The organism is Calothrix sp. FACHB-168, assembly GCF_963889195.1.
Taxonomy (GTDB): Bacteria; Cyanobacteriota; Cyanobacteriia; order Cyanobacteriales; family Nostocaceae; genus Aulosira; species Aulosira anomala_A.
The window spans coordinates 115,343-173,013 of sequence record NZ_CAWPNJ010000002.1; the positions used below are offsets into that span (position 1 = coordinate 115,343).

Genomic DNA, 57,671 nt, shown 5'->3' on the forward strand with positions numbered 1-57,671 from the left:
TGCCCTTACAAATGTAGAACCCACATTATCCCTGCTGCAACAAATCGCCAAACAACAAAAGGCGACACTTGTTGAATATTCAATTATTACTGATGATGTCAAAGTTCAGGGTAAACAAGAAACAAAAGAATCAGAACTCTACATTTGGGTAATCAAACCTACAGGTGAAGTTACTTTCCGCAAAGCTGACCTTAAACCTTTATGGCAAAAAGATAATACAACTTTAGATGAATTAGTCACCAACAGCCGCGAGTCAATCGGTGTCAGAGGTCGTGGCGGTATTGGCGTAAGTTACAACCCCAATCCAACTAAAGTTAAACAGCGCTTTCAAAAGCTGCACGAATTACTCATTAATCCCATTGCTGACTTACTACCAAAAAATCCTAATGAGCGAGTTACATTTATACCCCAATCATCTTTATTCCTTGTTCCCTTCGCCGCTTTACAAGATGAGCAAGGTAAATATTTAATTGAAAAACACACTATCCTCACTGCCCCAGCAATTCAAGTTTTAGATTTAACTCACAAACAACGGCAGAAAGTTTCCGGTAATCAAGCCCTAGTTATGGGTAATCCTATCATGCCCAGCGTTCCCCCCAACGTTGGCGCAGCACCGCAACAATTACCAGACTTACCAGGTGCAGAAACGGAAGCTAAAGAAATAGCGCAAATTTTCAACACCAAAGCTATTACAGGTAAAGACGCAACCAAAGCCGCTTTTGTGCAAAGATTACCCCAAGCGAGATTTATTCATCTAGCTACCCACGGCTTACTCGATGATTTTAAAGGTTTGGGTGTCCCTGGTGCTGTGGCTCTTGCCCCTGATGGTAAAGATAATGGCTTGCTCACTGCAAATGAAATTTTAGATTTAAAAATTAACGCCGAATTAGTTGTATTAAGTGCTTGCGATACAGGACAAGGTAAACTCACAGGCGATGGTGTCATTGGCTTATCTCGCGCGTTAATTTCTGCCGGTGCGCCCAGTGTAATTGTTACATTATGGTCAATTCCCGATAGCCCTTCGGCATTATTAATGGGGGAATTTTACCGCCAGTTACAGAAGAATCCAGATAAAGCTTGGGCTTTGCGTCAAGCGATGTTGACAACGATGAAACAGCATCCAAATCCTAGCGCTTGGGCAGCGTTTACTTTAATTGGCGAGGCGAAATAAACCACATCTATTTTGAGAACCATAGTTTTCCAAAGTAGTGGGAGCATCTTGCTCCCTTCCTGGTAGTAGCGGGCAAGACTTCGGCGTGAGCGCTCAGTCGAACGCTGCCCGCACTACTCCAGGTTTCAAAATGGACAAGGTTTAATACCAATTTAAATAATGTTGGCGGCGCGTTGATGTATTCTAGAGGGCATGGCAGTGCCAATGCCCCTACCGTATTCATATCATGAGGCAATTCCTTCACCCTGGATAAACGCGCCCTTTCCACGCACCACCGCGCCCTTGCCAATGGCGAATAGCAGAATCTACAGTCATGAGGGTATAAAGAAAAGCGATCGCAGGTAAACAAAAGGTGAGCCAAGACGGACATTTATAAAAGCGGATAGTTGGATAATAAGCTACAGACATTAATAACCAAGCTGATAAACCTAAAAGAGCGATCGCCCAATTTAAGGTTAATAAACCGAAAATAGTTGTCAATGGTGGGATTAAATAAATCAAAGTCATCGCCAAGACTGTACCAACTAACAGCACAGGCGAATAATTCAGTTGAGTGTAAGCAGTACGCGCTACCATCTGCCAAATCGTCTCTAAATTGGGATAAGGACGCAAACTTCGAGTTAAAGCACTCAACCCTAACCAAATTCTCCCTTCCCTTTGTCCTCCATATCCCTTCACCGCTTTCGCCAAAGCACAATCATCAATTAAAGCTTGCTTAATCGCCCCAATTCCACCAATTTTTTCTAAAGCTGCTGTACGAATTAAAATAGAACCCCCAGCCGCCGCAGCTGTGGGATTTTTCGGGTTATTCACCCAGCGAAAAGGATAAAGTTTTTGAAAGAAAAATACAAAAGCTGGTATTAAAAGTTGTTCCCAAAAGCTTTGACATCTGAGGCGCACCATCACCGAAACCATGTCTAAATCTTCCTGTTCGGCTTTAGCAACTAATCGGCGGAGACTGCTGACATCATGCTCAATATCTGCATCTGTGAGTAAAAAATAGTCTGGTGCAAAATCAGTCGCTAATTGAATACCTTGTTCTACCGCCCAAAGTTTACCACTCCAGCCAGGAGGCAAGGATTTACCAGAGATAATATGTAATTGATTGGGTTTATTTAAAGCATAGGCTACACCTTGGGCAAAGTCTGCTGTACCGTCATTACTGCGATCGTCCACCAAAAACACGTTCAAATCCCCAGGGTAGTCTTGCAAAAGCAGCGATCGCAAACTAATAGGTAGTAAATCAGCTTCATTACGCGCCGGAATGACTGCACAAATCCTGGGTAAAGATGACAAAGGAATTTCTGCAACTTCTAATTGGCGATCGCACCGCCAAAACTGTCCGCGTAAAGTCAGTAATCCTATCCAAATCACCAAAGAAAACACTGTTAACACTAATACAACTGCTGCCATGAGCTGTCGCCTATTCTCAATATCTCAGTGAGAATACTACAGCATATTTCAGGGGCATGGGGCATGGGGCATCCCTTCGACTTCGCTCAGGGCGAGTGGGCATTGGGCATTGGGCATTGGGCATTGGGCATTGGGCATTTGTCTTCCTTATCCTCCTTGTCCCCCTTGTCCCCCTTGTCTCCCTTGTCCTTCTTCCCCGCCCCCTGCCTACACAGTGATAGTATATCTTTTTAGTTAGAAGTCCTTGTGGTGTAGAGGTTCAAGGGTATTTGATGCAAACTCAAGATAGAGTCACGCTTAATCAAGTCGCAGAAGCGATCGCGGCTAGTCAAAAATATCTGCTATCAATTCAAAAGCCAGCAGGTTACTGGTGGGCTGAGTTAGAATCTAATGTCACGATTACGGCTGAAGCTGTGCTGCTGCATAAAATTTGGGGCACAGATAGCACTCGTCCTTTGCACAAAGTCGAAACTTACCTGCGTTCTCAACAACGGGAACATGGGGGTTGGGAATTGTATTTTGACGATGGCGGCGAACTGAGTACTACAGTAGAAGCTTACATGGCTTTGAGACTCTTGGGCGTACCTGCCGATGACCCAGCAATGCTCAAGGCTAAAGCTTTTATTCTCCAACGGGGCGGCATCAGTAAAACGCGCATCTTTACTAAACTACACCTCGCCCTGATTGGCTGTTACGACTGGCGCGGTATTCCTTCCCTTCCGCCTTGGATCATGCTTTTGCCCGATAATTTCTTCATCAACATTTATGAAATGTCGAGTTGGGCAAGATCCAGTACTGTACCGTTGTTGATTGTCTGCGATCGCAAACCTGTTTTTCAAATTGAGCCAGCAATTACTGTTGATGAACTCTACGCCGAAGGACGCGATCGCGTCCAGTGGGAATTACCTAAAAGTGGTGATTGGACTGATTTATTTCTTACCTTGGATCGAGGCTTCAAATTAGCCGAAAGCTTGAATTTAGTACCCTTCCGCGACGAAAGCATCAAAGTTGCCGAAAAATGGATTCTCGACCGCCAAGAAGCCACCGGTGATTGGGGTGGGATTATTCCCGCCATGCTCAATTCATTATTAGCATTGCGCTGTCTCAATTATGACGCTGCTGACCCCATTGTAGAACGGGGATTGAAAGCTGTTGATAACTTTGCCATTGAAACAGAAACTACATATTGCGTACAGCCTTGTGTATCACCAGTTTGGGATACAGCCTGGGCGATTCGCGCCTTAATAGATTCTGGTTTTGCCCCGGATCATCCGGCTGTAGTACAAGCAGCAGAATGGTTAATTGACAAGCAAATTCTCGACTACGGAGATTGGTATGTCAAAAATCGCCAAGGCAAACCCGGTGCTTGGGCATTTGAATTTGATAACCGCTTTTACCCCGATGTTGATGATTCTGCAGTTGTCGTCATGGCGCTACATCAAACCAAACTTCCCAACGAAAAATTAAAACAAGCTGCGATCGCTCGTGCTTTAAACTGGATTGCTACCATGCAATGTAAACCAGGCGGTTGGGCAGCTTTTGACATCGACAACGATCAAGAATGGCTGAATGCGATACCCTATGGCGACTTAAAAGCCATGATTGACCCCAACACCGCCGATGTTACCGCCAGAGTATTAGAAATGCTCGGTGCTTGTAACCTTGCTATAGATAATCGTAACTTTGAAAAAGCGATCGCCTATTTACTGAACGAACAAGAATCAGAAGGTTGTTGGTTTGGGCGTTGGGGCGTAAATTACATCTATGGTACTAGCGGCGCACTTTCCGCCCTAGCCTTAGTTGCACCCAAAACCCAGCAGCAAAGCATCGAACGCGGCGCAGCTTGGTTAGTCCAAAGTCAAAATTCTGACGGTGGTTGGGGCGAAACCTGCCGCACCTATAATGATCCTAGTCTCAAAGGACAAGGAACCAGCACAGCATCCCAAACAGCCTGGGCATTAATTGGACTGATAGCGGCTGGCGAAGCCACTGGTAAATTTGCCCATCAAGCCATAGAAAAAGGAATTAACTACCTTTTGACTACCCAAAAGCCTGATGGTACATGGTACGAAGCATATTTCACAGGCACAGGCTTCCCCTGCCATTTTTACCTCAAATATCACCTATATCAGCAGTACTTCCCCCTAATCGCCCTCGGTCGCTATCGTTCCGTTTTAGGGGCTAGAGAATTTTAGATTTTAGATTTTGGATTTTAGATTCAAATACAATCCAAAATTGTTTTCAATGCCCAATGCCCAATGCCCAATGCCCAATAATATATGACCAATCTAATCGAATACGAACAAGCAACTGATGAAGTGCGGGCGGTATATGACGACATCCGCGCTACCCGCAAGACTGAATATATCAACAATTTTTGGAAAGCGATCGCCAATCATCCGCCGACGCTGCAACGCACTTGGCAAGCTGTCAAGGAAGTGATGACAAGTCCGGGAGAAATCGATCCGTTGATGCGCGAATTAATTTACATCGCCGTGAGTGTAACAAATGGCTGTGATTATTGTATATCCTCACACTCAGCCTCCGCCCGTGCCAAGGGAATGACTGATACAATGTTTGGCGAACTTTTGGCGATCGTTGCTACAGCAAACTCTACCAATCGCCTAGCTGATGGTTACAAAATCCCTGTGGATGAGCAATTTAAAACCTAAGCATTATCTGATGGTCTAACTGACCGCATCTAGTCTTAGATGCGGCTCAAACATAGGGTACAGGCAACATTTTGATGATTTGTTGCCTGTCTCTTGTGAAAATTGCTGAGTTAAAAGAGCGATCGCTTCTAAGTAATCTATCCTATTTGAACTCTTACATTTTTCTTTGCCCTGGAATTCAAATGAGATTGAAAACTACTTTCAATCAGGTTTTTGAGTTTAAATATGAAATCAGCTTCCGCAAAAATCACGATAAATAAATGACTTATTTATTACTTTAAACAATCTTTATTTAACTGATATTAAGTATGAAACTCTACAAAGATAAAATTTAAACCTGTGCTAAATGTTTCTTGATAAATTAGAGATTATTACTCAGTTTTAATAATTACAAAAAGAAGAAGATAATTAAACAAAGAGAGATATTTTGAAACCTATCGTAAGACAGATGAGAAGATTACTAAATAAATTTAAACTATTAGATAGAAAGCAAAAGGCATCACAAATATTGAGGGTGCAGATACATAGGTAAAAACAGAGTAAAAAGCAGATTTTTTACTCTGTATTTATTTTTGCCAATTGTTAGAGACGCAATTAATTGTAGAGACGCGATTAATCGCGTCTAAAAATGTCAGTTCTTATGCAAATAGTCAATCCCATTGACCATTGACCATTGACCATTGACTATTTACTAAGGTGTTGATTCCGGTGCAACACTAGGACTAGCAATCGGTGTAGGTTTGAGATTCTGGGCTTTGTAGAAAGTTTCCAAACTATCGCGATCGCCTACAAAACGCCAGTGCCAAGGTTCATAACTCACACCTTGGGGGTTATCCTTAGGAAAGGACATCTCAAAACCAAAACGAGCAGCATTTTCTTCTAACCACTTATAAGCTCTGGTATTTTCAAAATTAGTTTGTAGATTAGTCGCCGGAACAGCACCATCCCCAACATCTACAGCATAGCCAGTGTGGTGTTCGCTATGACCAGGAGGCGCACTTAAAGCTGCTCTTTCGGCGGGTGTTTGATTGCGCTGCGCACCCACACCAAAAAATAACTGTTCCTGCTCCTTCACAGAGCGAAAGCCAGAAATTGGGACTAAATTGACATTAGCTTGGCGTGCTGCTCTTACCATCTCGCGAAACCTTTCCGCAGCTGCTGTGCGCATTCTAATGCCTCCACCCACGAATGCTAAATCAGATTCTGGCGCTTCTGTATAAGCTAAATGCCCTAATATAGTATCGCTATTATTAGTTTGCGCTTCTCCAGAACTATCAGATATTGGTGTTTCTGTCGGGGAAATAGTCGGAGAAGGTTGAGAATTAGTGATTCTTTTAGGTGAAAGGATAAAAAAGACAAAGCCACTACTGACAGCAAGCAGGACAAAAGCCAATGCTCCACCAATCAGTAAAACTAGAGGTTGGACGCGCATTTTCGGTTTTGGATCGGGAGTATCGCGTAAAGCTGCTGGAATATCATCCCCAGAAGCAGCCGAAGAGTGTTGAGGTTCTCCAGAAAACCCAGCTTTATTCAAGAATTCTCTCCTAGCTTGAAAATAGCGTTGACGGTTGACGGTTGACTGTTGACGGTTGACGGTTGACGGTTGACTGTTGACTCTTAAGAAAAATTTTCATATTTGGTGCTGAGATTTTCTCGTGATTAGCTGCCTTGTTTCAATAGCCATAACAGATTTTAGACTGGAAAAAAATAAATGCAAGCGCTAGCATTTTACATCTATATTTTTAGATGATTTTTAGGTGATATCTTGACAAATCTTTTCGAGCTATATGTCAAGCTAGTGGGACTAGTCCTGTTAGGATTCATTTTGGGACGTAAGCTACCAAGCACGGTTCCCTCAGTTGTAGGTCATTTCCTCTTTTATCTGGGAGTACCGATAAGCATAGTATCTTTTTTATATCAAGCTGACCTTTCGGGACAGATTTGGATTGCACCTGCGATCGCATACCTCGCCATTTTACTAGGAGCATTATTAGCTTGGTTAGCTATTAAAGGGCAAACCTATGTGACAAATACCATGCCCCAACAACCAACGCAAGGGAGTTTGTTGTTAGCTGCGATGGTAGGTAACACAGGTTACCTCGGCTTTCCCATTACCTTAGCAATGGTAGGACAACAATATTTTGCTTGGGCTTTATTTTACGATCTCTTGGGCACAGTATTTGGTGCTTACGGCTTAGGCGTTGTCCTAGCAGCAAGATTTGGCAATAATATCAACAATTCTGGGCAGATAACTAAAGCAATCTTAATTAATCCTGCGCTGTGGAGTTTCGCGTTTGGCTTACTCTTGCGCCAAATCAAAATTCCCCACTTAGTCGCCTTCTACATGGATAAATTAGCTTGGATTGCCCTGACTTTATCCCTCGTCTTAATTGGAATGCGACTGTCACAGCTAAAATCTTGGAGAAGCTTGCCACAAGTAGGCATTAGCTTGGCAATTAAAATGATTTTAGTCCCCCTAATTCTCGGCAGTACCTTAGGATGGTTTGGCGTCACAGGTTCAGCTGCCAAAGTAATTGTTTTGCAAATGGCTATGCCACCTGCATTTGCTACCCTGGTACTAGCGGAAACCTTCAATCTCGACCGCGATTTAGCCGTCACTGCCCTAGCCGCCGGAGCTTTTATACTACTGATTACATTACCTTTTTGGTTGTGGCTGTTTTAAAGGGGACAAGGAGGACAAAGAATTTTAGATTTTAGATTTTGGATTTTAGATTCAAATACAATCCAAAAGACGCTCGCGGACTCGCTCTAAGCGTTCGCCGTTGGGCGAAGCCCTTCCCGCAGGGTAGGCGTTCTCGTTCGACGAAGTCGTTCCCGAAGGGTAGAGTAGCTATGCCGTTCGCGTAGCGTCTCCGATAGGAGAAGGCTTTACGCTGCGCTATCGCAAATCCAAAATCCCAAATTGTTTCAATGCCCCATGCCCAATGCCCAATGCCCAATGCCCAACGCCTATAGACGATATGATACCTCGGTGCATGGACTAAATTTTGCAGCTAAATCCGCCGGGTTAGTATATTCATAGGGTTCAAAAGGCTGATGAATCCAGGGGTTATCTGTGAGATAGTCCACATAGTAATCCGGCTCAAAAACCGAACAGGCTTTATACCAAATTACAGCAGAGCGAATTTCCGAAATCTCAAATTCAGGATGCTGCTGTAGCCAAGGAATAGTCTCTTGAATTGTGATACCAGAGTCTACCAAGTCATCAACTAACAGAATCCGCGAACCTAAAGTTTCGCTAGTCATTGTTAAATGACGTGACAAGATTAACGATCCCCTTTCTTGCTTGCCGGGGCCACTGTAAGATGATGTTGCTAAAATTGCCAGAGGTTGCTTATATATACGGGAAAGAATATCTCCCACCCGTAGTCCACCTCTGGCTAGACAGACAATCTGGTTGAATTCCCAACCGGATTGATAAATCTGAGCAGCCAGTTGTTCGATTTTCTGGTGATAATCTGACCAAGAAACGTAAAGGTCTGGCATAAAGCAAGGGGTTTTGGTGAATACTGAAGGAATTGCAAATTCTTTATTTTAATATGAGCGCTAAATATTATGAATGATTCTGTTGCTGATGACTCTCACAAAAGTGAAAAGCTGTCATTTAAAACTAAACTAGCTTACGGTGCAGGTGACTTAGGCCCCGCGATTAATGCCAATATTTCGGTGTTTTTTTTATTGGTGTTCTTTACTAATGTTGCGGGAATTCCGGCGGGTTTAGCCGGCAGCATTTTGATGATTGGGAAAATTTGGGATGCAGTCAACGATCCATTTGTTGGGTTTCTCACAGATAAAACTCAATCTCGGCGTTGGGGTCGTCGTTTACCTTGGCTATTATACGGGGCTATTCCCTTTGGAGTTTTCTTTTTCTTACAGTGGATTGTACCACCGTTTAGTGTCTGGGGTTTATTTTGGTATTACGTAGTCATTGGGTTGATATCGCAGGTGTTTTACACTGTTGTCAATTTGCCTTATACGGCAATGACTCCAGAACTGACGCAAGATTATGATGAACGTACTAGCCTCAATAGTTTTCGCTTTACCTTTTCGATTGGTGGCAGTATTTTATCGTTGATTTTGTCGAAGATTGTCTTTTCTCAAATTAGCGATCGCACTCAACAATATGTAGTCTTAGCCGCCATCTGTACTATAATTTCTGTTTTCAGCTTGTATTGGTGCGTTTACGGTACGCGCGATCGCGTTTTAGAATTTGAAGCTAAACGTATCCAATTAGAAGAAGCGCCATCTATTCCTTTCTTCGACCAATTAAAAATTGTCTTTAGCAATCGACCTTTTTTATTTGTTATTGGTATATATCTTTGTTCTTGGTTAGGCGTACAAATTACAGCCAGCATCATTCCTTATTTTGTAGTTTACTGTATGCGTCTCCCAGAAGCAGACGTACCTACAACTATGATAGCCGTCCAAGGAACAGCTTTAATCATGCTATTTTTTTGGAGTAATTTAAGTAAAAAAGTTGGCAAAAAAGTTGTTTATTTTCTGGGAATGATTATATGGATTATCGCCGCCGCAGGACTATATTTTTTACAACCCGGTCAAATAATTATCATGTATATCATGGCGGTAATGGCAGGTTTTGGTGTCTCTACAGCTTATCTTGTTCCTTGGTCAATGATTCCCGATGTGATTGAATTAGATGAACTACAAACCGGACAACGCCGCGAAGGTGTGTTTTATGGTTTCATGGTGTTGTTGCAAAAGTTTGGTTTAGCTTTTGGGTTATTTTTAGTAGGAAATGCCTTGCAATCTTACGGTTTTAAAGAAGCTGTCGCTGGACAAACTGTACTACCTACACAACCGGAATCAGCATTATTAGCAATACGTCTTGCGGTTGGGCCTTTACCAACAATTTGTTTAATTGCTGGTTTATTTTTAACCTACTTTTACCCCATTACCAGGGAAATGCACGCCGAAATTATGTTGAAATTGCAACAGCGAAAAGAAAAAATCGAGTAATGAATTAAATAAAAATGGTGGGAATTATCCACCCTGCAAATGACTGTTGTACAGACGCGATTAATCGCGTCTCTCATGACAAATGAATTATAATTGCCCTTGAATAATATCAGCCAATTCACTACGAGTTTTCTTAACTTCTGACCAGAAAAAAGACCAGACTATAAATAGTAATCCTAAAGGTGTAGATAAAAAGATAAACTTAAAATAAATTGGCAAAGCATCTTGCAGCATAATTGGCATAAAACCACCATACCAAAACCAAAATAAGAATATTAAAAAACCAATAGCAGCAGGATGTAAATTCATTTGAATATGTACTGCTGTTTGCTGAGATTGTGTTTCTAAGCTACCTTTAATTACGGGGATAAATAGTTTGCGATAGACATTGCGAGTAATATTAAAACTTTCTGCTGAGATGGTTCCATAATAAGGTAATTTTGCATCTGGAAATTGCAACATTTTTGCTGTTTCAATTTTGCTACTCAAGCGTTGTGAAACTACAGGTACTATCTCAGGCGTGAAAATTGTAAATCTATCGTAAGGTAGTAAGTTCATAATATTTTGAGCTACTGTCAGAAAAACCTCGATTAAATAGTTAAATACAGCAATACAGTTCAGTTAAGGAGAATTGTAGGTTGGGTTTCGCTATCGCTCTACCCAACCTACGTTAAATCATGGCTTTAATGCTAACTGAACCGTATTGTTAAATACAGGGTCTTTCTTGCATTATTCCCGTAACAGTAACTTTTATAACAACTGCTGTAACAGTTGAAGAGGAAAAATACTACTTTTTGGGTTGAAAAGGTGTATATTTACCTCCCAGTGCTTCTACTATAGTGCGGGTATTAGCTTGCATCATTTTTATATAAGTATCGCCTGCACTTCCCTTAGCACCAATAGAGTCAGAATAGAGTTGATTCGGGGCTAGTTTTACACCTGCTTCTTGGGCGACAGTTTTAATTAATGCTGGATTAATGGTAGTTTCAGCAAAAATGGCATCAACACCAATTTTTTTAATTGACTCTACCAATCGCTGTACTGTTTGGGCGCTGGGTTGTTCTTCGGTACTAATGCCAATTAATGTACCCGCGATCGCAATTTGATAAGCTTGTCCATAATATTGAAAGGCATCATGGGTAGTCACAAGTTTGCGTTTATTGACGGGAATCGTTTGAATTTGCTGATTAATCCACTTATCCAACTGTTTTAACTCATTGGTAAGTTCTGTTGCATTCTGAGTAAATTTTTCTTTATCTTCCGGCGATAATTGAATTAACGCATCGCGAATCGCATTTACCATTGCGATCGCATTTTCTGCACTCCCCCAAACATGAGGATCGGGTACTATTTCACCTTTACCCTTATCTAACTGCAAAGGTTTGACAACTTCTCCCACCGCTACCCGCTTTACCTTTCCACCCGCAGCATTCATTAATTTAATCAGCCCTGGTTCTAAATTGTAACCGTTATATAAAATCAATTTTGCTGTTTCCATCACCCGACTATCTGCTGGTACCGGTTCGTAAACATGGGGATCTGTACCCGGTTTAAGAATTCCCGTTACCTTAACCTCATCACCAGCAACCTCTTGAGTTAAATCGGCAATAATTGTGCTAGTGGCGACAACTTGCGGTTTACCATCACCTTGAGAATTATTACCACCATTCGGCTGACTGCAACCAAATAAAGCCAAAGGCAGAAGCATTCCCAAGCATATCTGCGAAACAATATTCTTCAATTGGCGATTGTTGACGGTTGACGGTTGCCCCATGCCCAATGCCCCATGCCCCATGCCCAATGCCCCATGCCCAATGCCCAATGCCCAATGCCCCATACCCTTATCTATCTTCAGCATTAGTTTCACTTATTTACAACATTATTCCTCTCTATAGATTTTTTCATAATTTTCTCATTTTTATAGTAAGCTCAAGTTAATGAAATATAAAACACTATTATGATAAACGTCTCTTTTTACACCAATTTTAATAAATCACAGAGAAATACCAGGGAACAATCGGCACAAGTTATACATACTCATGATATGAAATCCACAGCAGGAATTAACATTGCTCATTTAGGGGTACATTACCGCAGCCAAGAAGCTTTAAGAGACGTTAATTGTTATATTGAACCAGGTAAACTTACAGGTATTTTTGGCCCCAACGGTGCAGGTAAAAGTACCTTAATGAAAGCGATGTTGGGCTTAGTTCCCAAAAGTAGCGGTAACGCCTTATACCAAGGCAAGCCATTAATGCAGCAACTAGAAAAAGTTGCCTATGTTCCCCAGCGTAGCCAAATTGACTGGACTTATCCAGCGACAGTGTGGGATGTGGTAATGATGGGGCGAGTAAAAAAGACTGGATGGTTGCGTAGCTTTTCCGCAGTTAGCCGACAGGTAGCAAATAATGCATTAGAAAGAGTGGGGATGAAAGCTTATTGCGATCGCCCCATTGGCGAACTCTCCGGGGGACAACAGCAGCGAGTATTTTTAGCCCGTGCTTTAACGCAGCAAGCCGAGATATTTTGTTTTGACGAACCTTTAGTAGGTATCGATCAAAAGACTCAAACGGTAATATTTGAAGTCTTTGAGGAACTTGCAACCGCAGGTAAAATTGTCTTAGTTGTCAACCACGACTTAGGCGAATCTATAACGCACTTTGATGATTTAATATTATTAAACCGAGAATTAATCGCCACAGGTTCACGGCAAGAAGTACTCACCGAAGCAAACTTAAACCGTGCTTATGGTGGTAAGGTTATGTACTTTTCTGATGCGGCTTAATAGTTAATAGTCATTAGTCATTAGTCATTAGTCATTGGCGATAGAAGAAAGACAGATGGCAGATGGCAGAAGGGATTTATTAGACAAATGACAAAGAACAAATGACAAATGACAAAGGACAAATGACAAATGACAATTCAATCATTAATTGAGCCATTACAATATGGCTTTATGCAGCGATCGCTAGCCATCGCGATATTAGTCGGCTTATTGTGTGCAGTTGTGGGCAGTTACTTGATGGTACAACGATTGGCGTTACTGGGTGATGCCATTAGTCACTCAGTTTTGCCAGGATTAGCGATCGCCTTTATGGTGGGGGCTAATATATTTGTTGGTGCGTTTATTGCTGGCGTTGTCAGTACAATGGCGATCGCACTCATTAGAACGCGATCGCCAATTAAAGAAGATGCAGCAATGGGGATAGTTTTCTCTGCATTCTTCGCCTTGGGAATTACCTTAATTACAGTTATTCAAAAAGATAATAAAATCGACCTGAATCACTTTCTTTTTGGTAATATTCTTGGCGTTACCATTGATGAAGTACGCGATACTGCTATCATTGCCGCAGTTGTGTTGATAGTAGTAGTTTTACTCTACAAAGAACTCTTATTTTACACCTTTGACCCCCTAGGCGCACAAGCCGCAGGTTTACCAGTTAATCGCCTCAATTTTGGTTTAATGCTGCTAATAGCCTTAACAATTGTCGCCAGCATGAAAGCTGTAGGTGTAATTCTTGTACTTTCCCTATTAATTACCCCTGGTGCTACCGCCTATTTATTAGTAAAACGGCTCAATCAAGTAATGATTTTGGGTGCAGTCATCGGCGTAACTTCTAGTATTAGCGGTATGTACCTGAGTTACTTTTATAATTTACCCTCCGGCCCAGCGATTGTGTTAGTAGTATCGGGGTTATTTGTCTTAGCATTATTATTTAGTCCTAGACATGGGATATTTGCACCGCAGAAAAAAGAACTAGTGGTTCACCATAATAATTCTGAGGGTTAACAGATACCAGACTTCTCAAAGGATACATCTGGCGAATGATGGGTTTGACCCCTCAGCATTTTATATAAACTGTTCTCTCGCTTATCCGACACACCGCCCGCAGGCTAGAAGCCACTGGCTCACGCTACGAAGCCCACCTTTGTGGGCTTTGTACGATTAGCCGCACCCTTGAGGGTGACGGCGGGATTTCTGGATAAGCGATTGGTCTGACCCCTAATTCGCCAGCTGTATCCTCAAAGAAGTCGGGGATCTAAACACCTGCAATAACTCGCGATCGCTAATCAACTTTTATCCTTAAAGTTTGGATAATCAGGCTTAGGGAAACAACAATAAGACTGAGTGTAACAACAATAAGGGACTTACAAAAAATAAATTACCCATATTCCGTAGTGCGAGCAGCGCTCAGTCGAACGCTGCTCGCACTACAAATTTATTGGGTATTTAAAAAATTGGATGTCCCTAAGGCTTAGTAAAACAACAATCAGGCTTTGCGATCGCCTACAAAAACAGTGCCAAGGCCACTAATATAATGTATAATCCCGGACATTAGAACTACTCTCACGGGATTGAGTATGGATAGAGCGCTCATAGATCAGCTAGTACAGACTGTTCGCCAAGAGTTAATTCCGCAACTCAAGATAGAGAGTATAGATCCTCACGATCCAGTAGTATTTACCTATCTTCCCCAACCTTGGCAAAAATTAGGCGCAGGAAATTACGCCGCAGTGGTTTACCATCCAGATTATCCTCACTGGGTAGTAAAAATTTACGCGCCGGGACGGCCTGGTTTTGAGGAAGAAGTAGAAGTATACCGTCTTTTAGGTTCTCACCCGGCTTTTTCGGAATGTTTTTATGCTCAAAATGGCGTGTTAATTCTTAAGCGTTTATACGGAGTTACTTTGTATGATGCAATTCAACGCGGTCTGCGTATACCCAAGCAAGTAATTGAAGATATCGACCAAGCTTTAGATTATGCACGTAAACGGGGACTATATCCCCATGATGTGCATGGGCGAAATGTGATGATGTATGAAGGTAAGGGATTAGTCGTTGATATTTCTGACTTTCTCCATGAAGACAAATGTGCCAAATGGGATAACCTCAAACGAGGATACTATTTGTTATATCGCCCAATCCTTGCACCATTGCGGATCAAGATTCCCTACTTTTTGCTAAATGTTGTCCGCAAAACTTATCGTTTCTTCTCTAAATTAAAGCAAGCAGGCGATCGCACTTTGGCGAAAATTTCTCAAAGACATCACAAAAAGAAACATTCTTGAGTTAGTCATTGGTCATTTGTCATTTATTATTGGTAAGGGTTTCAAGCTAGCCCCTCATGGGAAAAGCCTACAACCAAAGATGAAAATTTCTCTTCACTGTCAACCGTCAACCGTCAACCGTCAACTATGTTAACAGTTGTTGAATTTTGGCTATAAGGTGTTGCAGTCTAACTGGCTTAGTTAAATATTCATTAGCGCCAGCTGCTAGACAAGTTTCGCGATCGCTTGGCATGGCTAGCGCCGTTAAAGCAATTATGGGAATATGATTAAATTGTTCATCCTCCCGAATGCGCTTGATGGCTTCTATTCCGTCCATTTCTGGCATTTGAATATCCATTAAAATTATGTCGGGACGTTGACTATAAATCTGCTCAATGGCTTGTTTTCCATCGTTGGCGATCGCTAAACGATATCCGCGATGTTGCAAATAGTTAGCCATTGTAGTGATATTGGCTTGATTGTCTTCTACCAATAAAATCAAAGCCGAGGTGTTTGGCATAACAGCGATCGCTGAGGATATCCCAGAGTTAGAAGATTGTACTTCCGGCACAGTTGGAGAATTGCGATCGCTGCTAATGTAGGGAATGCGCACAGTAAAACAACTCCCTTCTCCTACCTGACTGGTAACTGAGACTGTACCACCATGTAAAGCAATAATTCGCTGTACTAATGCCAAACCTAAGCCAGTACCATCATATTGACGGTTGAGGCTGCTATCCAACTGGATGAAAGGCTGAAATAATTTGTGAATATCTTCCGAGGCGATACCAATACCAGTGTCACTTACACTGAAATTAATGTGCGGAACAGAAGATGGTGAATTTTCTCCCTCTGCTACTTCTAGCCATACCTTGAGCGTCACTACACCCCCGGCAGGGGTAAACTTAATCGCGTTGCTGAGTAGGTTAATCAATACCTGACGCAAACGGCGCTCATCCGCTTGCATACTACCTAAAGACTCAGCAATATCAGTCATCAGGCGAAGATTTTTATTGAACGCCAGCTGTTGAACAAATAACAAACTGCTATGACACAGACTTTTAACTGGGCTGTCACTCAGTTGCAGTTCCAGTTTACCCGATTCAATTTTAGCTAAATCAAGGATCTCATTGATCAGTTCTAGTAAATGTCTACCACTCCGTTCGATAGTCGCGATCGCTTTTGCTTGCTGGTAATTAATTTCACCCAATACACCTTCTTGAAATGCTTCCGACATCCCCAAAATCGCATTCAGTGGTGTACGCAATTCATGGCTCATATTCGCCAAAAATTCATCTTTGAGGCGAGTCGCACGGGCTAGTTGAATATTAGCTTGGGTAAGTTCCTGATTTATTTGGTAAAGTTGTGCTTCCGCGCGTTTGCGTTCGGTAATATCATAGTTAATCCCTACCATCCGTTGGGGTTCGCCCTGCTCATTGGGTTGAACTAAAGCAGCAGCTCGAATAAAGTGAATGCTACCGTCTGGATGCACAATGCGAAATTCTGTATTAAATTCTTTTTCTCCCCTAACAGCAGCCTGAAGAGCAGCTTCAACATCAGCAAGGTCATCTGGATAAACTGCATTTTGCCAATCCTGGTATGTAGCGGGAATTTCTGAGCGTTGCATCCCATATAGTTCATACATCCGGTCATCCCATTCTGCTTCGTGAACCAAATCCCAATCCCAAGTGCCAATTGCTCCGGCTGCGAGTGCCAAGTTCAAGCGATCGGAAAGATTGTGTAATTTTTCTTGGGTTTGTTTGCGTTCGGTAATATCGGTTTCTGAACCACTCATGCGGATGACATTACCTGTTTCATCCCACAAGGCCTGACCCCGGTCTAAAATCCAGATATATGAGCCATCTTTTTGCTTGACTCGGTATTCTTCTTGAAAAAACGGTGTTTTTTGGGCAAAATGGTCATGTAGGGACTGCATAACTACATCGTAATCTTCCGGATGAATGCCACTTGACCATTCTTCTAACTGGTTGCTAATTTCATCATCGCTATAGCCCCGCATTTGTTTCCAGCGAGTTGAGAAAAACACCTGATTATTTTTGATATCCCAATCCCAGATACCATCATTAGTTCCTTGCAACACTAAATGCCAACGTTCTTCGCTAGCTTGCAACGCTGCGGTGCGGTGTTTTACTCTCTCTTCTAGTTCCTGATTTAGTTTTTGCAACGCCTGTTCTGCCAGAATTCGTTCTGTAATATCAACAGCCACACCACCAATTAGGTATTGTCCTGATGTTTGCGGCAAAGGGAATTTGTAAACTAAAAAATCCCCTAATGTGCCATCTGTTCTCGGAGCTTTTTCTTCAGTTTCCAGAACTTCTTGGGTTTGCGCCACCAAACGAATATTATCTAAAAACTGTTGAGCAATTTCTACCGGATAAATATCAAACACTGTTCTCCCAATCAAGTCTTCTACAGTTTCAGCAGCAACTTGAAAGGTGCGGAGATAAGTTCGGCTCAGGTAAACAATCCTACCGTCTGCATCAGTAATCCAAGAGGCTGAGGGACTATTATTCATGAATGCCTGAAACCTGGCTTCACTTTCTTGAAGCGCAATTTCTGCTTGTTTTCGCTCAGTAATATCCTGTGCGGAAGCAATAGTGCGATAAAGCTTTCCATCATCATCAAAAACTGGAAATGCCTGGACTAAAATCCAGCGTAATTCACCATTGGGTCGAAAAATACGATACTCGGTTTGACATTTATCCCCAGACATCACTCGTTGCATTTCTTTTTGTAAACCATTTCGGTCTTCTGGATAAACCGATTCCAGCCAAACCATTGGATTTTTGTACACATCTTCACAAGGACGTTGCCAAATGCTTTCATATCCAGGACTCAAATAAATCGTTTTGCTAAAGTCAGCATTTTGAATCAGAAAAACTTCTTCCACTGATGCTGCTAGTTGGCGAAAATTTTCTTCACTCTCCTCTAGAGCAGCTTCTGCCTGTTTCTGCTGGCTAATGTCTTGAATCACACTGATAAAATATTGCGGATGATGTTTTGCATCATGGACTAACGAAACTGTCAGTTTAATCCAGATAACCGTCCTATCCTTGCGGATATAGCGTTTTTCCATTGAATAGGTATCAATTGCACCTAATAGCAGCTTTTGTAATTGCTTTAAATCTGCGGGTAAATCATCTGGATAGGTAATTTCCTGAAAAGTCAAGTTCATCAGTTCCGACTGATGGTAGCCGGTAATCTCACAAAATCTTCGGTTAACGCGCAAAAACTGCCCATTTAAGAACACATGAGCAATACCTACTGCTGCTTGCTCAAAGGTGCTGCGAAAGCGCTCTACACTTTCCTGAAGAGTTTTCTGGGCGCGTTTGCGTTCTTTGAGTTGTGTTCGCGTTATTTGGTAAGCAGTGGATTGTTGAATCGCGATCGCTATTTGTACCGCCAGCTGATCCAACAATTCCAATTCCAATGCATCCCATTGTCTAGGTGCGGTACATTGATGGGCAATTAATAATCCCCATAAACGCTTTCTCACCAAAATTGGCACTACCAAGTTGGCTTTAACTTCAAATTGTTCGAGTAACTGTATATGACAGTCTGTTAAACCAGCTTCATAAATATTATTGATTGCCCTAGTTTTACCTTGACGATATTCTACTCCCGCCCCCCGTTGAAAGCAGGTATCTTGAATTTGTTGTGCTAAACTTACCGTCCAGCCTGGTAAAACTGACTCCGATACCACAGTCCCACTCATATCGGAGTTAAATTGATAGACTACTACCCTGTCTGCCTGTAAAAATTGCCGTACTTGTTGAGATGTAACCGCTAAAATATCCTTAAGCTGGAGTGACTGCCGAATCCGTAAAGCGATCGCCGCAATTAATTGTTTTTGTTCGCGACTTTGTTCTAACTGCCAAATTCGATGTCTCTGTTTGACAGCATCATGAATCGCTGCATGTAAAGTTGCTGGTGTCAACTGATTTTGGATTAAGCAATCTTGCGCCCCGTTTTTCATCGCCCGAACAGCAATCTCTATATCTTCATGTTCTGTTAACAAGATGATTGCTGTTTGTGTATTGCTGCAACTCTCCCTTAATTTCCCCAACAACTCCAGCCCATTACCATCAGGTAATAAAAAATTCAGTAAAATTACATCTGCTTTCCCCTGCTGACACCATGCAATTGCTTGTGTCGCCGTCTCAAGCTGCAAAATTTGATATGTATAAAGACTGTCCTGTTGCAAATATTGACGAAAATTCATCCACTCTGCAGTGCGATCGTCAATGAGCAAAATAGTTAGACAGGAAGATTGTGTCATAAAATAACTTAACAAGAGCGGCTGGAAACAAGGGCTTAAAGAACAATATTTTTCCTCCCCTTGTGGATGTTTCCATAAGAGGCTATCTGAATAATATTTTTCCCAAATACTATCCTTGATAGGAAAGTTTGCCGGAAATTTTCAGCCTTCTACTTGTGTAAAAAATCACGACTCAATTAGAGCCTGTAGTGATAAATAATTGACTAATTTATAGCATTGAAAATCTGCAAAAGCCAATTGTATTTATTTTAAGCGCCACCAACGACACAGTTGTGTATTTTACTTTGCAAATACATAAATTTACGGTGAAAATCTGCGTATCCCACAGAGACGTACCAAAACAAGAGAGTCTCAGGAGAAATTCTGATACAAGTGGAAGTCAAAAGTCAATGTCAAAGGTCAAAAGTCAAAAGTATTTAACTCCTCTGGTAATGAATGAAACAAACACATTTTCCTTGTTTGGCTAAAAGCCTTGCTATATCAGGGTTATAAAATGTGTGAGTTAGGAGCAGCGCTATTACTCGATCGCCTAGATACTCACAACTATAGCACTCCAATATTGTCTCAATCCATCAGCATTAACCGCAAAGGATCTAAATGCACATACCAAGGAAATGGCTGATCTTTCATCGTTAGCCATTTTTCCTTAAAAACCTCTGCTTGGAGATGATAGTCATGGGGACTAGTAGCTGGAGAATGCAACTTTAAAAACAAACTCATGCGATGGGGTGTTTCACTAGTTCTTACCAACCAGCAGGGAAATGTATTTTCTTGTTGGGGATTGTTGGTAAAGGCTATCTGATGGGCACGAATCCCAATATAAGCTAAATCTCTGGAATTTGCTGGTAAAACTTGCAAATTACAACCCCAATCACTCGCTTCTACTTGTGAAGGTTGTAAAAGTCGCCCCCGCGAAATATTTTTACAGCCAGTAATTTGCGCCACAGTTGCAGAGACAGGATGCTCAAAAATCTCATGTTTGGAATCATGTTGTATTGCATTACCATGTTCCAAAACTAGCAAATTCGGACAAATGCGGTAAGCTTCTTCCATATTATGAGTCACAAACAAAGTTACACCTTGGTAATCTGCAAGGGTTTCCATCATTTGCTGTTCTAATTGACTGCGCAAATATGTATCCAGAGCCGAAAAAGGCTCATCTAACAGTAAAGCTTCTGGTTTACTCGCCAAAGCCCTAGCTAAAGCTACCCGTTGTTGCTGTCCCCCAGACAGTTGGTGCGGATAGCGATCGCCTAATCCTTGTAACTGCATGGCGATTAATTGCTGTTCTAATTGTACCCGAATACTGCTGTGAGATAGTCCTTGGGGTAAGCCAAAAGCGATATTTTCCGCCACAGTCAAGTGGGGAAACAGGGCATAATTCTGTACTAAAAAACCAATCCGGCGATCGCGACTAGGTAAATTAATTCCTTGTTCCGAATCATACAATACTCTCCCATTTAAAACTATCCGCCCCCTAGTCGGCGTGTCTATCCCCGCAATACAGCGCAGAATCATACTTTTACCCGCCCCAGATCCCCCCAATAATCCCAAGGGTAGATTATCGGTATTAAAGGTAACTTTCAGATGAAAACTCGATAATTGTTTTTCAATATCTACAAATAACCCCACAGGCGAAGATAAAGCAGACATCAAAGAAGCTTCATTTCCTTGTTTCCCTTCCCTTCGTCCCCTTCGTCCCCCAATCCGCTTACCTTCCTGCCATACATTAGCAATAATAATAGCCGATAGAGAAATTACCATAATTGCGATCGCCCAAAACCAGGCTTCATTCATTGCGCCGGCTTCCACAGCAAAATAAATCGCCATTGGTATCGTCTGGGTTTGTCCGGGAATATTCCCAGCTAACATTAAAGTTGCGCCAAATTCCCCCAAAGCGCGCGCAAAAGCCAGAGTTGTCGCCGCGATAATTCCCGGTAAAGCTAAAGGTAAACTAATTCGCCAAAATATTTTACTTTCCCCAGCACCAAGAGTTTTCGCCACCCGCAGCAGATTTTTATCAATCTGTTCAAAAGCTCCCAGTGCAGTTTTATACATTAACGGAAAAGAAACCACAGTAGCCGCGATCGCAGCCCCATACCAAGTAAAGACAATAGTAAAATCAAATTTATTCATCAACTGCCCAACAGGGCCATTTTTCCCAAAAAACAGCAGTAATAAAAAGCCCACCACTGTAGGCGGTAAAATCAACGGTGCAATCAACACACCCTCAATTAATGATTTCGCCTTACCGCGATATTCCAACATCCAATAGGCAGTAGCAATCCCAATAAAAAAAGTAATAAACGTTGCTAATAACGATGTTTTCAATGATATCCAAAGCGGCGATAAATCTTGAGGCATAATAACAATTCAAAATTCAAAATTCAAAATTCAAAATTACAAAAAATCAATCAACTTCAAACCATAAAAAATCACAATTGTACAGACGCGATTCATCGCGTCTCTGACTAATGACAATTGTACAGACGCGATTCATCGCGTCTCTGACTAATTACCAATTACCTTAAATCCCTGTTTCTCAAATACATCTTTAACTGCATTACCCGATAAAAATTGCACAAAATTCTCAGCAGCATCAACATATTTACTGCTTTTTAGCACAGCTATCGGATAAACAATTGGAGAATGACTAGTTTCCGGTGCAGTAACCACAACTTTCACTTTTTGAGAAGTTTTAGCATCCGAAAGATATACTATCCCCGCATCAGTATTACCCGACTCTACATAATTGAGAGCTTGACGCACATCCTTAGCGTAAACAACCTTGGGTTTAATTTGATCAGCAATTTTTAAAGCAGTCAGAACTTGTAAAGCATATTGTCCTGCTGGTACACTTTTAGGTTCACCTAAAGCAATTTTTTTGACACTGGGATTAGCTAAATCTAAAAAATCTTTGATATTCTGAGCCTGTTGGGGCACAATTAACACTAATTCATTTTTCAACAAATCTTTGCGGGTACTATCAACTAACAAACCTTTTTGCATTAACGCATCCATCTGCTTATTTGCTGCTGAAATGAAAACATCCACAGCCGCGCCTTGTTCGATTTGTTGTTGTAAAGCACCCGAAGAACCAAAATTATAGGTGAGTTTCACCTGTGGCTGCTGTTTAGCATATAGCGGCTTGATTTCTTGAAGCGCATCTTTTAAGCTAGCTGCTGCTGATATTGTTAAACTCGCGGCTGAGGCTGTTGGGTTAGGGGTACTTGTTTGATTACAGGCAATCAAAAGTACCAACGCAGCCAGCATCCAACCCACAAAAGCCAAGATACGTTTAGTATGCATGTACAGAAGTATCTCAAGATTTTTTGATTAACTAATTCATACTTTACCAACTTAGAAGTTATAAAAGTTGGTAAAAATCCCGAAATACTGAATAATCAAGAAATCCTGACTTGGAAAATAGCTTTGACTGTTGACTGTTGACTCTTAGGAAACTCCAAAAAATACATTATCCCCAATTGTAGGGGCGAGGTGACCCATACGTGTCAACTTAACGTGAAACCCGCTTTGTGCAAAGGTTTTGCCCTCACCCCCAGCCCCTCTCCCTCTCTGAGAGGGGAGCAAGAGATTCAATTCCCCTTCTCCCTCAGGGAGAAGGGGTTAGGGGATGAGGGCGAGGGTTTTTGTACAACACGCGCTGTATATAGCTTTTAGCTTAAGTTGACACCAATGGGCAATGCCGTGCCCCTACGAGTTGCAGGCTTGGTAAGTTAACAATCGCGGTGTTTTTTGATTTGGAAGTTCCTAATTATGATGATATAGAGAATTTATGAAGATATACTGTGGAAAATACTGAAATCAAAATTGTCTTTATGTAAGCATAAATTTCCCTGACTCTGGTAAATTACAGATATAAAATAGAGACATCAAGAAAACCGCTATTTGACGATTAGACTGGGTGAAATCAAGATTTTTAGATAATTATTGCTATTCTCATATTTTGCTCAGTTTTTAGAGATATACTAGTATATGCTTTTATTTTAACCAAAAATATCCAAAAATATTCCGATTCTAAATAGTCTTTGCTTTGACATCAATACCTTCATGAAATTTTGCAAAAAAACCATATTTTTTTTAAATATAAATTTCATAAAGTAGATTGAATTTTCAATGAATAATTTATTGACAATATTTGGTATATTCATTGTAATGAATGCTTTGTATAGTATTGACAAAGCAGATTGATTTAATAATATAAATAGGAAATAATATTAAAATTTAAAAATAAATAATTTCGGTTTTTTTATCAAAAAATATTTCCGTAATTGCACTGTTGGCTATTAAAAAATAAAAACCATAGAGTATTAATATTTCGTAGATAGTTCTGTTGACAAGCTTGACAATTAGTTACCTTGTCAAAAACGCTAAAACAGATAAATTAGTTTATGCAGAAAAACAACAAATCACTGTTTCGATACCCATTATTAGGAATAGCACTTTTAATTTCCAGTTCTTTTCTATCTCTCTCAGTAGCGCCAACTATAGCAGGTGTAACTTTTAAACCACCAGGAGCGCAAGCGCCTAAAAGATCATCTGGAGGAGCCTCTAGAGACGGTAATTTGTGTGGCTTTGCAACACAAGCAACTACTAGTACATCGGTCACGCCATTGATACCAACAACTAATATTGGTTATACAGTGGCAGAACGTCCGACTATATTTGTCTATATTCCAACTACTACTGCCAAAACAGCATTATTTACTTTACAAACAGAAGATAGTAAATATAGTTACCGGACAAATTTATCGTTACCTAATAAACCAGGGGTAATGCAAGTTAAAATTCCGGCTTCAGTTCCCGCACTCAAGACAGGTAAAAATTATAAATGGTCTTTAGTGATAATTTGCACCGAAGAGTTAGAACCGGATAGTCCTTGGGTAAGTGGCTGGATTCGTCGCGTGGAAGCTAACAGTAATTTGACAACTCAGCTAAATAAACCTGTTTCCTTAGATTTAATTTCTCGATTAGCCGAGACTGGGATTTGGTACGATTCACTCTCTAACCTGGCGCAATTAAGACGATCGCAACCGAATAATCCAGTGCTCAATGAGGCTTGGCAAGGACTTTTGAAGTCAGTCAACCTGAGTGCGATCGCTAATGCACCTCTGATTAATTAATCGAGGGATCTAATTTAACAGCTATGTATTGGGGTGCATTTATCCAGAAAAAACTTAAGTCTCGAATTATACAGCTACTGCTGTCAGCCCAATGGCGTTGCATAGCGATCGCTTCTCCCATCGTTACTATGTGTATTATTGCTGCGGAGATGGCTGGATTCTTTCAATTATTAGAATGGGCTACTCTAGAGCAATTTTTTGCCATACGTCCCTTAGAACCACCAGAAAAGCGGGTTCTAGTGGTGACAATTGAGGAACAAGACATTAGGGACGTGGGTCAATGGCCAATTCCTGATGAGATATTAGCAAAAGCGATCGCCAAACTCAAAGCACAGCAACCGGCGGCTATTGGTATGGATATTTACCGAGATTTAGCCGTAGAACCCGGACATCAAGAACTAGTTAAACTGATGCAGTCTACACCCAATTTAATTGGGGTAAAAAAGTTAGTCGGGGATAGAGTCGCCCCACCCCTCACCTTAGCTAAACTAAATCAAGTTGCTCTCGCCGATTTAGTTTTAGATACTGATGGAAAAGTGCGGCGCGGTTTGTTGTCTGCTGGTGATGAAAATGGCGAACTTTATTTGGGTTTAGCAACGCACTTAAGCTTGTTGTATTTGAAACCTAAAGGAATCTCCTTAAAAGCATTGGATAAAGAAGGGAATAATTTGCAGTTAGGTAAGGCTGTATTTACACCCCTTAAGGGTAACGAATTTAGTTATCGCGGTGCAGATTTTGGCGGCTATCAAATTATTTTGAATTATCGAGGTTTTCCAGAACAATTTGATACAGTTACAATGCGAGATTTACTTAACGGTAAGGTCGCGCCAGAACTGATCCGCGATCGCATCGTCTTAATTGGCACGACAGCCAAAAGCATCAATGACTTTTTTAACGTTGGTTATATTAGTAATTTTCAAGCAGATGGTGAACGAATGGCAGGGGTAATAATTCATGCCAATTTAATTAGTCAGATTTTAAGTGCTGCACTAGATGGGCGCACTTTAATCCGAGTCTGGTCTTCTTCAACAGAATGGCTATGGGTTTTTTGCTGGTCTTTTGTGAGTACTGGTGCGACTTGGCAATTGCTACAATTTAAATCGATTGGTCAGCAAAGGCTAGGGGGATTACCCATCTTAGGAATTACATTTGCAACTTGTGTTATTCTCAGTACTAGCTATCTGGCTTTTTTAGTAGGTTGGTGGATACCTTCAGTTACACCTGTACTAGCATTGATTATCTCTGCAATTGTCACGACTAATGTTTATAAACAAGTGCAACTGAAACAAGCAAATGAGCAACTCCAAGAATATTCTCAGACATTAGAACAAAAAGTGAGCGATCGCACCAAAGAATTAGAAGTTGCTAAAGTTGCTGCTGATGTCGCTAATCAAGCCAAAAGTGAATTTTTGGCAAATATGAGTCATGAATTACGCACGCCTTTAAATGGTATTTTAGGATATGCGCAAATCTTGGAGCGTTCTCAAAGTTTAGCGCCAACCGAGCTAGATGGGATCAAAATTATCCATCAATGCGGTTCTCATCTATTGACGCTGATCAACGATATTTTAGATTTATCAAAAATTGAAGCGCGGAAATTAGAATTACATCATACAGATTTTGATTTTAAGTTTTTTTTAACGGGAGTTGTGGAAATCTGTCGGATTCGCGCCGTGCAAAAAGGTATTGCTTTTATTTACGAACCACATCCGCAGCTTCCGCGAGTAATTCGCAGTGATGAAAAACGGTTAAGACAAATATTAATTAACTTGCTGGGAAATGCCATTAAATTTACCGATAATGGCGCAGTTACTTTCAAAGTCGATATTTTAGCAACTGAGAAAATTGACGACAAGCAATTTACCAAAATCAGATTCCAAATTGAAGATACTGGTATAGGAATGACGCCAGAAGAATTAGACAAGATTTTTTTACCATTTGAACAAGTAGGTGAAAAAAATAAACAAACAGAAGGTACAGGCTTAGGTTTAGCGATTAGTTGCAAAATTGCCAACTTAATGGATAGTGCCATTCAAGTAGACAGTAATATTGGAATTGGCAGTAAATTTTGGCTGGATTTAGATTTAGAGAATATCAGTAAAATTATTGAGACAAAATCTGTTTTATCTGAACCCAAAATTATTGCTGTCAAAAACCAAAATCCGAAAATCTTAATTGTTGACGATCATCTCGAAAATCGTTCATTTGTCATTAATTTGCTGACATCCCTTGGCTTTCAATGTTTTGAGGCGACTAACGGACAAGAAGGTTTAACTCAAACTCAGGCAATTCAGCCAAATTTAATTATAACAGACTTAAAAATGCCTATTTTAGATGGCGTGGAAATGATTAAAGCCTTGAGAGGTATAGAACAATTTAAAGATTTACCAATTATTGTTTCATCTGCCAGTGTATTTGAAAACTACCAGACTCAAAGTTTAGAGGCTGGAGGAAACGAATTTTTACCAAAACCACTACAAATTGATAATTTACTGCAAAGTTTACAAAAATACTTACAGCTAGAATGGATTTACCAAGAATCTAGCGCCCTAGCACAAAATAATATTCATGCACAATTACCAACACAAAATTCTCAACCGATAATTTATCCAGAAAAACCAGAGTTAGACAAGTTATGGGATATGGCTATGAGAGGCAATATAGCAGGTATGCAGATATTACTCGATGAAATTGCTAAATTAGATAATAAATACTTACCCTTTGTCGGCGAAATTCGGCAGATGGCTGAGAACTTTCAAGTGAAAAAGATTCGGGAATTACTTAAATCTATCAAGTAGGATAATATGAGCAACCCCCAAAATAGTATTTATGATTCAACTATTTTAATTGTCGATGATAATCAAACAAATTTAAAAATGCTATCGAATGCGATTGCTGAGTCGGGTTGGGAAATATTAGTTGCTACTGACGGAGAAAGTGCGATTGAGCAAGCTGAATATGCTAAACCCGATTTAATTTTATTAGATGTGATGATGCCAGGGATAGATGGCTTTAAAACTTGTCAGCTTCTCAAAAAAAATCAGTTAACTCAAGATATACCAGTCATTTTCTTAACTGCCCTTTCTGATAAATTTGATAAAGTGCAAGGGCTGTTAATTGGTGGTGTAGATTATATTACTAAGCCTTTTCAAATAGAAGAAGTTCTCGCGAGAATTCAAGTTCATTTAAAAATCAGATTTTTAACCAAAAAACTGGCAGAACAAAATCAGCAATTAGAACAGCGTGTAGGGGAACGAACGCAAGAATTATCGCAAGCACTAGAAGATTTAAAACAATCTCAAGTACAATTAGTGCAACAAGAAAAGTTATCAACTTTAGGTCAATTAGTGGCTGGTGTGGCTCACGAAATTAATAATCCTCTAGGTTTTATTACGGGAAACGTAGATTTTATTAATCATTATACCCAGAGCTTGATTACACATTTACGGCTGTATCAGGAAATCTATCCTCAAGCTGATGAGAAAATTATCAAAAATGCCAAACTTATCGAATTAGAACAAATCCTGCAAGATATCCCCAAAGCGATCGCATCGGTAAATTTAGGGCTAGAACGGATTACAGAAATTAGCGAGAGTCTGCGAATTTTTGCCCGTACAGATACAACTCATAAAATGAGTTTTGATATTCATGATGGTATCGATAGTACTTTGCTAATTTTGAAGCATCGGTTAAAATCTAATAAGCAAAGACCAGAAATTGTGATTATCAAAAACTATGGAGAATTACCATTCATAGACTGTTATCCCGGACAAATTAATCAAGTATTGATGAATCTGATCGCTAATGCTATTGAAGCTTTTGAAGAGGAGCCAAAAACCCCATTAAATCTCAAAGATATGATTCCTGAAATCAGGATTTCTACTATTTTTCTGCCAGAAAGTAACCTGATAAAAATTACGGTGAAAGATAATGGTAATGGAATTTCACCAGAGCATAGCAAGCAAATATTTCAACAATACTTTACTACTAAACCAGTAGGTAAAGGAACTGGTTTAGGCTTATCTATTAGTAAGCAGATTATCGAAGATAAACATCAAGGAAAAATTTACTTCAATTCTGCATTAGGACAAGGTACAGAATTTATCATTGAACTGCCTGTGGCATAATTGAGGACAGATGATTGCGGGAATAATTCTCCAGTATAATTGCCAAGAAAAAAATCAGAGCAAAATTTTTCCCCTCTACTGAGAGATAGGGGGAGATTTTGGGCAAATTAATAACATCGCCCTGCTGACAATGTTCATCGTTCGTTGTCAGATTTAGTGGTGTTAAGAGGCACTTGGCAATATGAAAATTACTGTAGAAAGGAATAAAATAATGCCCAAATTCAAAAAAAAAATTCAATTTCCTCAAGATAAACTTTACTTCAGTTCATTAACATTATTGATATTAACTATTGGGGTTCCTGCTACTGCGGCTACTCGTTTTACAATCGCTCAAAATGTGGCTTGTTCTTTTCCTGATTGTAGACAAGGTGCAAAACTAGCTGAAAGTTCCGCCTCAGCACCGCAATCTTTACTGCATCAAGGTAGAAGTCTATTTGCAGGGGGAAAGTTTGCCGAAGCTGTCAAGGTTTGGGAAGTAGCGGCTGCGGGTTTTGAACGGCAAGGTGATACAATTAATCAAGCTTGGACGCTGAGTTATCTGTCATTAGCAGCACAAAATTTGGGAGATTGGCCTAAGGCAGAACAAGCAATTAATCAAAGTTTAAATTTGCTGAAGTCGCAGAAAAAAACAAAAGAAAATACGGCGATTTTAGCAGTGGCGCAGAACACTTTGGGGAATTTGCAATTGTTGCGGGGAAAAGCGGAAGATGCTTTACAGGCTTGGCAAGATGCAGAACGAAATTATGGGCTAATTGGTGATGAAGCGGGAAAAATTGGGAGCCAAATTAATCAAGCCCAAGCACTGCAAGTTTTAGGATTATACCGCCGGGGACAGCAACTTTTATTGAATGTACATCAAAAATTGCAAAATCAGTCAGATTCGGCGATGAAAGCGAAAGGGTTGCAAAGTTTAGGTATTGGGTTGCAACTGTTAGGAAATGTAGAAAAGTCCCAAGAGATTTTACAGCAAAGTTTGCTGATTAGCGATCGCCTGCAGTCCACAGAAAATATCGGTGAGATTTTCTTGAGTTTGGGAAATGGGGCGCGGGAATTACAGCAACCACAAGCGGCGATAGATTATTATCAACAGGCGATAGTTAAAGCTAATCATCCCCAAGTACGCATCGAAGCCCAGTTAAATCAACTTAGCTTGTATTTAGAGCGATCGCAAATCGAACCAGCTAATACATTAGTACCGCAGATTCACAGCCAATTAGCAACCCTCCCTGCAAGTCGGATGTCGATTTATGCAGCAGTTAACTTTGCTAGTAGTTTGTCTAAGTTGGCGAAACTAGAAGATAAAGCATCTGGTTTATACCAACAAGCAGCAGTTACCTTAGCCCAGGCTATACAACAAGCCACAATGTTGAGCGATTCACGGGCTAAAGCTTATGCTTTAAACGAGTTAGGTAAATTATATTATGACAAGCAACAATGGGCTGATGCCTTAAAACTGACTCAACAAGCATTACAAATCGCTCAAGAAATTAATGGTGCAGATATAGCTTATCAAGCTTCCTGGCAAGCTGGGAGAATTCTCAAACAACAGGGTAATACTCAAGGGGCGATTGCAGCTTATAATTTTTCTGTGAAAACCCTCAAGTCTTTACGTAATGACTTGGTAGCCATTAATCGCGATATCCAATTCTCTTTTCAAGAAAGTGTGGAACCAGTGTATCGGGAGTTTGTTGATTTATTACTGGAATCTAACCCCAGCCAGAAGAACTTAAAGCAAGCTAGAGATACAATTGAAGCGCTACAACTAGCAGAATTAGATAATTTCTTTCAAGAAGCTTGTTTAAATGCTAAACCAGAACAAATTGACAAAATTGATAAACAAGCGGCTGTCATCTACCCAATTATTTTACGCGATCGCATCGAAGTTATTCTCTCAATTCCCGGTAAACCGCTTTCTAGCTACAGAACTACTTTGTCATCAGGGGAAATTGAAGCAACGATTAAGCAAATGAGACAATCTCTCAATCCGGCTTTTGGCGATGAGGATCGGTTAAATGTGTCGCAACAAATATATGATTGGTTAATCCGTCCTGCAGAATCCCAATTAGCTAATAGTGGAGTGAAGACTTTAGCTTTTGTCTTAGATGGATCGTTGCGCAATCTGCCAATGGCGACTTTATATGATGGCAAACAATATTTACTAGAAAAGTATAGTTTAGCATTGTCGCCAGGAATGCAGTTATTACCAACGCGATCGCTAAAACCGCAAAATCTCAAAGTGATTACAGCCGCCTTAAGTGAAGCCCGTCAAGGTTTTAAAGCTTTACCAGCAGTGAAAGCCGAAGTCAGAGAAATTTCTGCGGCATTACCTGTACAATTACTGTTGAATCAAGAATTTACTGATATTAATCTGCAAACAGCAATTAAATCAAATCCTTTTTCAGTATTGCATTTAGCGACCCACGGTCAATTTAGTAGTAAATCAGATGATACTTTTATCCTCGCCTGGGATAGCAAGATTAACGTTAAAGAACTGAGTGAATTTCTCAAAACTAGAAACGAATCTGATTCTACACCCATAGAATTAATGGTATTAAGTGCTTGCCAAACCGCTAAAGGAGATAATCGGGCGGTATTAGGTTTAGCTGGTGTTGCAGTTCGTTCTGGCGCACGTAGTACCCTAGCTACTTTATGGGCTGTCAAAGATGAATCTACTGCTAAATTTATGGTTGAGTTTTATAAAAACTTGAAGAAACCAGGAATTACAAAAGCAGAAGCATTGCGACAAACTCAACTCAGTTTTTTACAAGATCCCGATTTTCAACATCCCTTTTATTGGTCAGCGTTTGTGTTAATTGGTAATTGGTTGTAAAAATTACCTGATAACTGACAACTAACAGGCCAAGCCTAATAAATAAGGGTGCAAATTATTGCACCCTCTGAAGGAGCTAGTATTAAGTGTAAGTGAGTATTCCCACTAAAGCATTTGTTTATGATGCTAAAAGAATTCTAGTATAAATAAAATTAATAAACTTCTGGCTAAAGATAGATTAATAGATAATCAAATCCAATTAAATTTGTAATATTTATAACAAAATGTTGTTATATACAAAAATATCAACCCTGAGAGATGATTAGCGATTAATTCCATGAAAATATATTCATATATAGGAATCCGGTATTAGGAGCAAGAATTTATGGGACTTTTCGATCAAATTCTTGGTGCTGTAACAAATCCCAATCAGCAAGGGAGTTTGGGGCAATTGGGTAGTATTATTAGCACGGTGGATCGGCTGAGTAATAGCACTGGTGCAGATCCGGCGACAATGCAAACGGTGTTATCAGTAGTGGGTAGTCAAGTGCGATCGGCTTTGCAAGAAAAGCAAGCTACACAAGGTAATGAAGCAGTACAATCTCTAGTGAATGAATTTGCGGGAACTTCTCCTAATCCTCAAGCTGTTGACTCGGTATTTGCTCCTGGTATGCAACAACAAATAGCTGAGATTGTCGCCCAACGCACTGGTTTAGATGCGGGGATGATTCAACAAATATTACCGCAAGTAGTGCCTGTGGTGCTGAATTTTTTACAATCTGGTGCAAATGCACAAAGTCCTCAATCTGGAGGAAATTCGGTGTTGAATTCGTTCTTGGATGCAGATAATGATGGTGATGTTGATATTGCTGATGTGATGCAATTAGCTAGTCGTCATTTTGGGAGATAATTACTCTCATAGAGGTTGACTGTTGACGGTTCACAGTTAACAGTTAACAGTCAACGGTCAACAGTCAACAGTCAACAGTCAACAGTCAACAGTCAATAGTCAACAAATTTTACCATCTCACAAGTTCCTCAAATTTTTTTGCTAATTTGCCACTAGGGACTTACAAAAAATAAATTACCCATATTCCCTAGTAGTGCGAGCAGCGTTCGACTGAGCGCTCAGTCGAACGCTGCTCGCACTACAAATTTATTGGGTATTTAAAAAATTGGATGTCCCCTATAGCCGGATCGAAACCGCTATCAATTTGATGCTGAATCAGTAAGTCAGTAATTGCATAAATTTATATTAAGAAATGTAAATAAAATTGCTGCTCTGAGAATGCCCAATGACAGCCCTTACCAGCTACTTTAAATTGCACATATCTACTGATTACATTAACGTGACGCGATCGCTGATATTTTGCAGGCATAAAAATAAATAATGAACGAACAACGCCTCTGTGCATATCTTAATTTAATTCAAGCAATTTTAAACTGTGCTAACGGTCAAGAAGGTCAAGTTTTAGCTGCCAATCAAGATTTGATCGATTCTCGTTTTATCAATATATTAAAGCAAGTCGCCCGTCAAATGGCAATAAAAGGTGCAAAGAATACTGCTGTTTACTTAAGTGATTTAGCTACACAAATAAGTCGGAATTTAGCTCAAGAAGCAGATGTTATCAAACCAGATTTTGAGCAAGAATTACAAATTAAATATCCTGGAGATGGCGAACAGTTTCAGGAGGTTAAACATTGTGAAGAATTGTTATATGCATTAAATAATCACCAAAATAGCTGCCAAACTCTCGCCACAGCTACTTTAAACGAAACGCCAGAAAATCATCAATTAACTAATGAACCTGTTGAAACAGCAATCAATACAATAACTGATACTTTAATAACATTACCGCCATTATCAACCAATGATTTAAACCTGCAACAAGTAGCAGAAATTCCCGCACCATCACCAGATGTTATTCCGAGTATTCATCATTTGACTGAAGTATTGCAAGAAATATCGCAATCTTTAAATAACTTAGAAAAAATCTGGAATGCTAGCTGGCAATCATCTAATCCATTATGGTACATGGATGTATTAGAACGTGCCCAATCTGCTAATTGGTTACTGACAAGTGAAGAAATAGAAAAGTTAATTGGAGTTAAACCTAAGTGCGCAGTCGGTAAAGATTCATTCCAACGTGGTTGTTGGATTTTTACCAAATCTGGCAAGATGGGTTTACAAACTGCATGGCGAATTTCTAAGTATACAAATCCAACTAATAGCGTTAGACATAATTCGTAATTAGATTGTTGCAACGATTTAATATATTTCTCAGATTGGTTGATTTATGCTGTGGTGTAGAGTCTATTTTAAAAAAGCGTAAATCCTCAAGTATAAAGTCCACTTCCGGCAATAGGACTTTTCATCATATAATTAAATTTAATTGCCGATAGACTTACTAGCAAGTCAGCAACAATTAATGCAGTAGACTAATGTGTTACAAATAGTAATTTTGGGGTGATTTTTATGAAAACTGCTGTTAAATACGACCTCGATGTTCTGAGGGAAGAAGCTCGTTATCTGGTAAAGAAAGGATCTGTTAAACGAAATGAACCAATCTATGCCTTATGTAAGTTTATTCCTGGTCGTGATTGGGTTTGTGTAGAGTTAGAATTGGAAAAAAATGAATTTTTGTTAAGAGATCCGATTATTGATTTGTTAGCAAATGAAACATGGAGCGAAGATAGATAAAGGCAGAGGGCATATGGCAGAGGGGCAGGGAGCAGGGAGCAGGGGACTTCCAACTAAAAAAATATTCCATCGCTGTGTATGCAGAGGAAGCAGAGGAAGCAGAGGAAGCAGAGGAGAAAGAATCTGCCGCTATGAAAATGGGATAATTTATTTTCTGGAAGTCCCCAAGGGGACAAGGAAAACAATTGTACAGACAAGGGTTCATCGCGTCTCTAACCAATGCCCAATGCCCAATGCCCAATGCCCAATGCCCAATGCCCCATGCCCATATTTAACCAAGACAAGCTGCTAAATCTTGCTCTGCTGAAGTGATGAGTTTGAGTTGGAATTGTTCTGAGAGGATCTTGACTACATTAGGTGTTAAGAAAGCTGGCAGTGTGGGGCCGATGCGAATATTTTGGATACCTAAATAAAGTAGACTGAGGAGAACTGCGATCGCTTTTTGTTCGTACCAAGATAATACTAGTGAAAGTGGCAGTTGATTGACGGTAACACCAAAGGTTTGAGCTAAGGCGACAGCAATTTGAATTGCTGAGTAAGCATCGTTACATTGTCCCACATCAAGGAGGCGAGGAATACCGCCTATATTGCCTAAATCTTTGTCAAAGAAGCGGAATTTACCACAGCCTAACGTTAAAACGACACAATCATCAGGAAGCTTTTCGACTAATTCACTATAGTAATTACGTCCGGGTTTAGCGCCATCGCAACCACCAACTAAAAAGAAGTGACGAATACTACCATCTTTGACAGCGTTAACTACAGTATCAGCAACACTTAACACAGCATTGCGAGCAAAGCCTGTAGTTACTGTACCGCGATCGCACTCTGACTCAAATCCTGGCATCGACTCAGCCTTGGCGATAATGCTGGAAATATCGCGAATACTGGTATGTTGCAATCCAGGATAACCCACAGGCCCCAAGGTAAATACTTTATCTTGATAAGATTGATGGGGAGGCATGAGGCAGTTAGTTGTCATGACAATTGCGCCAGGGAAATGATCAAACTCATGGGTTTGATTTTGCCATGCTGTACCGTAATGTCCGTATAAATGCGGATAAGTTTGTTTGAGTTTAGGATAGCCATGTGCGGGTAGCAGTTCGCCGTGGGTATAAACCTTGATACCAGTACCGACAGTTTGCTCAAGGACAGCCTTTAAAGCCAGTAAATCATGTCCAGAAACCAGAATTGCCTTACCAACGGTAGAGCCAAGGGGGACAACGGTGGGTGTAGGATGACCAAAGGTGGTTGTATTACCAGCATCCAAGAGTTCCATTGCTTTCAGGTTGATTTCTCCAACTTTCAGCGCCAAAGCCAGCCACTCTTCTAGAGTCTTGTCTTGGGCATCTAAATTAGCGAGAACTTCATGGCAGAAGGTATACAAACCTTCATCATGTTGATCGAGTTCACAAGCATGGAAAGCATAGGCAGCCACACCTTTAAGTCCATATAATACGGTGAGTTTAAGGGAGAAAATATCTATATTTTTAGCAGATTGACTGATAAATGCAAATTCTAAGTCTTTTCCTTGCTGAATTTGTTGTTTAGTATCGCTATCAGGTTGAAAATTAGCAATTGCAGACTCAACCACAGCATTACCTGTAGCTTTAATTTGTAACTTGAGACTTTCACGTAAAGCGATCGCTCGATTTACAAAATTGATAAAATCATCTACAGAAAAGTTAACGTTTGTCAGGGTAGAAAATAGCATCTCGCAGGTAAACTCATCAGTTTCGCGAGTTGCGATTCCTAGAGACTTTGCTTGTAACGCCACTTGCGATAGTCCCCGCAAACAATGGACTAATAAATCTTGTAAAGCGTCAACTTCTGGACTTTTACCACAAGCTCCCCACTGATGACAGACATCGCCACGAGTTGTTTGTTCACATTGGTTGCAGAACATAGTCTTCTCTCTCAAATCTTCATGCTTCTAGGTTATGAAGAAGCCAAAACTAAATCCTTGATCTAAGTCAAAAGGAGATATAAAGTTTGGTAACAATAGTCAATAGTCCAGAGTCAATAGTCAATAGTCCAATGACAACTGACCATTGACCATTGACTATTGACAAATGACTAATGACAAACCATGACTTTAACCGAACGTGTTTTAGAAATTAAACAGTTTTTGCAAAGTACGCCGATTTTTCAGGGTGTATTAGATGAGCAATTACAAGCATTAGCTAATATTTCGATTCTCCAGACTTATAAAAAAGGAGCGACGATATTTTTAGAGGGAGATCCGGGTAGCGGGTTTTTTATTGTCAAATCTGGGAGAATTAAGGTTTTTAAGCTGGCTAATGCAGGTAAAGAACAAATTCTGCATATATTTGCAGCCGGAGATCATTTTGCAGAGGTACCGGCTTTTGATGGGGGACAATTTCCGGCTTCAGCTGGGGCGATTGAAAATTCTGAGGTGGTATTTATTCCCCGTGCGGCATTTTTGATGGTTTTACAACAACACCCAACTTTAGCGATCGCTATTTTAGGAACTTTTGCCCGCCATTTGCGCAAATTAACTTTTTTGGTTGATACCCTGTCTTTTAAGGAAGTACCGGAACGTTTGGCGAATTACTTGTTAAATTTAAGCAGTCGCCGGGGTAATGCTGATGTGTTCGAGCTAGATTTAGCTAAAGGACAACTAGCGGCGCTTTTAGGCACAATTCCCGAAACCCTCTCCCGTGCCTTTTATAAACTCAGTCAAGATGGCATGATTGAAATCAATGGTACAAGTATTAAATTGTGCGATCGCGATCGCTTGATGAACGTAGGACAACATAAATAAACGGGGAAGTATCAATTTTCTACTACAACAGGAGTACCCATTTTGACAAGCTCATACAGTTCGCGGACATGCTCGTTATACATGCGAACGCAACCATGAGAAACTGCTTTACCAACAGATGCTCTATCGGGCGTTCCGTGAAATCCGATGTATTCTCTACCACTATTCCAAAAAGCAATCCAGCGTTCTCCCAAGGGATTATTTGGGCCTGGAAGAACTAATTTCCCAGTTTGAGGATGTGTCCAATCTGGGTTTTTTAGCATTTCAATTACTTTGAATTTTCCTACTGGTGTTTCTAACCCTGGTTTCCCAATTGCAACAGGATAACTAGCTTGTAAATTGTCTCCTGAATATACATATAGCTGCCGCATTCTCAGTTTTAGGACTAAATGAATATTTTTTGGCGCGGTTGCGGGAATAGTTGACTTAATAATCGGAATTGCTGGTTTCTCTGTTGTTTTTTGGGAAATTACACCTTGCTTCAATTCCACTTTAGCAGTAGGCTCGGATTGCAGCCAGAAAAACATTGTAATTGCACTGACAGCAATACCTAAACTAATACTAATATTGAGGTTTTTTTCAATTATCTTGTTTTCCATAAATTACTCAGCTTCTAGCAAAGCTATTTGAGTTTAAATTATTCATTTATGAATATAGTAAATAAATCAACTAATTCAAAAAAGATCCTCAAGATAGACTCTTCTCAACTGTGCTATATCTGGATTTAGTAATTCAGATAATTTAGGCGATCGCCAAGTGTAAATTATAATATTTTAAAATATCCTTAACAAGTATTAATAGTGCTTAACCTATTAATTTTTTCATAAAAAAATGCAATCAGATAATATATATTGAATTTGCAAATTAAATTTTATCAGTCTCTTGTGGGGCAGGCATCTTGCCTGCCTCAATGATGCCAGTAGCCTGATAAGATTGAAGAATTCAGAAAATTTGAATTTCTAAATTCTTCAATCTTAACTTTCCCTGGTTTTACCATCTTCTGATGGGAAAATTACCAGGAATTGCCTGTATTTTAGGCGTTGGTGCAGTAGTTTTTCTAATCCTCCTTCTTGTAGGAGTTTGTCCTTGGGTTGTGTAATTTACAGTTCTTACTCTTGGTTTAGATTCTGTCCGATTAACCGCCGTTGAACGCCTTGATATTCTTCTGGGTGCTTCTGTATTATCTGCTATTGAACGTCTTGATACCCTTCTAGGTGCTTCTGTACGAATTACCGTTGAACGTCTTGAAGCGCGTGATGATGATTGTCTCTCTCCTGATGCTCTTGCAACTATTGCTGGCCCAGCAGAGGGTAATTGATCATCATTATTATTGTTAGATGCTATTGCTGGGCCTGCTACAGGAGGTACTTCTTGAGCTAATAATCGTTGGGATGGAATTAAACTCAAACTTGCGAACACAAATAGAGCTGTAGCAGAAAGTAGAATTTTCATTTTTTCCAAAAACCTTTGCCTTGTTAAATTATATGTAGACTAACGGTAATCGCGGTTGAATGATTTACATGAAAAATTATCAATTCCTTCTAATTTATCCGCATTCCAGCGTCCATCTTGCTCAGTCTTATCGGCAAATATATAGACTCCTTCTCCTTGACATTTACTGTTAGCGAAGTTTCCTCTATATTCATTTCCGTTTCTTAATTTTAAAGCCCCCAATCCTTGCAATTGATCGTTCTTAAATTCTCCTACATAATAGTTAATATTACTTTCGACTGGATAAGATAATCTTCCACAACCATGACGTTTATTATTTTTAAAGTCTCCATAATACCGAAACCCATTTTCTTTAAATACCATCAACCCTCTACCATTAGCTTGTTTTGTTTTTGCATCTATCTGTCCGTAATATTTATAGACTTTAGTTTCCCAGGTTGGTTTACCTGTAGCTGAAGGTGGTGAGGATAACTCTGACTCGCTATCACAAGGAAGTTGGGAGAATTTGGTAGAATTTGGTACATTATTTGGTGTGGTTTCCGGAACTGGTGTAGTAGTTGGTGTAGATGATGGTGATGATGGGGTTGTTGGGGAATCTGGTAAAGTGCTTGGTTTTGATGAGTCAGGCGATACTTGTTGACCTAATATTTTCTGTACTGGAAAAATACCTAAAGTTGTCAACACAAGGAAACAAGTAGCAGAAATTATCAATTTTTTATTCATAAAACCCTATTTTTTTAAACTAAACTACCCGAAGATTTGAGCAAATTTTGGAGAAAAATTGATTTGTATGTTGAGCGAGTTAATTTTGTTAAACTACAGCAATTGAGCGACAAATTTTCCATTCCAGCTAAGAGTATTACTGGGGATTTGGTCACACAAAGTCAGACAAAACAGCCTAAGGGCATTTTGCCTATATAGATTAATTATTAGAGGTAGCATGATTTTACCGAGTGCATCGTCGTGATTTTTAAGAAACAAAATTTATTCATCTAGCCAAAAATTATGTAAGTATTTTATGTTACATAATTTTTTCTTTGGCTTTGATAATAAAAATTACACAAACAGCTAATTAGTGTTTCAATGCTGATTTAAACACAGCCAATACTAGTTCCTATTGTTACTAGATTTGCTAGAATTTAATTACGCAAAATAACACACATAGCCCATCTGAACAGCACTTAAGTATATATTAGCAGGAGATATTAATTTCTGGTAGTACTTAAGTCTAAGAAAAGATAAACTCACTGTCCTAATAATGGCTGTGTTTGGCACAAACTTGCCCTCAAAGATTTAAATATTTATGGGAAAAATCATCATAATCTATATTGACAAGATAATTTTTACAAAAATTTACTATCTTTCCAGAAAAATAATAAATTAGCAGTAACAATGAATACCAAACACTACTTTATGCCAGGAAGACAATTCTACAACCAGTTAATTTTCGATAAATTGCCCAAAATAATTAAATATTTTAATTTTTGAGATGGTTTTTTTAAAAAAATATAATAGCATAAAATATAAAATATATAAAATTACTAGTTCCTTGTTTATGGCTGAAGATCGCTTTTGCTGCTACAACATTTGGTTCTAGCATGTAAAGATTTTGGATGCAAAGAAATAAATTTACTGTTGTATTTAGTAGAGTTTCAACGGCTATAAATTACATCTTATATTCCTGATTTGAAGGTTAAGTAAATCCGATGGACTATCGTAGCATCATACTCCGCAGTCGTTACAAAGTTATTCAACCCTTGGATAGTGGTGGATTTGGTGAAACATATTTAGCAGAGGATTTGGATATACCGACAGATCCGAAGCCGAAATGTGTGGTTAAGCATCTAAAACCACAAAACCAAAATGAAGAACTTTTAAAAATTGCTAAAAATTTATTCGATCGGGAAGCTGGAGCTTTATATCGTTTAGGTCAGATGAGCGATCGCATTCCCAGGCTATTTGCCCATTTTGAAGAGAACGGCGAATTTTATTTAGTACAAGAATTTATTGATGGGCATGACTTAAGCAAAGAAATAATATTAGGTCAGCCTTGGAAAGAAGCACAAGTCAAAAAACTACTCACAGATGTTTTAGAAATTTTAATAGTTGTTCATCAACAAAATATTATTCATCGGGATATTAAACCCAAAAATATCATGCGTCGTCAAGATGGAACGATTGTGCTAATTGATTTTGGCGCAGTCAAAGAAATTAAAGGCTTAGAGACGAATACTCAAGGTATAGTGACATCGACCATCTTGATTGGTACAAATGGCTATATGCCAAATGAACAAGCTAATGGTAAGCCAAAACTGTCTAGCGATGTGTATGCAGTAGGGATGCTAGGAATCCAAGCAATCACAGGGATAGCACCGCAAAATTTACCGGAAGATCCTGTAAGTGGTGAAATCATTTGGCGGGATCGTGCAAATGTCAGCGATAGGTTGGCTGAAGTGTTAACAACTATGGTACGTTCTCACTTTAGCCAACGTTACCCCACAGCCACAGAAGCTTTACAAGCACTGACTCAATCACGACCAATACCATCAGCAAAAGTACAGTCACAAACCAAGCGATCGCTAATTAATCCAAAATTAATCTTAGCAGGGGGGGTAGGTTTAGTGGCATTAATGGCGTCTTTGTACTTTGTACCTAAATATTTAGCTCAATCACCATCTCCTGTAAACAATCCACAAACTCCTAACCCCACACCAGTAACGACAAAAAAATTCGTGGAGTTACCTTGTGATGCTGATCGAGACTTATCCTCACTACCTCCAGCTACAGGTAAACCAACTTGGGAAACTAACGTCTATAAATATTACGGACAGATAGATCCAAAAACAAAACAAGCCAACGGTAGAGGGTTGATGCTATTTAAGCAGAATGGGTTTCAGTATTATGGAGACTTTAAAAATAATCAACGTAATGGTTGTGGAAGATTATCTTATCCAGAATCTTCCGATCTCAATTATTATGTAGGTCAATTTCAAAACGAGCAATTTCAAGGGCAAGGGAGATTGAAATGGAAGAATGGTAATGAATATAGAGGAAACTTTGCTAATAATCAATGCCAAGGAGAAGGAGTATTACATATAACAGCAGATAATACAGAACATGATGGTAAATGGCAGAAAAATCAGTTAGAAGGAAGCAATGTTTTATGTAATAAGCAGTCTTCATCACCCGTTGCTAGCCAGAATTAGATTTTGAATTGTGAAATCCTCTCGCTTTTTGGTGAAAATCTCAATTAAACTGCCATTTTCTCTGTAGAGACTAACTTTGCTTTTGCCTTAAAAGGCAGAATTTTTTCGATAACATGAGTCAGGGATTTACTGCGGGGTTCGCGGACAAAGAATAAGGGGAAAAGCGCTATTAAGCGTAAAGCGGCGGAAAGGGCAAATAATCCAGGTAAACCACCAATAATATCTAGCTGGGCTAAAAAACCGCCAGTTGTTGCACCTAAACCACCACAAACACCAGTAACCGCAGCTGCGATCGCAAAATATTGCGAAGGACTATCCAATGGAGCCATCTCCATCTGAATATTACTGTTACATAAGTCGATGGCTGCACCAAAACCACCCCAAATCAGGTATATCAAGGGTAGCCATAACCACACAGAAATCAAGTCACTACCCAAGCCTAGCCAAAATAAGGGTGTGACAGCAATTAAACTACCCACTAATAATAATATGGGACGATTGCCGACGCGATCGGCTAACTTACCCCAAATTACCAGCATGACTAAGTTAGCCCCAGCCAGTAAACTTGCATAAAGAGTAACTGTAGTCAAGTTTAAATCTAAGTTTTTCAACAGATAAAGATTAAAAAACGGCGAGCTGAGGTTAACGGCGAATGTCCACAACCCCACATACAGCAGAAATTTTAAGAAATTCCGGTCTTTAAAGATAGTAAATGGCTGCGGTTGAGAATCTTGGGAATTTTCTGCAGTGGGAGACGCAGTTTTACCAGCGCGGTAAACTTGGGGGTTGACATCCACCATCCAAAATTGACAAGCCAAACTGATTAAGCCGATGATGACGCCAAAAAATAACAGTATGGCGTAAGCTTGAATATCACCACCAGGGTAAGCTGAGATAATATATCCGAGAACTGGTACAGATAGAAGATTCGCCAAACTACCTGCACTATTGCGCAAACCAAAATAACGTCCGCGTAAAGCAGGGGGAACTAAAGCAGCCATCCAGCTAAACCAGGCGCAACCGCCTAAGGCTCCCAAGATATTGGTGATGAGGATAATTGCTAAAGTCCCAATAACTAACTGGTGGGATTCCATATCCGAACAGCAGAACCAAGCAATACCTCCAACTAAAACCAACCACAGCAGTCTAGAGGGGCCAAAAATCATCATTGTATACCAATGGCGGCTGGTAGTGCGATCGGCTAGGTAGGCTCCGAATGGTTGTAAGAAGTTCGTCAGTAGGGGAATGGAAGAGAGCAAGCCAATTTCCACTGGGTTAGCACCTAACTGGAGTAAGAAGTTAACCAGCAATACACCGCCGGTAATATTAGAAAAAATAGCTGCAAATACTCCATCCAGAGTTGAAGCTTTGAGACTAGTTCGAGTAGCTTGCTTAGAGATTTTCGGTGGAGAATCTGCCCAAGGTATGAGTGCTGATGCTGGAGCGGCCTTAATGAGTTCTACTTCTAGAGGAGATGAGCTTTTGAGTAGTTCTTCAGCAGAGAGAGATAGAGTCTTCACTAGCGAAAAATCTGACTTTATTGGTGGTAATAAACTGACAATAAGCTGGCGATTAACGCACAGTAACAGTCAAAAGCATGATAGATTTTCAATCTAACGACACAAAAATTCAAATAAAATATTATACCGAAAGACTCTTGACAAAATACTCCCCAAGAGTGTGTTTTTCCTTAGGGATGAAGAGTCAACAAAGCTACTTGACAGCAGGTTCAAGGATGAAATTTCATGTTTTTTGTGTATAAATTCTTACATAATCTTATTTAAATAAGAGATAAAAATAAGCGGAGTAGGTAAAATATTTAATACCACTCAATTACTTTTTGAAAGCTAATTAGTATTTATCTTTAAAAGTGAAAAAGCTAATAATTTAGCTGTTATCTAAATTTGAGTTATTCGTGTTGTTGAAATATATAATTATTTGGTGATTTTCAAATATAGGTAAATAGTTTAATAGATAAAATCTCCGATATTGGTAAGGCATAGAAATATCTAAATTAGCGGAAATCAAGAATATAAATTGTCAATTATCTGTGAGCAAATCTCTCAACTGCGACAAGAGTGTATATTTCCTCTATCTAGGATAGATTTCCTAACTCGTGCAATGTTGCTATAGGATTACTAGATGTTGATTTTGTCTAATTGGCGGTTGGTAAGGGGTATTTGATGTGCTTGGCAAATTCCTGGAACATACCAGATAATAGTGAAACTTCAGGTATCAGTTTAAACTCTAGGTGAAATTTTTCATTTAGCTGGGAGTTAGATCAATAAATATGACACAAACTACTCTCCTGTAATGTCAACTTGCTGACCGATAAATTTTCATGTCCCTTGAACTGTCACAATAAGTATGAGCAATCAATTTTCTCCCCAGCGAGCATTATTATGGTTACAACTGAGTATATTAGTGTTGCTTGGCAGCATGAATTCTCGGTCAGCACAGGCGCAGACGATTAATACCGTACAAGTGCCAAATAATACTTATATTCTCTCCCAACAGTTGCCACCGCCACAAGATGTGCAACCACCCATACCTTCCCCATCTCCCATACCTAACCCACCCCAGCCATTACCTCCACCAGAAGAGTTACTTCCCGCACCTAGTCCTAACCCTACACCAGAGCAACCGTTTCCCGACAAGCTACCAGAAACGATTGTTGTGGATAAGTTTGAAATTTCGGGAAGTACAGTCTTCTCTCAAGAAGAATTAGCCGCAGCGATCGCAGAATTTACTAAAAGGCCGATATCTCTAGCAGAGATATTTCAAGCGCGGTCGAAAATTACCGATTTATATGTCAAAAAAGGTTATATTACCTCCGGTGCGTACATTCCCCCCCAAACTATTAAGTCTGGTGTGGTGAAAATTCAGATTGTGGAAGGTAAGTTAGAAGAAATTCAGATAACTGGAACTCGCCGTCTCAATCCTAATTATGTCCGCAGTCGATTAGCGATCGCAACCGGCGCACCGTTAAATCGCGAAAAATTACTCGAAGCATTGCAACTACTGCAACTCAATCCCCTAATTCAAAATCTCTCAGCAGAACTATCCGCCGGTTCTCGTCCCGGTGTCAGCGTCTTACAAATAGAAGTTAGGGAAGCCAAAACCTTTAGTTCGCAAATCGTCCTAGATAATGGGCGATCGCCTAGTGTAGGTAGTTTCCGTCGGCGCTTACAAATCAATCAAGCTAACTTGCTCGGCTTCGGAGATGGTTTTAACTTTGCTTATACGAATACCGATGGTAGCAATGCCTTTGATGTCGGCTATAACATACCCCTTAACGCTCGTAACGGTACGCTTTCTTTTAACTTTGGTACCACATCCAGCAATGTTATTGAAGAACCCTTTAATATTCTTGATATTGAATCCTCTTCTCGTTATTACGAAATTACCTATCGTCAACCGATTGTTCAAACTCCTACCCAAGAATTTGCTGTAGGCTTGACAGCTTCGCGGCGAGAAAGCGAAGCTAGTTATATTGAAGGCGATCGCTTACCTTTCCCCTCATTAGGTGCTGATGCTGAAGGTAAAACGCGCATCTCTGCACTGCGATTTTTCCAAGAATGGACAAGTCGTAATAGCCGCGAAGTCATCGCTTTGCGATCGCAATTTAACTTGGGTATAGATGTATTAAATCCAACTATAAATCAAGAAGCTCCCGATAGTCAGTTTTTCTCTTGGCAAGGTCAAGCCCAGTGGGCAAGGCTATTAGCGCCGGAAACATTATTAATTATCCGGGCAAATACGCAACTCGCTTCTAGAGCTTTGCTACCTTTAGAACAACTAGGTTTAGGTGGTATTGATACAGTACGCGGCTATCGTCAAGATTACTTATTAACAGATAATGGTGCTTTCGCTTCTGCTGAAGTACAAGTACCGATTCTGCGCTTACCGAAGATGAATAGTGTATTGCAGATTATCCCCTTTGTTGACTTTGGTGTAGCTTGGAATAGTTCTAATCGGGATAACCCAGACCCCAATACTCTAGCATCTGTGGGTTTAGGCTTGCGTTGGACACAAGGCGATCGCTTTACCGCCCGTCTTGATTGGGGTATTCCTTTAGTATCTGTAGAATCCAGAGACAACACTTGGCAAGAAAACGGGCTGTATTTCTCTTTGATTTACAATCCTTTTTAATGTTAACGGTCAATAGTCAACACTTCGACAGGCTCAGTGCGGCGCGGTCAACGGTCAACGGTCAATAGTCAACAGTCAACAGTCAACAGTCAATGGTCAAAACTTCCTGATACCACCACTCCAGCAAAACAGTACGGCATTGCAAACAGGTAAGACTCTGGAGTAAATCATGTATACCTGTGGTATTTTTGGGATAAGTTGCACCAACATACTCAGCAGCAACTATTGGTATAGGTTCCAGTTCGGCGACAAAGCCGTACAGTTTCTGGTTAGAAAAAGAACTATTCACCGCCCAACCTTGAACATTCAAAGGTATGAGTCGGCTAATTGTTGTCGTTGCAATTCCTAATTCTCGTTGCAGAATAGCTGGAACTACCGCATCGGGGTTTTGTCCTGGGGGTAAGCGCCCGCCAGGAAAGTCCCAGGTGAGTTGACTCAATCCTGGTCGATAGCTTGGCGGTGGGAGAATGATCTGATGGGCTTGAATGGGGAGAATGACCACAGAATCGGCTTTCTCCACGCGCCAGTATTCTAATATTTGACCGCGATTGTCTTCTAGATGTTCGCCAATTACAGTTAACCAACTTGAGCGCATTTCCACAAAGCGATCGCGGATTTTCCAGTTTTCTGTTGAGAATTGTTGCATAACTTGAGACTTTAAAACATACAAATCTGCTAACGGAAAGTTAAAAATTCATTAGTTGTCGGGCTAAAGTTTAAGTTGATATTGAAGAGCAATTTTCAGATGACTATTTACTTTTACAAGGTTTGGCAACCTTATGGCTGTTTTTCTAACTTTTCTCCCCACGGAATTAAAATCCAGGGTACTTATTGGTCAACGGTGGAGCATTATTATCAAGCACAAAAGTTTGTTGGCAGCAAAGATGCAGCAATTATACCTCTAATCCATCAAGCCACAACTCCAGAAGAAGCGGCTGCTTTAGGACGTTGTAGTAGCCGCCAAATGCGTGCTGATTGGCATCAAGTAAAAACTCAAGTGATGCGAGAAGCAGTTCTGAAAAAGTTTCTCACCCATACTGAAATTCGCGACATTCTCTTAGGCACAGGTGAGGAGATTTTAGTAGAAAATTCTCCTAATGATTATTTTTGGGGTTGCGGTATTAATCAAACTGGTGAAAACCATCTTGGTAAAGTTCTCATGAGTGTACGTGAAGAAATTCGCAAGCGATTTTCTGTAACTGCAATTGCCGAAAAGCATTTGCAGTATTAATTACATTCATACGCTGATTGAGCGACTTAGAGGGGGAATCACTAAATTCCCCTAATTAAAAAGTTTTTAACTAGAGAACTTCTGGATTATTTGTTGATTTATTTTCAACAAAACGTTTATATGTGCGTCAATATTGATACAAGCCTATAAACTTTATGCAAATTTTGTAATTTGCATAAAAATACCCTATACATCTGCTAATTGTTAGTTATAAAATTAGGTGTTTAATAATTAACTTTTTCTTAAGAAATTAACCTGTAAAACTCTGAATTTTTCCGAGGAAACACAGGTAAACGCGAGTTCGCTAAATCTTTTCTATACACCTTCCCTTTATAGGAAAACAATCAGATTAACCATACCGCCAACCATAGGGGATCAAAATACCCCGAAATAGCGGAAATGTCTGGATTGAGGAGAAATTCTCTTCAGCGAACAACGTGGTTCAGGGAAAGTTGACGATTATAAATTACTTTAGTGTAGACAAATAATGGCTTTTACCAATCAACGAGATGGCTGGGAGCAATCCTTCGATCCACAGAGTTTACTGCATCGAATGACCGATCGCATTCGGCGATCGCTCGAACTTGAAGAAATTTTAGCAGCTACGGTTGCGGAAGTGCGTTCATTTCTGGGGACAGACCGAGTGATGGTTTATCGGTTCCATCGCGATGAGAGTGGAGAAGTGATTGCGGAATCGATTCACGAACAGCGTCTACCATCTCTATTAGGGTTGCACTTTCCCGAAAGTGATATTCCCCACTATGCCAGAGAAATGTTTGTCACCTTGCACCAAAGGTCAATTGTGGATGTAGCTAATGGTAAAATTGGATTATCGCCACTATATTCGCCACAAATTAACGAATCCACAGCACAAGAGAATATCTATTATCGAAAAGTAGACCCCTGTCATATTAGATATTTAACGGCTATGGGCGTCCAGTCTTCCTTGGTAATGCCAATTTTACATCGGGATCTCAAGCAGCAATCAGCCAAGTCTCAATTATGGGGATTGTTAGTATCGCACCACAGCCAGCCGAGAACTATTGCACCTTGGGAACTGAAATTATTACAACAAGTTACAGATCAGGTAGAAATTGCGATCGCTCAAAGCAATCTTCTCAGTCAAACCCGTCTCCAGCAACAACAACAAACGATTCTCAACCAAGTTAGCATTCTGTTACATCAATTACCAACTATTCAATTACAAACCGCACTAGAAACTACTATTGCGGCTTTAGCTGGTACAGGTGGCAGATTATATATTGAACATAGTCGAGAACTTTATCTTTGGGGCGAACAGCCGAAATTATCCGATGAACCAGAAAATATTGCTCTCGAACAGCATCCCGTTTGGCAAAATTGGATAGCTGATTGTAAACCGAGTCAGGTTTTAGCAATTACAGACCTGTATAAGGAAGCACATTTACGAGTTTTAGCCTTGGCTTTTAAAGGCACAAAAATTCGTGGAATATTGGTGATACCTTTACATAATCGGCAGCAGTTTATCGGTATTTTAACGATTTTTCGTGCAGAAGTTGATACAGAAATTTTGTGGGCTGGACGCTGCGAGCAAAATCAGCGACAACAACTACCCCAGCTTTCCTTTGATGTGTGGCGAGAAGAAAGAAAAGGCCAAGCACCGGAATGGAAACCTGAAGATATTTTCTTAGGACAAGCTTTAGGCTATCACTTCTCAATGGCGATTCAGCAGCAGCAAATGTACAAACAGGTACAAGCACTCAATACTAACCTAGAACAACGGGTACAGGAAAAAACTGCTGAACTAGAAAAATCATTAATGATTACCAAGGCGATCGCCCAAATCACCCAGCAAATCCGCAGTACCTTAGACTTAGAAACCATCTTACAAACTATTGTTCGAGAAGTCCGCCCTTTGCTAAATTGCGATCGGGTGTTAATTTTCCAAATATTACCGGAATCTGATAGTCAGGTAATTGTAGAACAAAGCAATGGCAAATATCCCTCAGTATTGGGAATCAAAGCCCCCGAAGAATGCTTTCCTGATGAATATACTCGCTTGTACCTGCAAGGAAGAGTACGCGCCATTCACAATGTCGCTACAGCGAATTTGAGTGGTTGTCATCAAGAATTCTTGCAGAGTATGCAAGTGCAAGCTAACTTAATTATCCCCATTAAAATGGGTATGCAACTATGGGGATTACTTATAGCCCATCAATGTGATGCGCCGCGAGATTGGCAAGATACAGAAATTGAGTTAATGCTACAGTTAGCAGATCAAGCAGCGATCGCAATTCAACAAGCACAACTATATAAACAAAGTCAAGCTGCGGAAACTCAAGCCAAGGCTAAAGCCCAAGAATTAGAACAAACTTTAACTGAACTCAAACAAACCCAAACACAATTAATTCAAACTGAAAAAATGTCTAGTTTGGGACAGTTAGTTGCAGGTATTGCACATGAAATTAATAATCCTGTTAACTTTATTTACGGTAATTTGTCTTACGCTCAAGACTATACCCAACAACTATTACAACTATTACACCTCTACCAATCCCGCTATCCCCAACGCGATCGGGAAATTAGTAATTTAGAAACAGCGATCGATGTGGATTTTGTCGCCCAAGACTTACCAAAAATCATCTCCTCTATGCAAATAGGAGCCGATCGCATCTGTTCTATTGTTCTATCTTTACGCAATTTCTCTCGTTTAGATGAGGCAGAATATAAGCCTGTTGATCTGCACGAAGGCGTTGACAACACTTTACTAATTTTACAACATCGACTGAAATCTACCGTCGATTTCCCTGGAGTCCAGATACTTAAAGACTATGGTGAATTACCCTTAATCAAATGTTACGCCGGACAATTGAATCAAGTATTCATGAATGTTATCAGCAACGCCATTGACGCTTTACAATTGAAAGCAGATAAAGAAACATATTTTCAGCCTTCTATTTGTATTTCCACCAGAGTCTCAGCAGATAATTCCTTTGTATTAATTCGCATTGCTGATAACGGCCCGGGAATGACAGAAGAAATCAAACAAAGAATTTTTGACCCTTTTTTCACAACTAAACCTGTGGGTAAGGGTACAGGATTAGGTCTGGCTATTAGCTATCAAATTATTGTAGACAAGCATGGTGGTATTATTGAATGTATCTCAGAGGTTGATCAAGGTACAGAGTTTTGGATAGAATTACCTCTCAACCCACAATGCAAAGTTAATAATTTATCCTTGAATTCATCACTGCGAAACTCTAAGAGATGGAAAGGTAAAACTAGTTTTCATAAGTTCACAAATTCCTGAGTAATTAGTCAATGGTCAATGGTCAATGGTCAATGGTCAATGGTCAATGGTCAATGGTCAATGGTCATTAGTCATTGGTTCGCTAACAACTAACAACTAACAACTGACAACTAACAACTGACAACTAACAACTGACAACTGACAACTGACAACTGACAACTGACAACTGACAACTGACAACTAACCACTGACAACTGACCACTCTGAGCAAAATTGGTATAAGCTTGTACAAAGTTAAATAGCACAAGATAGTTGAAATAGCGCCTTATGTCAATTATTGCGCTCAGAGCATGGTATATACAAGATTATGAGCCAATTCCGGAATTGGAAAAACGTCCGCCAGATATTCGCCTGAGTAAGAAAAGTCTGTTGCGATCGGGATTGAGAGCGGATTTTTTGGAAGATAGCGATGAAGTCAAACAATCAACTTGGTTTAGCCGCTATCTCGAAGGGGAGACTATTGAATTTTATGTTGAAGGTAGTGGTGGCTATTGCGTCGCCAATATTGACTTGATTAGTCATGAAATTTATTTTACTAAGCAAGCGCTGTTAGCTCAATTAGAGCCAACTATTTTTTTATGCTATCAAACTGAGTATGCCGCAGCGAGCGAAGCTTTGCGAGAAGGGTTGCAAAAAACTTTAGAAACGTTAAACAAGCGATCGCGTCTTCCCCTAACTTTAGTAGAATCATATCGTCCGGGAACTGGCCCCTTAAGGCTTTCGGCAGGGATTTTGCGCAAAATCCGCAAGAGCTTATTATTTATTGCAGACACAACTGCGATCGCGAGTATCCCCAGTAAAGAAACTACACAATTAATTCCCAGTCCCAATGTCTGTATTGAAATCGGCTATGCAATCCAAAGTAAGCGATCGGAACAAATTTTACTAGCGCAAATGCAACGTCCAGACTTAGAAGGCGAATTTCCCTTTGATTTACCCAAGCAGCAAATTCTCCAATTCCAAAACAGCATAGAACTCAATAAAATCCTCAGCGTTGCAATTCCCGCCCAGCTTGCAAGATTTAAGCTGTTTTTTTAATTAAATTATTTTTTGTTAAGAATTGCAAATAAATTCATAATATAAATCAGGTGTTATCTTGATTGTGCTATGCATTTAACTTGGTTAGACAGCAATAGTTGGCTGATTGAAATCGCAGGTAAACGAATCTTACTAGACCCTTGGCTAGTGGATACGTTAACCTTCATTAATTTGGATTGGCTATTTAAAGGTACTAAACTCAAAGAACGCCCCATACCAGAAAACATTGACTTGATTCTGCTGTCTCAGGGTTTAGAAGATCATGCGCACCCACCAACACTCAAACAACTTAATCGCCAAATTCCGGTGGTAGCCTCTTTAAGTGCCGCAAAAGTAGTGCAGAATTTAGGTTATACCTCTGTAACAGCCTTAAATCCCGGTGAAACTTTCACATTTCAAGATAATTTAGAAATTAAAGCCACTAATGGTTTGTTTGCAGGCCCTAACGCCAGAGAAAATGGTTATCTCCTCAAAGATTTGCAGAGTGGTTTAACTTTATACTACGATCCTCACGGCACCCATGACCCGCAAATTCAGCAAGCTGCACCAGTAGATGTGGTAATTACACCCCTGGTTGATTTGAACCTACCCTTAGTAGGTTCGATTATTAAGGGAACAAACAAAGCCTTAGAAGTAGCCAAGTGGTTAAAACCGCAAGTCATGCTACCCACAGCCGCAGGTGGCGATGTTACCTTTGAAGGATTGATCGACAAATTTCTGACAACTGTAGGTACTGTTGAGGAATTTCGGGCATCATTAGCGCAAAATAATCTCAGCACCAAAGTAATTGAACCAGTACCAGGCGATCGCATTCAATTGCAATTGTAAATAAGTTGCTGCAATTAAAGATAACTGGTAAAGTTTGTCATTTGTCATTTGTCATTTGTCATTTGTCATTGGTCAATTAATTACGTAGTGAGGATTTTAGTCCTCGCTACGCAATCACATCTTTAATTAATTGAATATGTTGCGGAAGCAAACTAGCTAAATCGTAACGCTCTAGGGCTGTTTTTCTCGCATTAGCGCGCAGTTCCGCCATTTTATGGGGATGATCTAAGACTTCATCAATGCGATCGGCTATTTTCTGCGGTGAAAAGAAATCTACCAATAAACCATTTTCACCATCGCGGATAATCTCAGTTACAGGCGCAGTATCAGAACCTAAAACTAAGCATCCTGTAGACATAGCTTCAATCATCGACCAAGAAAGTACAAATGGTCTGGTTAAATAAACATGTACAGAAGATGCTTGAATAACTTTGAGATATTGTACATAAGGTAAACTGCCAGTAAAGTGAACCCGTGATAAATCTAAGGGAACTTTGTTGAGCATCAACTCTTTAAAAGTCTTACCATCAGGTAAAGATTTACCATAGCAAACTCGATCTGACCCAACAATTACAGCATGACAATTCGGTCTGCGTTCTTGAACATAAGCCAAAGACTCGATAAACTGAGGAAACCCGCGATAAGGTTCCATTCCCCGCGCCACATAGGTGACAATTTCATCCACACCAGAAAGGTCAAGATTTGGTAATACCAGTTTAGCTCCCGGATTTGGTTTAAAGAATTCCGTATCAACTCCATCGTGGAGGACAGAGATTTTATCATGGAATTCTTTCGGGAACTGAGATTTTTGCCAATTGGTTGGTGACAAACCGCGATCGCAAGTATATAAATCAATTAATATCGGTGCATTTTTTACCCGGATACGGGCAACATCATCAACAGTTAATGGTTCTGCTGGGTCGAAATCTGCATCTGTACCCACAGCGTGATAAAACCATTCAAAATAACAAATTAGCGGTGTATTAGGAAAAGCATCCTTAACAAACAAAGTCGGGCCCCAGCCAGAATGACCGCAGATTACATCCGGTACAAAACCTTGTGCTTTCATTTGTTCCGCCATTTTATATACAGCTTGACCGTGTAATACCGCACCTTCTAATGGGCGAACATAATGATGAGTTGAAGGATGAGGATCGCGATTTGGTGCAAAAATCACCTTATTAATCCCAGCTAAATTAACTTCGCGATTTTTTGTGCCAAATACCACCACATTCTTAGGATCTTGCGCCAAAGTTAAAGCTACATGACGATACTGAGCCGGAAAGTTGTTATGAAGAAATAAAATTCGCATATAGGATTTAGGGGTTAAAAGGGGGACAAGGGAAGGAAGACAAGGAGAAAGCTTGACCAATGACTCTTGTACAGACAAGGGTTCATCGCGTCTCTACCAAATAACTCTTGTACAGACAAGGGTTCATCGCGTCTCTAACAAATGACAAATGACTAACCCACAAATAACCGCACGGGTTTAGTTTGCAGTTGCGGTGTAATTAATTTGACTCGCTCAACTACAGAAATCATGTATTGGTAATCGGGTATTGTTCCGTTGGGTACATACCCAACTTCTTGCGCTAAAGACGAAGGAAACTCATTCATAACTTTGCGGATGTACTCTTGACGATTTCGTTCCACATTAGGGCCGATCAACACTACGCCTGATGGGACATAATGTACATCGGTGTGCAAAATGCGAAACTGAGTTTTTTGTAACTGAGAGCTGTAAAGATTATACTCAGCAATAGAAACAGCACCAGCTGCGGCTTTACCTACAGCTACCCATTCCATTACTGTTTGCGGTGTGGGTGCAAAAATTATCTCACTGAGTGTCATGCCATACAAGTTGAATAGGGGAAAATAATATCCGGTTGCTGACCCAACTTGACCTAAGGCTACTATTTGATTTTGTAGCTGTTTTAATTCCGCGATGGGGTTATCTTTGCGCACGACAAACACCGATCGCAAATTACTTACACCCACTAAAGGAAAAATAGGTACGTATTGATAACGCGCGATCGCAATTGCAGCTAAACCCGGTGGTGCAAATACCAAATCCCACGCCCGTGCTTCTAAGCGTTCAGCTGCTTTATTTTCGTTAAAAGCAGGCTCTAACTTAATATGTGATTTCGTTTTTTCTGCTAAGTGGCGATTGAATTTCGCGTACTGGGTAATTATTTCTTCTCCACCACCATAGCTGATGCTCCCAATGGTTAATGCACCTTCAAACGGCGATTTTGATTTACACCCATGCATCGCCAAAAACAGCATTTGGAAAAGAAAAACACGACGAGATAATTTCCAAGACATGAGTAATTTATGCGAGCAAAAACTATAATAGCTTTGAGATTAAGAAGTTATGCAGCCTAATAATCAACAATAATTTAATTAATATTTGTTTACTTTTGTAGTATCCGTTATAAACTAGCTATAAGTAATATAAGATTATATTTCTGCAATCATATGTAAAGTTTTGTATAGAGATAATAATTATGTTTATAAAATTCAAAAATTTTAATATTGGTACTAAATTTAACTTACTGTTAATCGTAGTTTTTATCATTAGCATTGTCATCAGTGGTACAGCTTTATCAAGTTTACTCCAACGCAGAGCGCAAAATGAAGTTGCTACCAAAGCTCTGATTTTGATTAAAACTATGAACTCTGTCAGACAATATACACAAGACCGCATAAATCCCTTACTTGAACCCAGGCTAGAAACCGAGCCAGTATTTATTCCCGAAACAGTCCCGGCTTTTTCAGCTACAGAAGTATTTGAAAATTTACGGAAAAATGAAGAATATAAAAACTTTCTGTATAAAGAAGCAACACTGAATCCGACTAATTTAAGGGATAAAGCTGATAGTTTTGAAGCGCAAGTTGTCGAGCGATTCCGCAAAAACCCCAATCTCAAAGAAATTGCAGATTTTCGGAGCTTTCCAGAAGGCACAGTCTTTTATATTGCCCGTCCCTTAGCCATCACCCAAAAAAGTTGTCTGCGTTGTCATTCTACCCCAGATCAGGCTCCTAAAAGTCAGTTAACCACCTATGGTTCCAATAATGGTTTCGGTTGGAAACTCAATGAAATTGTAGCGGCTCAAATCATCTCAGTACCTTCAGAGCAGGTTTTTAATAGCGCCCAACAAACTTGGCTGTGGATCATGGGGCTGTTGATTGTGATTTTTGCGATCGTCGTGATTTTAATTAACTTCTTAATCAAGAAAACAGTAATTGAGCGGATTAGAAAAATTGAAAAAACCGCTCAAAAAGTTAGTACCGGAGACATGACTGCTAACTTTGATGAAGATTCTAACGATGAAATTGGTGGTTTATCTTCTGCATTTAATCGGATGAAATATAGTTTACAAATAGCTATAGATATGCTAAATCAACAAAGTCAATAACAATTCAAAATTCAAAATTCAAAATTCAAAATTCAAAATTCAAAATTCAAAATTCAAAACATTTTCAGTCTGGGTGTAATACCAATTCTCTGTGAAGCTGCACATAAACGCCCGCAGGCTAGAAGCCTGGGGCTAAACAAACAAAGCCTGCCTACGCAGGCTAAATTATATGCATCTTCATATTAAATTGGTGTAAATCCCCGACTGAAAATGATACTACGTATAGAGGTAGGGGTTTTAAACCCTGTTATTTACAGCATCTTCCTGTAAATAGACCACGCTGTAGGGGCACGGCACCGACAATCTTTTGGTACATACAATAATTTTACTGTTGCCGTGCCCCTACGACAGATGTGGTTCAAATAGGTGAAAACTGCTGTAAGTAAATAGACTTGAAACCCTTACCAATGACAAATGACTATTGACTATTGACTATTGACTATTGACTATTGACTATTGACTAATAAGATTTTTAAGAAAGTAGGCGTTGCTGAAATTCTGCTGCTTTTTTGGGGTCGGGAATTTGTGATTTCAAAGTATTCACCAGTTCCTGTTCTGTAATTTGAGGCGCAGATTTAATTGCTTTTTGAACTAAAAAAGTAGCGATGGGGCCAATTATGCGAACTAACTCTTGCTCGCATTGTCGCACAAAGCGATCGCTAATTGCGGGAGCCGCCTGACTGGGTACAGTATTAGACTTAGGTTGAGAATTTGTTGTAGATTCCCGCAGAAACATCATTGACTTCTGCTTGAACTCATTTTTTTGTTTTTCTCCCAGATGTACTGACAAGGTGTCTACAACTTCTTGATAACTCGATGCTGATGCCGCAATCTGCCTAATTAACGTCGGTGCTAAAGGGCCAACATACTGCAAAAGTATACTTTCCAGGTACTTCTGCTGCTCCGGATTTAAAATCGAAGTTACTTCCTGTCTGACTGTATTCTGTTGGGAATTTCCAGACTGGGGAATCTGCATCAAAGATAACGGCGGTTGCGTCAGTTGATAATCAACCTCAGTATCGCTAATCACCTGCTGTAATACTTGTAAAACCTCGGTTGCAGTCTGGTAGCGCTCCTTAAAATGGTACAGCACCATTTTGGAGATGATAGGGGCTAACCAAGGACTAACTTGAGCGTGGTGTTGCCAAAGAATTTCGCCTGTATTCGGATCTTCTTGCAGTTGCTTAGGATGTAAGCCTGTTAAAGCCTGAATCGCAATAATACCCAAAGAATAAATATCACTATTAGGGCGAGGTTTCCCTTGTCCCTGTTCTGTAGCCATATACCCAGGGGTACCTATGGCAATAGTAGTATCTCCATGCCCAGCAACTGTGAGTAATTGCGTTTGGATTTGTTTAACTGCGCCAAAATCAATTAGCACTAATTTGCAATCTTGAGGTCGCCTAATTATATTATCCGGCTTAATATCTCGATGAATCACTTTGTGACTGTGGACAAACTCCAAAATTCCCAAAATTTGTTGTAGCAACTGCACAACTTGTTCTTCAGTCCAGCGTTGACCTGGGAAAAATTCTGTTTTCAGAGAATGTCCTTGAATAAACTCTTGCACCAAAAAAAATTCCTGGTCTTGTTCAAAATAAGCTAACAGCCGAGGAATTTGATCGTGGTGACCCAACTTTTCTAGTGTTTCTGCTTCACTATTAAATAAACGTCTTGCTGTTGTCAGGAATTCTGGATTGTGAGTACAAGGCTTTAAATGCTTAACAACACACCTGGGCGCACCTGGCCGGTGTGTGTCTTGTGCAATGTAAGTTTGCCCAAATCCCCCTCCTCCCAGGACTTGGAGGACTTGATAACGTCCGTCGAGTAAAGTTCCTAACATATGATGACTCGTCTAAGTCCTCATCCTAATCTTGACACATATACCCCTGTGGGTAACTGATCTTGACAAAGAATCATTCAATC

The 57,671-nt window shown here is 40.0% G+C and carries 41 protein-coding genes (1 of these 41 cut by a window edge); 23 read left to right on the top strand and 18 right to left on the bottom strand.

The annotated features are described in order from the left end of the window. Nucleotides 1-1,171 carry the 3' portion of a CHAT domain-containing protein gene (locus AACW45_RS03445; RefSeq protein WP_190631154.1) on the top strand. The gene continues 1,145 nt to the left of window position 1, outside the view, so only the last 1,171 of its 2,316 coding nucleotides appear in the window; the start codon falls outside the window, past its left edge; its stop codon occupies nucleotides 1,169-1,171. A 240-nt stretch (nucleotides 1,172-1,411) separates the two neighbouring features. On the opposite strand, the gene AACW45_RS03450 is transcribed toward AACW45_RS03445, so the two are convergent. Beyond that, complete coding sequence (locus AACW45_RS03450; protein ID WP_190631156.1) at nucleotides 1,412-2,584, bottom strand: glycosyltransferase; 1,173 nt, start codon at nucleotides 2,582-2,584, stop codon at nucleotides 1,412-1,414. A 272-nt stretch (nucleotides 2,585-2,856) separates the two neighbouring features. Here AACW45_RS03450 and shc point away from each other — a divergent pair, with 272 nt between their 5' ends. Beyond that, nucleotides 2,857-4,779 (top strand): squalene--hopene cyclase, encoded by a 1,923-nt coding sequence (gene shc / locus AACW45_RS03455; RefSeq protein ID WP_190631158.1) that lies wholly within the window; start codon nucleotides 2,857-2,859, stop codon nucleotides 4,777-4,779. Nucleotides 4,780-4,863: 84 nt separating this feature from the next. After that, a complete protein-coding gene (locus AACW45_RS03460; protein WP_190631160.1) occupies nucleotides 4,864-5,256 on the top strand; it encodes a carboxymuconolactone decarboxylase family protein in 393 nt (130 codons plus the stop codon). 691 nt (nucleotides 5,257-5,947) lie between these two features. Here AACW45_RS03460 and AACW45_RS03465 read toward each other — a convergent pair. Beyond that, complete coding sequence (locus tag AACW45_RS03465) at nucleotides 5,948-6,790, bottom strand: M15 family metallopeptidase (protein WP_190631162.1); 843 nt, start codon at nucleotides 6,788-6,790, stop codon at nucleotides 5,948-5,950. A 231-nt stretch (nucleotides 6,791-7,021) separates the two neighbouring features. Here AACW45_RS03465 and AACW45_RS03470 point away from each other — a divergent pair, with 231 nt between their 5' ends. Next, nucleotides 7,022-7,939: an AEC family transporter gene (locus AACW45_RS03470; RefSeq protein WP_190631164.1), complete on the top strand. Its 918-nt coding sequence runs from the start codon at nucleotides 7,022-7,024 to the stop codon at nucleotides 7,937-7,939. A 287-nt stretch (nucleotides 7,940-8,226) separates the two neighbouring features. On the opposite strand, the gene AACW45_RS03475 is transcribed toward AACW45_RS03470, so the two are convergent. Further along, nucleotides 8,227-8,763, bottom strand: coding sequence for a phosphoribosyltransferase (locus tag AACW45_RS03475; protein WP_190631166.1), 537 nt, complete (start codon nucleotides 8,761-8,763; stop codon nucleotides 8,227-8,229). A 69-nt stretch (nucleotides 8,764-8,832) separates the two neighbouring features. On the opposite strand from AACW45_RS03475, the gene AACW45_RS03480 reads away from it, so the two are divergent. Beyond that, the gene (locus AACW45_RS03480; protein WP_190631168.1) at nucleotides 8,833-10,254 is read left to right on the top strand and encodes an MFS transporter; all 1,422 of its coding nucleotides are present in this window, start codon (nucleotides 8,833-8,835) and stop codon (nucleotides 10,252-10,254) included. A gap of 87 nt (nucleotides 10,255-10,341) precedes the next feature. On the opposite strand, the gene AACW45_RS03485 is transcribed toward AACW45_RS03480, so the two are convergent. Together AACW45_RS03485 and AACW45_RS03490 are read right to left on the bottom strand one after the other, a co-directional pair. Beyond that, complete coding sequence (locus AACW45_RS03485) at nucleotides 10,342-10,812, bottom strand: hypothetical protein (protein WP_190631170.1); 471 nt, start codon at nucleotides 10,810-10,812, stop codon at nucleotides 10,342-10,344. A 229-nt stretch (nucleotides 10,813-11,041) separates the two neighbouring features. After that, complete coding sequence (locus AACW45_RS03490; RefSeq protein ID WP_373462073.1) at nucleotides 11,042-11,962, bottom strand: metal ABC transporter substrate-binding protein; 921 nt, start codon at nucleotides 11,960-11,962, stop codon at nucleotides 11,042-11,044. Nucleotides 11,963-12,211: 249 nt separating this feature from the next. On the opposite strand from AACW45_RS03490, the gene AACW45_RS03495 reads away from it, so the two are divergent. The 3 genes from AACW45_RS03495 to AACW45_RS03505 all read left to right on the top strand — a co-directional run bounded on the left by AACW45_RS03495 (nucleotide 12,212) and on the right by AACW45_RS03505 (nucleotide 15,324). Next, nucleotides 12,212-13,039: a metal ABC transporter ATP-binding protein gene (locus AACW45_RS03495; RefSeq protein WP_190631172.1), complete on the top strand. Its 828-nt coding sequence runs from the start codon at nucleotides 12,212-12,214 to the stop codon at nucleotides 13,037-13,039. A 129-nt stretch (nucleotides 13,040-13,168) separates the two neighbouring features. Continuing rightward, on the top strand, nucleotides 13,169-14,044 hold the full coding sequence (locus AACW45_RS03500) for a metal ABC transporter permease (RefSeq protein ID WP_190631173.1): 876 nt from the start codon (nucleotides 13,169-13,171) through the stop codon (nucleotides 14,042-14,044). 572 nt (nucleotides 14,045-14,616) lie between these two features. Then, nucleotides 14,617-15,324, top strand: coding sequence for a serine/threonine protein kinase (locus AACW45_RS03505; protein ID WP_190631175.1), 708 nt, complete (start codon nucleotides 14,617-14,619; stop codon nucleotides 15,322-15,324). Between the two features lie 124 nt (nucleotides 15,325-15,448). Here the strand turns inward: AACW45_RS03505 and AACW45_RS03510 are convergent, their stop codons facing one another. From AACW45_RS03510 to modA, 3 genes are all read right to left on the bottom strand, one after another. Continuing rightward, the gene (locus AACW45_RS03510) at nucleotides 15,449-19,603 is read right to left on the bottom strand and encodes a PAS domain S-box protein (RefSeq protein ID WP_190631177.1); all 4,155 of its coding nucleotides are present in this window, start codon (nucleotides 19,601-19,603) and stop codon (nucleotides 15,449-15,451) included. Nucleotides 19,604-20,167: 564 nt separating this feature from the next. Continuing rightward, nucleotides 20,168-21,967, bottom strand: a complete 1,800-nt coding sequence (modB, locus tag AACW45_RS03515; RefSeq protein WP_190631179.1) for a molybdate ABC transporter permease subunit — start codon at nucleotides 21,965-21,967, stop codon at nucleotides 20,168-20,170. Between the two features lie 147 nt (nucleotides 21,968-22,114). Further along, complete coding sequence (modA, locus tag AACW45_RS03520) at nucleotides 22,115-22,912, bottom strand: molybdate ABC transporter substrate-binding protein (RefSeq protein ID WP_190631181.1); 798 nt, start codon at nucleotides 22,910-22,912, stop codon at nucleotides 22,115-22,117. A gap of 1,103 nt (nucleotides 22,913-24,015) precedes the next feature. On the opposite strand from modA, the gene AACW45_RS03525 reads away from it, so the two are divergent. The 5 genes from AACW45_RS03525 to AACW45_RS03545 all read left to right on the top strand — a co-directional run bounded on the left by AACW45_RS03525 (nucleotide 24,016) and on the right by AACW45_RS03545 (nucleotide 32,554). Continuing rightward, on the top strand, nucleotides 24,016-24,747 hold the full coding sequence (locus tag AACW45_RS03525) for a DUF928 domain-containing protein (protein ID WP_190631183.1): 732 nt from the start codon (nucleotides 24,016-24,018) through the stop codon (nucleotides 24,745-24,747). Nucleotides 24,748-24,770: 23 nt separating this feature from the next. After that, on the top strand, nucleotides 24,771-27,545 hold the full coding sequence (locus AACW45_RS03530; protein ID WP_190631185.1) for a CHASE2 domain-containing protein: 2,775 nt from the start codon (nucleotides 24,771-24,773) through the stop codon (nucleotides 27,543-27,545). Nucleotides 27,546-27,551: 6 nt separating this feature from the next. Then, nucleotides 27,552-28,874, top strand: a complete 1,323-nt coding sequence (locus AACW45_RS03535) for a hybrid sensor histidine kinase/response regulator (protein WP_190631187.1) — start codon at nucleotides 27,552-27,554, stop codon at nucleotides 28,872-28,874. Between the two features lie 211 nt (nucleotides 28,875-29,085). Then, complete coding sequence (locus AACW45_RS03540; RefSeq protein WP_190631189.1) at nucleotides 29,086-31,704, top strand: CHAT domain-containing protein; 2,619 nt, start codon at nucleotides 29,086-29,088, stop codon at nucleotides 31,702-31,704. A gap of 325 nt (nucleotides 31,705-32,029) precedes the next feature. Next, nucleotides 32,030-32,554, top strand: coding sequence for a DUF937 domain-containing protein (locus AACW45_RS03545; RefSeq protein ID WP_190631190.1), 525 nt, complete (start codon nucleotides 32,030-32,032; stop codon nucleotides 32,552-32,554). Nucleotides 32,555-32,894: 340 nt separating this feature from the next. Here AACW45_RS03545 and AACW45_RS03550 read toward each other — a convergent pair whose 3' ends face one another. Next, nucleotides 32,895-33,023, bottom strand: a complete 129-nt coding sequence (locus AACW45_RS03550; RefSeq protein WP_277880278.1) for a hypothetical protein — start codon at nucleotides 33,021-33,023, stop codon at nucleotides 32,895-32,897. An 11-nt stretch (nucleotides 33,024-33,034) separates the two neighbouring features. Between AACW45_RS03550 and AACW45_RS03555 the strand changes: the two genes are divergently transcribed. Beyond that, the gene (locus tag AACW45_RS03555; protein ID WP_199331035.1) at nucleotides 33,035-33,895 is read left to right on the top strand and encodes a hypothetical protein; all 861 of its coding nucleotides are present in this window, start codon (nucleotides 33,035-33,037) and stop codon (nucleotides 33,893-33,895) included. A 225-nt stretch (nucleotides 33,896-34,120) separates the two neighbouring features. Continuing rightward, nucleotides 34,121-34,345: a DUF4327 family protein gene (locus tag AACW45_RS03560; RefSeq protein ID WP_190631192.1), complete on the top strand. Its 225-nt coding sequence runs from the start codon at nucleotides 34,121-34,123 to the stop codon at nucleotides 34,343-34,345. 271 nt (nucleotides 34,346-34,616) lie between these two features. Here the strand turns inward: AACW45_RS03560 and hcp are convergent, their stop codons facing one another. Next, nucleotides 34,617-36,251: a hydroxylamine reductase gene (gene hcp / locus AACW45_RS03565; RefSeq protein ID WP_190631194.1), complete on the bottom strand. Its 1,635-nt coding sequence runs from the start codon at nucleotides 36,249-36,251 to the stop codon at nucleotides 34,617-34,619. A gap of 183 nt (nucleotides 36,252-36,434) precedes the next feature. On the opposite strand from hcp, the gene AACW45_RS03570 reads away from it, so the two are divergent. Then, entirely contained in the window at nucleotides 36,435-37,130 is a 696-nt protein-coding gene (locus AACW45_RS03570) for a Crp/Fnr family transcriptional regulator (RefSeq protein ID WP_190631196.1), read from the top strand. Between the two features lie 11 nt (nucleotides 37,131-37,141). Here AACW45_RS03570 and AACW45_RS03575 read toward each other — a convergent pair whose 3' ends face one another. From AACW45_RS03575 to AACW45_RS03585, 3 genes are all read right to left on the bottom strand, one after another. After that, the gene (locus AACW45_RS03575) at nucleotides 37,142-37,729 is read right to left on the bottom strand and encodes a L,D-transpeptidase (RefSeq protein WP_190631197.1); all 588 of its coding nucleotides are present in this window, start codon (nucleotides 37,727-37,729) and stop codon (nucleotides 37,142-37,144) included. A gap of 391 nt (nucleotides 37,730-38,120) precedes the next feature. Continuing rightward, complete coding sequence (locus tag AACW45_RS03580; protein WP_190631199.1) at nucleotides 38,121-38,582, bottom strand: hypothetical protein; 462 nt, start codon at nucleotides 38,580-38,582, stop codon at nucleotides 38,121-38,123. A 39-nt stretch (nucleotides 38,583-38,621) separates the two neighbouring features. Beyond that, nucleotides 38,622-39,305, bottom strand: coding sequence for a hypothetical protein (locus AACW45_RS03585; RefSeq protein WP_190631201.1), 684 nt, complete (start codon nucleotides 39,303-39,305; stop codon nucleotides 38,622-38,624). A 983-nt stretch (nucleotides 39,306-40,288) separates the two neighbouring features. Between AACW45_RS03585 and AACW45_RS03590 the strand changes: the two genes are divergently transcribed. Continuing rightward, nucleotides 40,289-41,788, top strand: coding sequence for a protein kinase domain-containing protein (locus AACW45_RS03590; RefSeq protein ID WP_190631203.1), 1,500 nt, complete (start codon nucleotides 40,289-40,291; stop codon nucleotides 41,786-41,788). A gap of 44 nt (nucleotides 41,789-41,832) precedes the next feature. Here the strand turns inward: AACW45_RS03590 and AACW45_RS03595 are convergent, their stop codons facing one another. Next, entirely contained in the window at nucleotides 41,833-43,308 is a 1,476-nt protein-coding gene (locus AACW45_RS03595; protein WP_190631205.1) for an MFS transporter, read from the bottom strand. 847 nt (nucleotides 43,309-44,155) lie between these two features. On the opposite strand from AACW45_RS03595, the gene AACW45_RS03600 reads away from it, so the two are divergent. Continuing rightward, nucleotides 44,156-45,940, top strand: a complete 1,785-nt coding sequence (locus AACW45_RS03600) for a ShlB/FhaC/HecB family hemolysin secretion/activation protein (protein WP_190631215.1) — start codon at nucleotides 44,156-44,158, stop codon at nucleotides 45,938-45,940. Nucleotides 45,941-46,022: 82 nt separating this feature from the next. Here the strand turns inward: AACW45_RS03600 and AACW45_RS03605 are convergent, their stop codons facing one another. Further along, nucleotides 46,023-46,586, bottom strand: coding sequence for an NUDIX hydrolase (locus tag AACW45_RS03605; protein WP_190631217.1), 564 nt, complete (start codon nucleotides 46,584-46,586; stop codon nucleotides 46,023-46,025). Nucleotides 46,587-46,685: 99 nt separating this feature from the next. On the opposite strand from AACW45_RS03605, the gene AACW45_RS03610 reads away from it, so the two are divergent. The 4 genes from AACW45_RS03610 to AACW45_RS03625 all read left to right on the top strand — a co-directional run bounded on the left by AACW45_RS03610 (nucleotide 46,686) and on the right by AACW45_RS03625 (nucleotide 52,326). Continuing rightward, nucleotides 46,686-47,171, top strand: coding sequence for an NADAR family protein (locus AACW45_RS03610; RefSeq protein WP_190631218.1), 486 nt, complete (start codon nucleotides 46,686-46,688; stop codon nucleotides 47,169-47,171). A gap of 487 nt (nucleotides 47,172-47,658) precedes the next feature. Further along, complete coding sequence (locus AACW45_RS03615; protein ID WP_190631222.1) at nucleotides 47,659-50,460, top strand: GAF domain-containing protein; 2,802 nt, start codon at nucleotides 47,659-47,661, stop codon at nucleotides 50,458-50,460. A gap of 267 nt (nucleotides 50,461-50,727) precedes the next feature. Next, nucleotides 50,728-51,498, top strand: coding sequence for a hypothetical protein (locus tag AACW45_RS03620; RefSeq protein ID WP_190631224.1), 771 nt, complete (start codon nucleotides 50,728-50,730; stop codon nucleotides 51,496-51,498). Between the two features lie 69 nt (nucleotides 51,499-51,567). Beyond that, nucleotides 51,568-52,326 (top strand): MBL fold metallo-hydrolase, encoded by a 759-nt coding sequence (locus AACW45_RS03625; protein WP_190631226.1) that lies wholly within the window; start codon nucleotides 51,568-51,570, stop codon nucleotides 52,324-52,326. 106 nt (nucleotides 52,327-52,432) lie between these two features. Here the strand turns inward: AACW45_RS03625 and AACW45_RS03630 are convergent, their stop codons facing one another. Continuing rightward, nucleotides 52,433-53,638 carry a glycosyltransferase family 4 protein gene (locus AACW45_RS03630; RefSeq protein ID WP_190631228.1) on the bottom strand — a complete coding sequence of 402 codons (1,206 nt, stop codon included), beginning with the start codon at nucleotides 53,636-53,638 and terminating at the stop codon, nucleotides 52,433-52,435. A 152-nt stretch (nucleotides 53,639-53,790) separates the two neighbouring features. After that, nucleotides 53,791-54,651, bottom strand: coding sequence for a phosphate/phosphite/phosphonate ABC transporter substrate-binding protein (locus tag AACW45_RS03635; RefSeq protein ID WP_190631230.1), 861 nt, complete (start codon nucleotides 54,649-54,651; stop codon nucleotides 53,791-53,793). 182 nt (nucleotides 54,652-54,833) lie between these two features. Between AACW45_RS03635 and AACW45_RS03640 the strand changes: the two genes are divergently transcribed. Continuing rightward, nucleotides 54,834-55,745 carry a c-type heme family protein gene (locus AACW45_RS03640; RefSeq protein WP_190631231.1) on the top strand — a complete coding sequence of 304 codons (912 nt, stop codon included), beginning with the start codon at nucleotides 54,834-54,836 and terminating at the stop codon, nucleotides 55,743-55,745. 472 nt (nucleotides 55,746-56,217) lie between these two features. Here the strand turns inward: AACW45_RS03640 and AACW45_RS03645 are convergent, their stop codons facing one another. After that, complete coding sequence (locus AACW45_RS03645) at nucleotides 56,218-57,588, bottom strand: serine/threonine-protein kinase (protein WP_190631233.1); 1,371 nt, start codon at nucleotides 57,586-57,588, stop codon at nucleotides 56,218-56,220. Nucleotides 57,589-57,671: the final 83 nt, after the last annotated feature.

Coding starts and splice junctions, on each gene's coding strand:
- modB (WP_190631179.1), bottom strand. CDS start 21,967: ATGCCTCAAGATTTATCGCCGCTTTGGATATCATTGAAAACATCGTTA.
- AACW45_RS03540 (WP_190631189.1), top strand. CDS start 29,086: ATGCCCAAATTCAAAAAAAAAATTCAATTTCCTCAAGATAAACTTTAC.
- AACW45_RS03625 (WP_190631226.1), top strand. CDS start 51,568: ATGCATTTAACTTGGTTAGACAGCAATAGTTGGCTGATTGAAATCGCA.
- AACW45_RS03485 (WP_190631170.1), bottom strand. CDS start 10,812: ATGAACTTACTACCTTACGATAGATTTACAATTTTCACGCCTGAGATA.
- AACW45_RS03480 (WP_190631168.1), top strand. CDS start 8,833: ATGAATGATTCTGTTGCTGATGACTCTCACAAAAGTGAAAAGCTGTCA.
- AACW45_RS03610 (WP_190631218.1), top strand. CDS start 46,686: ATGACTATTTACTTTTACAAGGTTTGGCAACCTTATGGCTGTTTTTCT.
- AACW45_RS03475 (WP_190631166.1), bottom strand. CDS start 8,763: ATGCCAGACCTTTACGTTTCTTGGTCAGATTATCACCAGAAAATCGAA.
- AACW45_RS03490 (WP_373462073.1), bottom strand. CDS start 11,962: ATGCTTCTGCCTTTGGCTTTATTTGGTTGCAGTCAGCCGAATGGTGGT.
- AACW45_RS03605 (WP_190631217.1), bottom strand. CDS start 46,586: ATGCAACAATTCTCAACAGAAAACTGGAAAATCCGCGATCGCTTTGTG.
- AACW45_RS03460 (WP_190631160.1), top strand. CDS start 4,864: ATGACCAATCTAATCGAATACGAACAAGCAACTGATGAAGTGCGGGCG.
- AACW45_RS03500 (WP_190631173.1), top strand. CDS start 13,169: ATGACAATTCAATCATTAATTGAGCCATTACAATATGGCTTTATGCAG.
- AACW45_RS03580 (WP_190631199.1), bottom strand. CDS start 38,582: ATGAAAATTCTACTTTCTGCTACAGCTCTATTTGTGTTCGCAAGTTTG.
- AACW45_RS03560 (WP_190631192.1), top strand. CDS start 34,121: ATGAAAACTGCTGTTAAATACGACCTCGATGTTCTGAGGGAAGAAGCT.
- AACW45_RS03450 (WP_190631156.1), bottom strand. CDS start 2,584: ATGGCAGCAGTTGTATTAGTGTTAACAGTGTTTTCTTTGGTGATTTGG.
- AACW45_RS03635 (WP_190631230.1), bottom strand. CDS start 54,651: ATGTCTTGGAAATTATCTCGTCGTGTTTTTCTTTTCCAAATGCTGTTT.
- AACW45_RS03505 (WP_190631175.1), top strand. CDS start 14,617: ATGGATAGAGCGCTCATAGATCAGCTAGTACAGACTGTTCGCCAAGAG.
- AACW45_RS03585 (WP_190631201.1), bottom strand. CDS start 39,305: ATGAATAAAAAATTGATAATTTCTGCTACTTGTTTCCTTGTGTTGACA.
- AACW45_RS03630 (WP_190631228.1), bottom strand. CDS start 53,638: ATGCGAATTTTATTTCTTCATAACAACTTTCCGGCTCAGTATCGTCAT.
- AACW45_RS03645 (WP_190631233.1), bottom strand. CDS start 57,588: ATGTTAGGAACTTTACTCGACGGACGTTATCAAGTCCTCCAAGTCCTG.
- AACW45_RS03510 (WP_190631177.1), bottom strand. CDS start 19,603: ATGACACAATCTTCCTGTCTAACTATTTTGCTCATTGACGATCGCACT.
- AACW45_RS03620 (WP_190631224.1), top strand. CDS start 50,728: ATGTCAATTATTGCGCTCAGAGCATGGTATATACAAGATTATGAGCCA.
- AACW45_RS03530 (WP_190631185.1), top strand. CDS start 24,771: ATGTATTGGGGTGCATTTATCCAGAAAAAACTTAAGTCTCGAATTATA.
- AACW45_RS03590 (WP_190631203.1), top strand. CDS start 40,289: ATGGACTATCGTAGCATCATACTCCGCAGTCGTTACAAAGTTATTCAA.
- AACW45_RS03525 (WP_190631183.1), top strand. CDS start 24,016: ATGCAGAAAAACAACAAATCACTGTTTCGATACCCATTATTAGGAATA.
- AACW45_RS03640 (WP_190631231.1), top strand. CDS start 54,834: ATGTTTATAAAATTCAAAAATTTTAATATTGGTACTAAATTTAACTTA.
- AACW45_RS03535 (WP_190631187.1), top strand. CDS start 27,552: ATGAGCAACCCCCAAAATAGTATTTATGATTCAACTATTTTAATTGTC.
- hcp (WP_190631194.1), bottom strand. CDS start 36,251: ATGTTCTGCAACCAATGTGAACAAACAACTCGTGGCGATGTCTGTCAT.
- AACW45_RS03550 (WP_277880278.1), bottom strand. CDS start 33,023: ATGCCTGCAAAATATCAGCGATCGCGTCACGTTAATGTAATCAGTAGA.
- AACW45_RS03570 (WP_190631196.1), top strand. CDS start 36,435: ATGACTTTAACCGAACGTGTTTTAGAAATTAAACAGTTTTTGCAAAGT.
- AACW45_RS03600 (WP_190631215.1), top strand. CDS start 44,156: ATGAGCAATCAATTTTCTCCCCAGCGAGCATTATTATGGTTACAACTG.
- shc (WP_190631158.1), top strand. CDS start 2,857: ATGCAAACTCAAGATAGAGTCACGCTTAATCAAGTCGCAGAAGCGATC.
- AACW45_RS03545 (WP_190631190.1), top strand. CDS start 32,030: ATGGGACTTTTCGATCAAATTCTTGGTGCTGTAACAAATCCCAATCAG.
- modA (WP_190631181.1), bottom strand. CDS start 22,912: ATGCATACTAAACGTATCTTGGCTTTTGTGGGTTGGATGCTGGCTGCG.
- AACW45_RS03575 (WP_190631197.1), bottom strand. CDS start 37,729: ATGGAAAACAAGATAATTGAAAAAAACCTCAATATTAGTATTAGTTTA.
- AACW45_RS03495 (WP_190631172.1), top strand. CDS start 12,212: ATGATAAACGTCTCTTTTTACACCAATTTTAATAAATCACAGAGAAAT.
- AACW45_RS03555 (WP_199331035.1), top strand. CDS start 33,035: ATGAACGAACAACGCCTCTGTGCATATCTTAATTTAATTCAAGCAATT.
- AACW45_RS03615 (WP_190631222.1), top strand. CDS start 47,659: ATGGCTTTTACCAATCAACGAGATGGCTGGGAGCAATCCTTCGATCCA.